Origin of the sequence: Nonomuraea sp. NPDC004580 (assembly GCF_040609855.1) — a bacterium.
In the GTDB taxonomy this organism is placed as follows: domain Bacteria; phylum Actinomycetota; class Actinomycetes; order Streptosporangiales; family Streptosporangiaceae; genus Nonomuraea; species Nonomuraea salmonea.
Genome location: NZ_JBEXLH010000022.1, coordinates 1 through 57,671, shown reverse-complemented (window position 1 = coordinate 57,671; position 57,671 = coordinate 1). Strand labels below are relative to the sequence as shown.

Below are 57,671 nucleotides of genomic sequence, written 5' to 3'. Positions count from 1 at the left end.
TCAACTGATCCAGACGACGGGCAGCTGGTTCGAGTCCAATCGCGGGAGCCACAGTGCGGGCCCTCTCACCAATAGGTGAGGGGGCCTTCGTCGTTTTCCGATGTCCGCTTGTGGTGGGCGGTGTCTGCCTGAAGATCGGTTTTGGTGTCTTAAGCGGGGCTTCAGGTGCGGTGGGCGAGCCTCGAGAGCGTCACAACGCCTCGGGGAGGGAGACCCCATGTTGACGCGACGTCTCGCGATCGTCGTCACCGCCGCCGCGCTCGGGCTCGGTGGGATGGCCACGTCGGCGCTGGCCGATGACGGGCCGGTCCGGGTGATCGGTGAGCGGGTGATGGACGGTGACCGCATTCTGCGCGGCGGGAAGCTGACGTGCTGGACGCGTGAGGGCAGGAAGGTGCGGTTCTCCGACCGTGCCGGGGACGAGCTGATCGAGGTCGGTGACGTCGGTCCCGTCCGGGTCGTCGAGCCGGTGACGGCGGGCGGCGACGGCGGCGGCGACGGCGACGGCGACGTGGTGGTCGTGCCGGAGGAACGGCTGTCCATCGCGGTGCCGGCGCGGGAACTGCCGAGGAAGGTCGCGGGGAAGCGGTGGCGGCAGGCGAGGGTGATCCACCTCACCTGCGTGTGGGAGGGGCGCCCGCGTCGGTGACGGCCCGGGGCGCCCGCGTCGGTGACGGCCCGGGGCGCCCGCGTCGGTGACGGCCGCTCCTGGTGAGTGAGGCCCGCACCGCCCGGCGAGTGGGTTCGTGCTCGCCGGGCGGCGCGGGGCCGGTTCATGATGTTCGGTCCGCGAAGGTGTCCCCGTGCGTGCGGTCGGGGGTGCTGGTCTGCGGAAGCTGCGTCCTATCTCACCTTATGTAGTGAGATGGTGACGGGATTTCGGGAAACGCGGGACAAGGGGTCGGGCGGGGCGGCAGGATGGCGGGGCCGGTCGGTACGGCCGGAGCCGCGGGCAGAAGTCGCGGAGGCGGGGAGAGGGCGCCTCCAGCAGGACGTGCCGCCGACCCGGAATCGGTGGGGCGATCCGATGACCGAGAAGTGCTGGTTGCCGCGTGTCTACCTGGATCAGGTCCCTTCGTCCCTTCGACGCGCCCGCCGTACGGACGGTGAACGGGTGCACCATCGACCTCCGCGAGGCGGAGCGCTTCATCAGGCTCTACCACGCCGAGCATCCCTCGGCCGGCGGTCTGCAGGCCAGGCTCCGTGACGTGGCCAGAGACGTGGCCCGTTACGGGACCTACACGCACACGTACGAGGAGCTCGAGTTCGGCGCCCGGGTGGCCTGGCGCAACAGCAACCGCTGCATCGGCCGGCTGTACTGGCGCTCGCTCAAGGTGCGCGACCGCCGCGAGGTGAGCACGGCCGAGGGGGTGGCGCTGGAGTGCGTGGCGCACTTGCGCGCGGCCACCGGCTCCGGCGCGGATGCGCAGGCCCCTGCGGGCAAGATCAGGCCGACCATCACCGTGTTGCCGCCTGACACGCCCGCGCTGCGCGGGCCGCGGATACTCAACGACCAGCTGGTCCGGTACGCCGGTTACCGGACCAAGGACGGCGTCGTCGGTGACCCGGCGAACGTGGCGCTCACCGAGGCCGCGCAGGCGCTGGGCTGGCAGGGCAGGGGCGGGAAGTTCGACGTGCTGCCGCTGATCATCCATCCGGGCCGCGGCAGGCCGCTGCTGTGCAACCTGCCGGGTGACGCCGTGCTGGAGGTGCCGCTGAGGCATCCCGAGTATCCGTGGTTCGAGGGGCTGGGGCTGCGCTGGCACGCCGTACCGGCCATCTCGAACATGTGCCTGGAGATCGGCGGCCTGTGCTACCCGTGTGCGCCGTTCAACGGCTGGTACATGGGCACCGAGATCGGCGCCCGCAACCTTGCCGACGCGGACAGGTACGACCTGCTCCCCGTGGTGGCCGAGCGGCTCGGCCTGGACACCTCGTCCGAGCGCTCGCTGTGGCGCGACCACGCCATGGTGGAGCTGAACGTGGCGGTGCTGCATTCGTTCGAGCGGGCGGGGGTGACCATGACCGACCACCACACCGAGTCGCGCCGCTTCCTCGCCCACCTGGAACGGGAGGAGAAGGCGGGCCGGGTCTGCCCGGCGGACTGGTCGTGGATCGTGCCGCCGATGTCCGGCAGCGCCACCCCGGTCTTCCACCGCTATTACGACACGCGCGTCCTCACCCCCGCCTTCGTCCACCACGACTGAACCTTGCCTTCCCGGCCTAGAACATGGTTCTGTTGGGGGCATGGCGGAACTCGTGCTCTCCACGCTCGACGACCAGGGCGTGCTGACCCTCACCTTCAACCGGCCCGAGACGCTCAACGCGTGGACCGACGCGCTGGGCCGGCGCTACTTCGACCTGCTGGCGGAGGCGGAGGCGAATCCCGGCGTGCGGGTGGTGGTGGTCACCGGCGCGGGCAAGGGGTTCTGCTCCGGCGCCGACTTCAAGACGTTGAGCGCCATCCAGAGCGGCTCGTACGACGAGGTGCCCGACCCGCGCCCGAACACGTACCCGACGACGATCCGCAAGCCGATCATCGCGGCCGTCAACGGGGCCTGCGCCGGGCTCGGGATGGTGCACGCGCTGGTGTGCGACCTGGTGTTCACCGCCGAGGAGGCGAAGTGGACGACGGCGTTCGCGCGCCGGGGGCTGGTGGCCGAGTACGGGCTGTCATGGGTGCTGCCCCGGGTGATCGGGCAGCAGCGGGCGATGGACATCCTGCTGTCGGGGCGGGTGTTCACCGGCAGGGAGGCGTACGAGCTGGGGCTGGTCAACCGGGCGGTGCCGGGGGAGTCGCTGATGGAGGAGGTGCTGGCGTACGCGAGGGAGCTGGCGGCGCACAGCTCCCCGGCGTCGCTGGCGGTGATCAAGCGGCAGGTCTGGCACGACTGGGAGGCCACGCTCGACGACGCGGCCAAGACGGCCACGCACGAGATGATGGCCTCGTTCGGGCGGCCCGACTTCGTGGAGGGCGTCGCCAGTTTCCTGGAGCGCCGCCCCCCGAACTTCCCGCCGCTCTGAAGGGCCGCTCTTAAGGCCGCCCTGACGGCCGCTCTTAAGGGGCCGCCCTGAAAGCCGCGCTGAGGGGTCAGGCGATGCGGTGGGCGCCCTGGGCCGGGGTGGCGGGCAGGAAGCGCGGAGCCTGGTAGCCGCGCTCGGCGTAGGCGGCCGACACCGACTCCTGCACGCTGTCCAGCCGCTCGACCGGCACCAGCGCGATGGCGGAGCCGCCGAAGCCGCCGCCGGTCATCCGCGCCCCGCGCGCCCCGCCCTTCAGCGCGGCCTCGACGGCGACGTCGAGCTCGGGCGACGACACCTCGTACAGGTCCCTGAGCGACAGGTGTGAGGCGTTGAGCAGGGCGCCGATCTCTGTGACGGCGCCCGCCCGCAGCAGGCCGACGAGGGCCTCGACGCGGTGGTTCTCGGTGACGACGTGCTCGGTGCGCTTGCGCTCGTCTCCCTGCAGCCGCGCCAGCGCGCCGGCCAGGTCGGTGACGTCGCGCAGGGCGGGCACGCCGAGCTTGCGCGCCGCCGACTCGCACTCGGCGCGGCGCTTGGCGTATTCGCCGCCTGCGTGCTCGTGGTGCACCTGAGTGTCGATGATGAGCATGCTCAGGCCGTGGGCGGCCAGGTCGAGCGGGATGGACCGGCTGCCGAGCGAGCGGCAGTCGAGGAACAGCGCGTGACCCTCCTCGCACAGGGCGGAGGCGGCCTGGTCCATGATGCCGCAGGGCATGCCGACGAAGTCGTTCTCCGCCTTCTGGCTGAGCAGGGCCAGCTCCATGGGCGTCATGCCGAGGCCGTGCACGTCGTTGAGCGCGGAGGCGACGGCCACCTCCAGGGCGGCGCTGGAGCTCAGCCCGGCGCCCTGCGGCACGTCGCCGTCGATGGCGATGTCGGCGCCGGCGACGCGGTCGCCGAGCATGGCGAGGACGCCGACGACGTAGCGGGTCCAGCCGCGCGACTCCTCGCGGGTCTCCATGACGACGGGCTCGCCGTCGGCGGACTGGAGGGACAGCAGGCGGATGACGCCGTCGGTACGCGGGGTGAGCGCCGCCGTGACGCCCCACGGCACGGCGAACGGGAGCACGAAGCCGTCGTTGTAGTCGGTGTGCTCGCCGATCAGGTTGACGCGGCCCGGCGCACGCCAGACGGTCTGCGGGGACGCGCCGAAGGCGGCACGAAAAGCTTCAACAACGCGCATAATCCAACACTCCTCAACAAGGACCCGTCCGTAGACTAGCGCCATGGAGGAGTTCCTGGATCCAGCGCTCGGCCAGGTCCGGGTCTTCCTGCGGCACGACGACAACAAGCCGCGCAAGCTGAAGTACAACCTGGGGCACGCGCGGGTGCTGACGTTCGGGGGCGCGTACTCCAACCACATCAGGGCGGTGGCCGAGGCCGGGGCCCGCCACGGCATCGAGACGATCGGCGTCATCAGGGGTGAGGAGCACCTGCCGCTCAACCCCGTGCTGGCCCGCGCCGCCGCCTGTGGCATGACGCTGACCTACCTCGACCGCGCGACCTACCGGCGCAAGGACACCGAGGAGGTGCTGGCGGGGCTGCGCGCGCGGTGGGGCGAGGACGTCGCGATCCTGCCCGAGGGCGGCAGCAACGCGGCGGCCGTACGCGGGTGCGCGGAGCTGCCAGGGGAGATCGAGGACGACTACGACGTCATCTGCTGCCCGGTCGGCACCGGCGGCACCCTGGCGGGCATCGCGGCCGGGCTGCCCGAGGGGCGGCGGGCACTGGGCTTCGCGGTGCTCAAGGGCGCGGGGTTCCTCGAGGGCGAGGTGGCCAGGCTGCAGCGGGAGGCGTACGGACGCGTCTCGGGTAACTGGTCGATCGACCTCGGCCACCACTTCGGCGGCTACGCCCGCACGACGCCCGAGCTGGAGGCGTTCGCCGCCCGCCACGGCTTCGAGCGGATCTACGTGGCCAAGATGATGTACGGCATCCTCGACCTCGCCCGCCAGGGCGCCTTCGCTCCTGGCGCCCGCGTCGTCGCGGTGATCACCGGTCAGCCCTCCACGCCGGTCGAGGTGTGCGGCGCGCCCACCGGCTTCGACTCGGGCGAGCCCCGCTGGCGCAGATAGATCGACAGCACCACCATCGACAGCACGGCCAGCAGCTCCGACTGCCAGTTCTGCAGGCTGCGGTCCCAGAACTCGCCCGAGGTGACGTACGAGCCCCACGAGACCGGGTCGCGCAGGTCGCCCAGCCGATCGGCGTTGTAGGCCGCCTGCCCGGCCACCGACTGCGCCAGCCACGACAGCAGGAAGATCAGCCCCATCACCAGCCCGAGCGAGTTGCTGAACAGCCACAGGCGCAGCCCCTTCGCCCTGGCCCAGCGCGGGGACCCAGGGTCCGCGTGCCGCCCGATCCGCTGCTCCTCGTCGGACTCGGCGCCCGCCTTGTCCAGCTCCTTCGACTCCGGCGAGCCCTTCTGCACCAGCCAGACGGTGAGCATGATGAACAGGAAGAACTGCAGGTACTCCGACTGCCAGTTCTCGGCCACGTCCACGGCGTAGGACGAGGAGGCCAGGTACGACACCAGCGACACCGGCTCGCCGCCCTGGGCCACCTGCTCGTCGTTGTAGTGGAACATGCCCGCCACCGCCTGCCCCGCCACCGCCAGCAGGAAGAGCACGAGGAATGTCAGGGCCAGGGAGTTCTCCTTGATCCACTTCACAGTCTCGACCACCCCAGGACGAAGAAGCAGGCCAGGCCGGCCACGATCAGCAGCAGGGTCAGCGTGAACATCGTGCGCATCAGCCGTCCACCTCACAGTTGTACGGCAGGTCACCGGCCGGTTCGCAGCCCGCGGCCTTGACCCGCCAGCCGTCCGCGTAGCGGTGCAGGAAGAGCGTGTCGCCGCGCAGCCGTACCTGGGCCTCCTCGCCCCACACGCTCACCCCGGTGACCGCTCCGCCCGGGCCGAGCCGCAGCTCGCGCAGGGCGGCGGCGCAGCTCTGACCAGGGTCGGGCAGCTTCTCCGCGGTCTGTCTGGACAGCAGGGCGCACGCGGCCTCCTCCTGGTGGGCGGAGAGCGCGGCGTGGAACCGTTCGGCCGTACGCGCCGGGGCTGCCGTGTCCACGGCGCAGCCGGTCAGCCCCATGGCCAGCGCCAGCACGATCACCGTTCTCATGGCGTGCCGCTACCCACAGGAGGATCACGCATGCGGAGGGTCAGCCCAGCTGGTCGAGCACCGGGGCGACGAGGGCGTTGAGCTCGCGGGCCAGCACGGTCACCGCGCGGTGGGCGCGGCGCTCGACGTCGTCGTGCGGGCCCTCCGGCTCCGGCGGCAGGTCGTCGAGCGGCAGCGGCGCCTCGACCAGCAGGGACGCGCGCAGGAAGGGCACCCGGGCGAGGTCCTGCTGGCTGGGCTCGACGTACTGGCCGAAGGTCTCCTGCCAGTCCGTCCAGCCGCGGTCGCGCCACCAGGCGCGGGAGCGGCGCAGCTCGTCGGGCAGCGGGGAGACGATGCGGACGCGGGTGTAGAGGGTGCCGTCCCAGGTGTTGCGGTGGCAGGTCGCCTCGAGGACGCGGCGGTCCCAGCGGACGTAGCCGGGCGTCAGGGACGGCGGCGTGGCCAGCTCCCACGCCGTGCAGGCGAACCGTACGGGTGCGATGTCCCCCCACTCGAAGTCGTCGAGGTTCTTCCGCACGTGTACGGCATAGCGCCCATCACGGTCCCTGTCGAACTCCTGATCGATCCAGAACGCTCTGCCCATGAGCACTACGCTACGGCGCTGCCCGCCCTCCTCGCGGGCGGACCGGAGATCTCGAATCGCCGTGTGACGCCGGTGACACATGTGTAGCTTTTTCACATCATCCGATGACCTTGGAGTGCATATGGCGTCAGAGCAGCTCGATGCGGCCATGAGCCACTGGAGAGCCGGAGATCTCGACCAGGCCGCCGTGCTGTTCAGGCAGATCGCGGCGACGGGGGATCCGGAGGCGTCCCATCTGCTGGCCGGTCTGCTGCAGGAGCAGGGGGATCTGGACGGCGCCGAGGCTGCGCACCGCTCGGTGATCCAGTCAGGGGACCCGGTGTTCGGGCAGCGTTCTGCGATGGCGATGGGCATGATGCTCGTCAACGCCAAGGAGTGGGCGGCGGCGCACCGCGTGCTGATGATCGCCTCCGCCGGCGCCGACTTCGAGGTGGCGGCGCTCGCCGACACGGCCCTGGTGCTGGTGTGCACGCAGCTCGGCGACGCGCCGGGCGCGCAGGAGGCGCTGGAGCGGGCCCGCAGGTGTGACAGCCCCGCCGTGGCCGAGCTGGCCGCCCGGCTGGAATTGCCCGAGATCCCCGTCGCGCAGGCGCCGCCGCACGAGCTGTACGCCGCCGCCGAGGACGAGGACGACTATCGTGCCCTGCTGACCTGCGGCGACCCCGAGGTGGTGTCGCTGGCCGCGTTCCAGCTCTATCGGATGTACGCCGACGCGGGCGACTTCGACCAGGCCCGCGCCGTGTGCGAGCACGCCATCGCCGTCGGCCACCCCGACCACCTGGCGATGGCGCACAACCTGCTCGGCGCGGTGCTGGTCGACCTCGGCGAGTACGCGGAATCGGCCGCCGCCTACCGCGTCGCCGCCGAGCACCCGGACCCCGACGTCCGGCTGCCCTCGCTCATCGAGCTGGCCAAGGTCACCGCGCAGCTCGGCGACGACAAGGAGACCAGGGCGATCTTCCAGCGGGTGATCGCCAGCGGCCACCGCGAGCACGCCATGCAGGCTCAGGCGTGCCTGGCCCAGCTGCACACCGAGGCGGGGGAGAGCGCCGCCGCGCTGGCCGCGATCAGGACCGTGCTGGAGGCGGGCGACGGCGAGTGGTCCTCGGTCTGCGTCACGCTGCTCGGCATGCTGCTCGAACAGCAGCCCGAGGTGCACGACGAGGCCATGGAGCTGGCCCTGCTGGCGGCCGGGCACGCCGACCCCGACACCGCGTTCAAGGCCACGCTGCTGCTGGAGCACGACGCCAGGCGGCAGCCGCCCGCCGACCCGGTGACCGAGCAGGCGCTCCACGACGTCGACGACGGCCTGGCCCGGCTGCGCGACGGCGACCTCGCCGGGGCCCGGCTGCTGCTGCGCAGGGCCGCCGACTCCGGCGCGCCCGTCCAGGCGCCGCGCGCCATGGTCGCGCTGGCCTGCATCGAGCTGCGCGACGGCGACCCCGAGCAGGCCGACGAGCTGCTGACGTACGTGGCAGAAGGCGACGACGTGCCGCAGGGCTTCCAGGCGGCGGTGCTGCTCGAACTGCTGCGCGCGCCGGGCGACGAGCCGCATCCCGTGCTGGGCGCTCTGCTCGACCACCACTGGCTGGGCAGGGAGGAGGGCCTGCGCGCCTACCGGGCCGCCACCGAGCACCTCGACCCTGCCGTCGCGGCGCTCGGCACCGCCGTGTTCGCGCACGTGCTGGTCTCCAGCGGGTACGACGCCTCCGACGCGGCCGAGCTGTTCCTGTCGGCGGCCGGGGGCGGCGACCCGCTCGCGCTCTCGTACGCGGCCGTGCTCGGCAAGGAGGTGCTGAGCGACCGGCGGCAGGCCACCGAGCTGCTGGAACGCGCACTCGCCGAGGGGCATCCCGCGCTGGCCCCCTGGGTGGGCGCCACGCTCGGCGCGGTCGTGGCCGACGACGACCCCGGATCGGCGCGGGCGGCGTACGAGAAGGTGCTCGCGGGGCCGCACCGCGGGCTGCGCGTCGAAGCGGCGCTCGCGCTGACCGAGATCTACGAGCGGCAGGGCGACCTGCTCGCCGCCTGCCGGCTGCACGAGCGGATGATCGCCGAGGGCGCGCCCGAGCACGCCGTGCTGCCGCTGGCCGTCACCCGGCTCGGGCTGGACGACCCGGCGGGCGCGCGGGCCGCGCTGGAGCACGGGACCGACCCGCTCAGCGCGTTCGGGCGGCTGGTGCTCGACCGGGACTTCGACGCCGCCGCCCGCGCGATGCCGGAGGGTGAGGCGTGGTCCGCGGCGACCCGGCTGGCCATCAGATGCGCGAACGCCTGGCAGCACGCCAGGGAGGTCGAGGCGGCCGACGGCGTGCTGGCGATGGTGGTCGAGTCGGGGCATCCTGCGCTGCGCCGCTACGCCGCCTGCCTGCTCGGTGCGCTGCGTGTCGACGCGCGTGACCCGCGCGGAGCGGTCATGGCGTACCTCGCGGCGCTGGGGGAGGACGACGAGCTCGACCGGCTGGGGTTGCGCGAGGCCGGGGAGCTGCTGCACGGCCTCGGGGAGCACGCCGACGCCGTGGAGGTGCTCTCCCGCCTGCCCGCCGGCGACCGCGACGCGGCCCTCCTGCTCGGGCGGTCCCTCGTGGACGCGGGGCGGGTGCCCGAGGCCCTGGGACGGCTGACGGCGGCGTTCGGCGCGGACGGCCGCGTGCTGGTGGCCCAGCACCTGCACGAACGCGGCGACACCCGAGCCGCTCTCGCCACCCTGACCGGCGCGGAAGAGGAGCCCACGCCGGCCGCCGCTTCCGTCGCGGAGGCGCTGCGGGTGCCGGAGACGGCTGAGGCGGAGCGGTTGCTCGGGGTGTTGCTGGCCGAGACCGGGGAGCTGGAGGCGGCCAAGGCGGCCTTCGAGCGCGCGGCGGCGCTCGACCCGGACTCCGAGCCGGAGACCATGCTGGCCGCCGGGAGGAGCCTCCGGGCGGCGGGGGACGACGACGCGGCGCGGTTCGCGCTGGAGCGGGCCGCCGCCGACGAGGACGGCCTGTCCGGCGCGACGGCCCGCCACCTGCTCGGCCGGGCCGGCCCCGACGAGCTGCCGTGGGTGCTGGACGCCGAGGGCGACCGGCCCGGCGCGGAGGCGGCGCTGGCCGAGCTGACCGGTTCGCGGCCGCTGGCGGCGCTGCTGCTGGCGCTGCGGGACGGGGACGTGGCGCGGGTGCCCGACCTGCTGGCCGCGTTCCCGGAGGGCGCCGAGCGTGACGAGGCCGTGACCCATGCCCTGGACGCGGCGGCGGAGCTGGACGACGACAAGGCCGAGGTGCTGCTGCGCGTGCTCGCCGGCGAAGGAGACCCCAGGGCCGCGTTCGAGCTCGGCACGCTGCTCGCCAGGAACGGCGACCCCAGCCTGTCCGAGGTGTACCTGCTGCGGGCCACCGAGCACCCCGGCGCGGCGCCCGTCGCCTGGCACGACATCGCGATCGTCCGCCACCGACGCGGCGACCTGGACGGCGCGATCGAGGCCGCCATGGCCGGGCTGCCCCGCACCGGGCAGCTGGCCGCCGAGCTGCTCAGGGAGCGCGGCGAGCCGCAGCGGGCCCGCGAGGTGCTGGCCGAGGCGGCGGCGGGCGGCGACCTGGAGTCCCGCCGCAGACTGCTCGCCACGCTGGTCAGGGAGGAGGACCACGACGCCGTGGCGGCCGAGGCCGGCCTGGCGATGGCGAGCGGCGACCCGGACACCGTGGCCATGGGCCGCTGGGCGCTGGGCGCCTCGCTGGCGCTCAGGGGCCGCAGGGAGGAGGCCGCCGCCGTGTTCGTCCGAGGCGTCGAGGCCGCGCCGGACGGGCAGGCCGCCTCGATGCGGGTGGACCTGGCCGGCGTCCTGGAGGAGCTGGGCGACCGCGAAGGGGCCGAGCGGGAGCTGCGGCTCGCGGCCGGATCAGGCCACGAGGCGGCGGCAGGCCGGGCGTGGATGCGGCTGGGCGTGCTGGCGTACGAGGACGGCGACATCGACGCCGCCGCCCGCGCGTTCGCCCCGGTGCTCGGCACCCCCGTGGACGATCTCGCAGAGGAGGCGCTGACCGGGCTCGCCCAGGAGGCGAGCGAGCGCGGCGAGCACGCCCTGGCCCTGCGGGTGCTCGCGCTGATGGGCGAGCGCGCCGCCGAGCCGGCCCGCGCGCTGGGCGGCCGGTGCAGCGACCCGGATGCGGTGCCCGGCTACTTCGCGCTGGCGGGGACGGGCCCGTACGCGGAGCTGGAGGCGGCCCAGCGGCTGGCCGAGCTGGGGGAGACGGGCCGGGCGCGGGAGACGTACGAGCGGCTGAGCAGGGACGAGGACCCCGGCGTGCGGTTCCTCGCGGACGGCCGGCTGCTGGAGCTGCTGGACGCCGACGGCGACGCCGAGGCCGTCTACTCCCTGGCCGCGCGGCAGGCGGGCGACGCGGACAGCCCGGCGCGCGGCGTGTTCGGCGGGCTGCTCGGCATCCTGCAGGAGCAGCAGGGCGACATCGAGGCGTCGCTGCGCACGCTGGAGGACGCGGCGCGGGACGGCGACCTGACCGCGCTGACCCTGTACGCGCAGACGCTGGTGGAGTCAGGCCAGGTGGACGCGGGCCGGCGGGTCTACCTGCAGGTCATGGAGGCCGGTGACGGCGACCTGGCGGTGCGGGCGATGCTCGCGCTCGGGCAGACGTACCACGACGAGGACGCGCTGCGGGCGCGCGCCTGGTACCGCAGGGCGGTCGAGGAGGGCGGGGGGCACAACAGCGCGCTGGGCGCGATGTTCCTGGGCGCGCTGGCCAAGCGCGAGCGCGACTATCCCGAGGCGCTGAACTGGTACCAGCGGGTGATCGACTCGGGCGACCCCGAGTCGGGGCTGGCGGCGGCGCACCTGGGCGAGCTGTGCTACTGGCTGGGCGACCGCGACGGCGCGCTCCGCTTCTACGAGCTGACGCTGGGGCTGAGCGAGCAGGACGAGCTGGTCGCCGAGGCCGCCTGCCGCATGGGCGAGATCCGGTACGAGCGCGGCGACCTGGAGCTGGCCCGCCGCCTGCTGGTCAGGGCGGTCGAGACCGGCGACCCTTCGTTCGCTCCCGAGGCGGAGGCGCTGCTGAGCAAGCTCGCTTAAGGCTTGCCGTCAATTAGATGACTGGATAGCCTCAATCGGTCAAAGATGAGGTGAATTCAGCATGGCCAGGACAGGACGGCCACCGCAGGATCCGGCGCGCCGGCTCGAGCGGGCGCACCGGATCCTCGACGCCGCCACGGAGCTGATCCTGCGGTGGGGCTACGACAAGACCACGATCGACGACGTCGCCCAGCGCGCGGGTGTCGCCAAGGGCACCATCTACCTGCACTGGAAGACCCGCGACGAGCTTTTCACCGCCCTGCTGCGGCGCGAGCGGGTGCGCCTGGTGGCCGAGGTGCGCGAGCGGGAGCCGGCCACGCCGGGCGAGCTGTTCGGCCTGTTCGCGCTGGCTCTGCTGGGCCGGCCGCTGATGCGGGCCATGCTCAGCGGCGACTCCGAGGTGCTCGGCAAGCTCACCCGCCGCAAGCGCGACAGCGGGCCGCGGCTGCCGCTCGGCGGGCCGCTCGACGCGTACGCGGAGGAGCTGGCCGAGATCGGCGCCATCGACGGCGACCCGCGCGAGCAGGTGATCGTCATCACTGCGATCGTCTACGGTTTCCTGTTCCTGCCGGACGCCAAGCCGCCGGACGAGCGGATCGCCGAGCTGGTCACCACCACCGTCGAGCGGACGCTGAGCCCCGGCGGGCCGCTGCCGCCCGGCGGTGAGCAGGCCGTCGCGCGCGCCACCCGGCGCTTCCTCGACGCCATGACCGAGGCCGCCCAGCAGAAGCTGGCGCTCTCCCTGGAGGTATGACGTGCGTGCCGTGCTCCCCCTCGACGACCCCGCCGCCGACCTCGCCACCGCCGGGGGCAAGGGCGCGTCCCTGGCCCGGCTGAGCAGGGCCGGGCTGCCCGTGCCGCGCGGGTTCCACATCACCACCGACGCCTACCGGGCCTTCGTCGCCGGGTTCCGCGACGAGATCCTCTCGGCCGGCGACCCGGACGCGATCCCCGCGCTGTTCGCCGCCCACGACGTGCCGGACGAGCCGGCCGGGCAGATCCTGCGCGCCTACGCCGACCTCGGCGACGACGTGCCCGTGGCCGTGCGCTCGTCGGCCACCGCCGAGGACCTGCCCGGCATGTCGTTCGCCGGCCAGCAGGACAGCTATCTCAACGTCAGGGGCCCGGACCTGCTCGACGCCGTACGGCGGTGCTGGGCCTCGTTATGGAATCCCCGCGCCATCGCTTACCGCGACCGGCACGGCGTGCCGCACGACGACGTGGCGCTGGCCGTGGTCGTCCAGGAGCTGGTGGACGCCGACGCGGCCGGCGTGCTGTTCACCGCCGACCCGGTCACCGGCGACCGCGAGGCGACCGTGATCAACGCCTCGTGGGGGCTCGGCGAGGCCGTCGTCGGCGGGCACGTCACGCCCGACGTGATCACGGTGCGCGGTGGCCGGGTCGCGGAGTCGCGTACCGGTGACAAGAAGGTCATGACCGTGCGGACCGCCACCGGCACCGAGGAGCGCCCGGTGCCCGAGCCGCTGCGCGGCGCGCCCGTGCTCGACGACGCCGAGGCCGTGACGCTGGCCGGGCTCGGCGCCCGCATCCAGGCCCTGTACGGCGTCCCCATGGACGTCGAGTGGGCCAGGCGCGACGGCGTGTTCGCGATCGTCCAGGCCCGCCCCATCACCGGCCTCACCACGCCCCTGGAGGAGTGGAACGACAGCCTCAAGGGCGGCCACCTGTGGACCGGCGGCAACCTGGGCGAGGCCATCCCCGACGTGATGACCCCCATCACCTGGTCGTACGTCCGGCTGTTCATCGCCGAGGCCATGTCGGCCAGCACCATGCCCGGCTTCGACCTCGTCGGCAACATCGGCGGCCGGTTCTACATGAACCTCAGTGTCCTCCACACCGTCGCCGCGGCCATCGGCGTGAAGAGCCTGCTCGGCGCGGTCGAGCAGGTCTTCGGCAAGCTGCCGCCCGGCTTGGAGGTGCCACTGCTCGGCCTGTCGCGGTGGGAGATCGTCAAACGGGTGCTGCCCGAGGCCGTGGGCATCAGGCTCAGGGTCCGCCGCAACCTGCGGCGCATGCCCGCCTTCCTCGCCGCCTCGCCCGCCCGGTGCGAGGAGCTGCGCGGCCGGGTCGCCGCCGCCGCGACCGCCGCCGAGCTGGCCGAGCTGTGGGAACGCGAGCTGCGCCCGCACGCGGTCACCGCCTTCCAGATGCTGGAAACCGCCGGCCGGCAGGGCGGCGCCACCCTCGTCATGACCCGGCACCGCCTCTACAAGCTCGTGGGCGAGATCGACGCCGAGGCCATGCTGACCGGCGTCAACGCCGACGGCGAGCTGGCCAGCATGGGCCTGCTCACCGGCCTGTCCAGGCTGGCCGCGGGGGAGATCGGCAGGGACGAGTTCGCCCGCGCGTACGGGCATCGCGGCCCCCACGAGTTCGAGGTGTCCATCCCGCGGCCCGGCGAGGACCCCGCCTGGATCGACGCCCAGCTCGCCGGCGTGGGCGACCTGCGGGCCGGCACCGAGCAGCTCCTCCAACGCCAGCGCGCCGCCAGGGACGAGGCGTGGGCCCGCTTCGCCCGGCGCCACCCCCGCAAGGAGGCCGCGATGCGGGCGCGGGTGCGGCGGTGGAACGCCGTCGTCCGCGACAGGGAGACCGCCCGGTCGGAGTCGATCCGCGCGTTCTGGGTGCTGCGCGCCTTCACCGTACGGGCGGGGGAGCTGACCGGAGCCGGCGACGACGCCTTCTTCCTCCACCTCGACGAGCTGCTCCGCCTCCTGCGCGGCGACCGGTCCGTCCTGGAGAAGGTGCCGGCCCGGCGGGCCACCTATGAGCGGTACGCCGCCCTGCCGCCCTACCCGGTGCTGATCGTCGGCCCCTTCGACCCCGTACGCTGGGCCGCCGACCCCGCCCGCCGCGCCGACCTCTACGACGCGCGCGGCCCCGCCGCCCCCGTGAGCGACACCGTCACCGGCTTCCCCGGCGCGCCCGGCGTGGTGGAAGGCGTCGCCCGCGTGCTCGCCGGCCCCGAGGACGGCGACCGCCTCAAGCCCGGCGAAATCCTCGTCACCACGCTCACCAACGTCGGCTGGACCCCGATGTTCCCCCGTTCCGCCGCCGTGGTCACCGACATGGGCGCGCCGCTGTCGCACGCCTCCATCGTGGCCCGCGAACTCGGCATCCCCGCCGTCGTCGGCACCGGCAACGCGACCATGCGCCTGCGCGACGGCGACCGCATCAGGGTGGACGGCGAACGCGGCACCGTCGAGGTGCTGGAGTGAAAGCTGGGCCTGCCCGAAACTCGCGCGGCGCGCCGATGACCCGGACACGGCGACCTGCCCTGGGTCAGGCGCTCTGGTCGTCGTGGTCCGTGGCGAGGACGGTGGCGGCGAGGTAGCCGGGGCCGTCCTTGACGACGTGGGCGAGCATGTCGTTCCTGAAGATCGGGTCGTTGCCGTTGAAGGTGTCCCTGGGCTGCTGGTGGCCGAGGTAGGCGGGCGTGGCGAGCACCTGGCTGTTCAGCTTCTCGTCGAACATGATCTCCGTGCACAAGGCTCGCTGGTCCTCGACCATGACCATCACGTGGACGTGCACCGTGCGGCCCGGGTACCAGCCGGGCCAGATGGTGGTGAAGCGGACGATGCCGTCGCGGTCGGCGAGCTGGACGCCGCGCAGGTAGCGGCGCCGGTCGGACGGGGTGAGGTCGGTGAAGACCGTTCCCGGCCTGACCCGGACCTGGTCGCCGCCCGTCAGCACGTCGCGTGACTGCGTCTCCGCGCCGGAGTAGAGGCCGCCCGCGTCGCAGTGCCAGACCTCGACGGCGGCGCCGGGCAGGGGCAGGCAGGTGCCGCCGTCCTGGACCTTGAGCGCCAGCCGCAGCCGTACGCCCTGGCGGTCCTCGCGCAGGTCGCTGCGGACGGAGCCGGTCTCGAAGTAGTACGGGCCCTGCTTGGTGCTGGGCGTCAGCTTGCACGCCTGCGCCCTGGAGAGCAGCGCCTGCGCCTTGGCGTGTGTGTCGGTGTCGAACGTGGAGGCCGGGACGTCGGCCAGAGTGCCGGCGGCGCGGGGGTCGCCCGCGGTCAGGAGGCCGCCGAGGCCGAGCGAGCCGATGCCGGTGATGAGTCGTCGCCGGCTGACCCGCCGGTTTTGGTGATCGTGTGCCACGGGAAGTTCCTCAAGGTCAGGAGCTACTGTTCGGAATTTCTCACGACACGGGCGACTCGCCGGGCACGCCACGCGACCCGTTTCACCGCCTTTGACCTGCGCAAACGCGCCGAACACCATCCCCGAGCACCCACAAGAAGCCGAAAGCCTTTTCGGTGATATGAAAATGTGACCAGGCGTTGGCTACCTGATCAGCGCGCATGACCACCATGGTCATGCATGTCAGCGCATGTGCAGGACGTTGCAGCGATCGATTGACAGCCCCGTTCATCCGGTCTATTTTCCCGAAAACCTTTTAGGAAGTCCCGAGTCCACGATGTTAGCGCTCACATGACCGACGCTAGGGGCCCCACATGAGACGACGATGGGCGGCGGCCATCGCCGCGGCACTCCTGCTCCTCCTCACCACCGCGCGGCCCGCGCTGGCGGGCCCGCCGATCACCACGGCGATCTACACGGCCGACCCGGCCGCGCTGGTCGTAGGCGACACCCTGTACGTCTACACCGGCCGCGACGAGGCTCCGCCCGGCGGCACGAACTTCGTCATGCGCGACTGGCACGCCTTCACCTCCTCCGACGCCGCCACCTTCACCGACCAGGGCGCCAAGCTGTCGATCTCGAACTTCTCCTGGGCCGGCGCGGACGCCTGGGCGGGCGAGGTCGAGCGTGGGAGCGACGGCCGCTACTACTGGTACGTCTCCGTCAACGGCAACGGCCCCGGCTGGATGGACATCGGCGTGGCCGTCGGCGACAGCCCGCTCGGCCCGTTCAGGGACGCCAAGGGAGGCCCGCTGATCAGCGACAGCACCCCCAACTCCGCCCCGCTCAACATCGACCCCACGGTCTTCACCGACGACGACGGCCAGGTCTACCTGTACTGGGGCTCCTACTACGGGCTGCGCGCCGCCCGCCTCAACCCCGACATGACCACGCTCAACGGCCCGGTCGTCACCCCGAGCGGCGTGTCGAACTTCTGGGAGGCGCCCTGGATGTTCAAGCGCAACGGCGTCTACTACCTCGCGTACGCGGCCAACGACTCGGGCTGCGCGGCCCCCGGCCACGCCTGCGTCAGGTACGCCACCGCGAGCGACCCGATGGGCCCATGGACGCACCGGGGCGTGGTGCTGGACCAGGTCAGCTCGACGACGAACCACCCGGCGATCATCGAGTTCAAGGGCCAGTGGTACATGGTCTACCACAACGCCGCGGCCCCGGGCGGGGGCGACTTCCGCCGCTCGGTGACCATCGACAAGCTGTACTTCAACGCCGACGGCACCATGCGGAAGGTGGAGCAGACGGGCGGGCCCGTGACGCCGGGCAACCTCGCGGCGAGCGCCACCCCGTCCACGTCGTACGTGTCGCCGTGGGAGACGCTGGGCGCGATCAACGACGGCCACACCCCGGCGAACTCGGCCGACCACGGCCACGGCGCCTACGGCAACTGGAACCACCAGGGCACCGAGTGGATCGAGTACCGCTGGCCGAGCGCGCGGACGATCTCGCGTTCGGAGGTGTACTGGTTCGACGACGGCTTGGGCATCGACCTGCCGGCGTCGTGCCAGGTGCAGTACTGGAACGGCGGCGCGTACGTCCCCGTGCCCGGCGCGTCGGGCTGCGGCACCGCCGCGAACAGGTTCAACGTCACCACGTTCACCCCCGTCAGCACGACCCGGCTGCGGCTGTCCGTCACCTCCCGTACCGGCCACTCGACCGGCGTGCTCGAATGGAGGGCCTTCGCATGAGGCGCATCCTGTCGGCCTTACTCCTCCTGGCGGCCCTGATGGTGACGCCCGCCGCGTACGCGGACCAGACCATCGGCTACCCGGCCTTCAGCGGCCCCGCCATCCCGGCGCCGCCCGGCTCGTACACGACGGGCGACTACATGCGGGCCATCTACGACGCCGAGAGCTCCGGCACCGACTTCTGGATGGACCGGCTGCTCGCCCGTCCGGGCAACGACCCGGCGGGCACCTGGCTGATGACGCGCGGGCGGGCGCTGTTCATGAAGACGCACACGCCGGGCACGCTGGGCTTCGCCGGGCAGGCGGCGTACTGGGAGAGCATCAGCAACGCGAGCGCGTTCACCGTCTCCGTCTCGCCCGGCACGTTCACCGAACAGGTGAGCAGCCGCTGGCAGGCGCCGAGCCACTGGAAGAGCCGGCACACCAGCGGCTCGATCACCATCAACCAGACCAAGTTCATCACCGAGAACAACGTGGCGGTGGCCGGCCTGGCCATCACCAACGGCGGCTCGGGCTCGACGACCCTGCAACTGCGCGCCACCTCGCCGTACGCCACGACCGGCAGCGGCAACGAGCTGACCGGCCAGGTGAACGCCTACAACAACCTCACCACCCTCTACCCGCGGCTCACCGGCGACGGGTTCACGGTGTCGAGCGGCGGGCTGAACCGCTCGGTCACCGTCGCGGCGGGCGCCACGGTGACGGTCAAGGTCGTCATGGGCTTCGTCACCAACGAGATCCCGGCCTCGCGCACCGAGTACGACGCCTACGCCGGCTACTCGGCCGCCACCGCGTTCGCCACCCACGTGCGCGCGTACAACCGGTGGTGGGCCGACAACGTCCCCTACATCGACGTGCCCGAACCAGCCATCAAGAAGAACATCTACTACCGCTGGTGGCTGATGCGCTTCAACCACCTCGACGCCGACATCCCCGGGCAGACCTTCCAGTTCCCCACCTCCATGGAGGGCGTGCTGGGCTACAACAACGCGATCGCGCTCACCCAGCCCATGCACATCGAGGACCTGAAGTACCTGCGCGATCCCGGCTACGCCTACGGCGACTGGCTCAGCGTCGGCCAGACCTCCAAGAACGGCCGCTTCGTCGACAATCCCGGCGACCCGGAGAACTGGTCGAACAGCTACACCCAGTACATCGCCGAGGCCGCCTGGAAGAGCTACCAGATCCACGGCGGCAAGCCCGCCGTCGCCGCCAACCTGGCCCGCTACGCCGAGCAGGACGTCAAGGGCCAGCTCGCCCACTACGACACCGACGGCAACAAGCTCATCGAGTACGACTGGGGCGCCCTGACCGGCAACGACGCCGACGCCGTGTCGTTCCACTGGAAGCCCGGCAGGATGGACAGGGCCGAGTCGGCCTACCAGTACAGCGGCGCGCTGGCCGCGGCGCAGGCGTACGAGGCGATCGGCGACACCGCCAAGGCCGGCGAGATGCGCACGCTCGCCACCCAGATCCGAAACGCCATCGTCGGCGTCCTGTGGAACCCGAACAGGCAGCTCTTCGAGCACCGGCTGAAGTCCACGAACGAGTGGGTGCCGTGGAAGGAGATCAACAACTATTACCCGTTCGCGGTCGGCGCGATCCCGAACACCTCGACGTACAAGCAGGCCCTGCGCCTGTTCGACGACCCGGCGCAGTATCCGATCTTCCCCTTCTACACCGCGAACCAGGCCGACAAGGCGGCCTCCGGCACCGGCAGCAACAACTTCTCCACGATCAACTCGACCGTGCAGTTCCGCCTGCTGTCGTCGGTGCTGCGCAACTACCCCAACGAGTGGATCGACGCCACCTGGTACAAGAAGCTGCTCTACTGGAACGCCTGGGCGCAGTACGTCGGCGGCAACACCCAGTGGCCCGACGCCAACGAGTTCTGGGCCGACTGGAACGGCTCCTCCATCACCTACCGCTCCTGGATCCACCACAACATCCTGGGCAGCAGCAACTGGACCGTCATCGAGGACGTCGCCGGGCTGCGGCCGCGCAACGACGCCAAGGTGGAGCTGTCGCCGATCGACATCGGCTGGACCCACTTCACGGTCAACAACCTGCGCTACCGCAACGCGAACCTGACCATCGTCTGGGACGACCCCGCCGACGGCGTGACCCGCTACCCGGGCGTGCCGCAGGGCTACTCCATCTACGTCAACGGCACCCGCGCCGCCACCGTGTCGGACCTGGTGCCGTTCACGTGGGACCCGGCGACCGGCGCGGTCACCACCGGCGGCACCGTCACGCACAACGTCGCCGTCCCCGGACTGCAGGCGCCCGGCCAGGTCGTCCACAGCAGCCCGCGCATGATCGACCTGCTCGCCAAGGCCGGCGTCGACCTGACCGCCGACCTCGCCGACCTGGCCTCCGGCGCGACCGCCACCGCCTCGACGACCGCGTCCGGCAGCTCCACCTCCGGCGCGGTGGACGGATTCCCCATCAACGAGCCGTTCTGGGGCGGCACCGCCTCGGGCCAGGACTGGTACGAGCTGAACTTCGGCACCGCACGCACCTTCGACGAGGTGCGGCTGTACTTCAAGGACAGCCGGCCGGCCGGCGGCACCTACCGCGCGCCGGTCTCGTACGACGTCCAGTATCACGACGGCAGCGCCTGGGTCAGCGCGTCGTCCCAGGTCAAGACACCGGCGACGCCGCGCGGTAACTACAACGTGGTGCGGTTCGGCGCCGTCAGCGCACAGCGGATGCGGGTGCTGTTCACCGCCGCGCCGGGGGCCAGGACCGGGCTTACCGAGATCAAGGTGCACAACCGGGGCGGCGGCGTCCAGCCGTCCACCGACCACGCCTCGTCGGCCGTGCCCAGCGCGTCGTACACGTCGTCGTGGGAGAGCGTCGCCGCCGTCAACGACGGCATCGACCCGCCCTCCTCGAACGACACCGTCAACCCGCGCTGGGGCTGCTGGCCTGAGACCGGCCAGCAGTGGGTGGACCTCACCTGGTCGTCCGCCCGCACGCTGAACCGGGCCGAGGTGTACTTCTTCGACGACGACCAGGGCATCGACATGCCGGCGTCGTGGAAGCTGCAGTACTGGAACGGCAGCGCGTACGTGGACGTGCCGGGCGCGTCGGCGTACACGCTGGCGAAGAACGCCTACAACACCGTCACCTTCGCCGCCACCGGCACCACCCGCCTGCGCGTGCTGCTGACCGGCAACGGGACGAGCTCCGTGGGCCTCCTGGAGGTCAAGGCCTACGGGAGCTGAGAGCGCGGGGGCGCGTCCAGGCCCGCGGACGCGCCCCCGCTTTCACACCCGCGCCCCTCGCCCGCCCCTGCCGCCCGCCCTTGACGCCACCCCTGGCACGGGCGCACCATCTCCAGCATCGGAGTAGTTGCTTCCTTACTTTTGGTGACGGAGCGTGCCGTCATGGGGCAAGCTGCTGTCACACTCCCCGGCCGGATGGGTGGCGATCACGATGGCAGGCAAGTGGCAGGCGGGCAATCTCCCACCCGAGCTGACCAGCCTGGTCGGCCGCCGCGCCGAGATCGGCCAGGTGCGTACGGCCTGCCGGCGATCCCGCCTGGTGACGCTGACCGGCGCCGGAGGCGTCGGGAAGTCACGCGTGGCGCAGCGCGCGGCAGCCGAGCTGCGGGCCGAGTTCGGCGGCGGCGCCTGGCTGGTCGACCTGTCCACGCTGCGCGACGGCGGCCTCGTGCCGCACGCGGTCGCCGGCGCGCTGCGGCTGTCCGACCAGACCGCGCGCCCCATGCCCGAGGTGCTGACCGAGCACCTGTCGGGGCGCGAGCTGCTGATCGTCCTCGACGGCTGCGAACACCTCGCCGGCCCCTGCGGCAGGGTCGTGGCCGCGCTGCTCGACGCCGTACCGGGGCTGCGCGTCCTCGCCACCAGCCGCCGCCCGCTGGAGGTGGCGGGCGAGACGCTGGTCGTGATCGAGCCGCTGGCGGTCCCGCCCGCCGATACGACGGCGCTCGCGGGCGACGCGGTGACGCTGCTCGCCGAGCGTGCCGCCGAGACCGTGCCCGGCTTCGACCTGGGCAAGGAGAGCCAGGAGGCCGTCGTACGGCTGTGCCGCAGGCTCGAAGGCATCCCGCTCGCGATCGAGCTGGCCGCCGCCCGGCTGCGCACCCTGCCCCTCGGCTACCTCGCCGACCGGCTCGACGACCGCTTCGCCGCGCTCGGCGCCGACCCTGCCCCCTCCGGCCCTGCCGCCCCCGACCCTGCCGCCCCCGGCCCTGCCCCCTCCGGCCCTGCCGCCCCCGGCGAGCCGCCGTGGCACCAGGCGCTGGGCACCGCCGTCGGATGGAGCCACGAGCTGTGCGAGCCCGCGGAGCGGCTGCTGTGGGCGCGGCTGTCGGTGTTCGCGGGTGACTTCGACGCCGAGGCCGCCCGCCAGGTCTGCGCCGACGAGCGGTTGCCGGAGAGGGACGTCGGGCTGCTGCTCGACGCCCTGGCCGAGGACTCCGTGCTGACCTGGCTGCCGACCGGCGCGGGCGAGCGTTACCGCATGCTCGACACGCTGCGCGAGTACGGCGCCCGCCGGCTGCGCGACCTCGGCGAGGAAGAGCGCTTCAAGCAGCGCCACCGCGAGCACTACCTGGCGCTGTCCATCAAGGGCGCCGCCGGCTGGCTCGGGCCCGGCCAGCTCTCCTGGTACGACCGCATGGTGGGCGAGCACGACAACCTCCGCGCCGCCCTTGACGTCGCCCTGTCCGCCGACGACGGCCGTCCCGCTCTTGAGCTGGCCGGAGTCCTGGCGTTCTTCTGGTACGGCTGCGGCCACGTCAAGGAGGGCCGCCACCACCTCCGCCAGGCCCTCGCACAGGCCCGCCGCCCCGAACCCGCCCTCATCCAGGCGTTGTGGGCCGACGGCCTCCTGGCCGCCTCGCAGGGCGACGCGCAGAGCGCAGAAGAACGAGCCACGCAGATCGCCGTGGTCGCCGGCGACCTCCACGCGGCCACCCCTCCGGTCTCCGGCGACGTGCCGGCGACTCCCGCTGAGGAGCCCGCGGCCCATGGTGACCTCTCCGCGGTGCACAGGCGTGCCGCCCCGGCCTCCGCCGGCGGGTTCGCCGCCTATGAGGGGGCCGGGCACGTCGAGATCTACGCCGCCGTCTGCGCCAGGGCGCTGCGGTCGGCGGTCGGGGTGATCCGCGGTGACCTCGCTCAGGTCCTGGCCGAGTCGGAGCCCGCCTACCGGGACCGGTGGAACGACGAGCCGCCCACCATCGCCGGCCTGCTGGCGCTGCTCTGCCGCGCGCACGCGCTGACCGTGGCCGGGCGGCTGGATCAGGCCGTCGCCGTCCTCGAAGACCTGCGTGGCCTGTGCGACGGGCGCGGCGAGCAGCTCATGCGCTCCCACGGCGACTTCCTGCGGGGGCAGGCCGAGCTGAGGGGCGGACGGGTGGCCGCCGCCGTCCGCTACGGCCAGGCGGCGTTACGGACCAAGCGGCGGCTGCACGACACGTTCGGCATCGGGCTGACCGTCGACCTGCTCGCGCTGTCGGCCGGCGCGGCCGGTCACTCCCTGCGCGCGGCCCGGCTGCTCGGGCTGGCGCAGCGGGTGTGGAGCAACCACGGGCAGGCGCAGGCCGGCGTGCCCGAGTGGGTGGCGGCGCGGAGGGCGTGCGAGGCGCAGGCCAGGGCCGTCCTCGGCGACAACGCCTACGCGGCGGCGTACCGGACCGGCTATGACAGCGACGTCGACGCGGGCATCGCCTACGCACTCGAACCGGAGGGCGAGGGCCTCCCCAACAGCGGCCCCCACCCCTGACCACAGGTCTCAGCGCTGGTGGGTCGGACGGATGATCAGCTCGTTGACGTCCACGCCGGGCGGCTGGCCGATGGCGTACGCGATGGCGCCCGCGACCGAGTCCGGTGAGATGGTGTGCGCCCGGTACGTGCGCATCTTCTCCCGCGCGCCCGGGTCGGTGATGGAGTCGGCCAGTTCGGACTCCACGACGCCGGGGGAGATCGTGGTGACACGGATGGCGGGGTCCAGCTCCAGGCGCAGGCCCTCGGTGATGGCGCGGGCGGCGTACTTTGTCGCGCAGTAGACCGCGCCCGTCGGCACCACCTCGTACGCGCCGGTCGAGGCGATGGTGACGAAGTGGCCGGTGCCCTGCCGCTGGAAGTGGGGCAGCGCGGCGGCGATCCCGTGCAGCAGGCCGCGCACGTTCACGTCGATCATCCGGTCCCACTCGTCCACCAGCAGCGCATCCAGCCGGGACAGCGGCATCACGCCGGCGTTGTTGACGATCACGTCGAACCGGCCGTACCGCTGGGCGGCCTCGTCGGCGAAGGCGGCGACGTCCTGACGGTCGGTGACGTCCAGCCGCCGCACGTCGGCCGTGCCGCCGTCCGCCTCGATGGCCTTCGCGAGCTCGGCGAGCCGGTCCTCGCGGCGCGCGCCGAGCACCACGATGTGGCCCTCGGCGGCCAGCCGGCGCGCGGTGGCCTCGCCGATGCCGCTGCTCGCACCGGTGATGAGAACGATCTTGCTCATGCTTCCTCCTTGGTGCCGGCCGGGTAGTCAGCCGGGTAGTCCGTCGGGTAGTCGGCCCGGAAGTCGGCGCTGAGCGTCAGCTCGCGCCAGGCGTCGAAGCCGGCCTTGAGCGTGGTGAGCCGGGCGGTGGCGACGTCGTAGGCGGCCTTGCCGAGCAGCAGCCGCAGCGGCGGCTCAGGCGACTCGACCGCCGTGATGATCGCCGCGGCGGCCCTGCCGGGGTCGCCTGGCTGGTGGCCGTAGGTGGCCAGGGTGGACGCGCGCCGGGCGCCGGCGGTCTCGTCGTAGTCGGCGATGCGGGTCTCGGACTGCCGCATCGAGGGCCCCGACCAGTTCGTACGGAACGCGCCTGGCTCCACGATCGTGACCTTGATGCCCAGCGGTCCCACCTCGGCCGCGAGCGACTCCGACAGCCCCTCCACGGCGAACTTGGTGGCGTGGTAGTAGCCGGTCGCCCCGAACGCGGCCAGCCCGCCCAGCGACGAGATGTTCACGACGTGGCCGGCGCGGCGGGCGCGCATGCCGGGCAGCACGGCCTTGGTGACGTCCACCAGGCCGTGCACGTTCGTCTCGAACAGCGCCCTGACCTGGTCGTCCTCGCCTTCCTCCAGGGCGGCGAGATAGCCGTACCCGGCGTTGTTGACCAGCACGTCGATGCCGCCGAACTCGGTCTCGGCCGCCTTCACCGCCCGCTCGACCTGGTGCCGGTCGGTGACGTCGAGGGGCAGGGCGAGGGCGCGGCCCGGGTGGGCGGCCACCAGACCGGCCACCTGCTCGGGCGAGCGGGCGGTGACGGCGGCGCGGTGACCACGGCCGAGCACGGCGGCGGCGAGCGCCCGGCCGAGGCCGGTCGAACAGCCGGTGATGAACCAGACAGGGGTGTGGTCGTTGCTCATGACAGGTGGAAACTCCGATGGTGTGGGGTGTCCCGGCGGGCGTGCGTCATCGCGTCGCGGGCATGCCGGGATGGCGCGACGGCGGTCGCGCTGAATGCGTACGTGGATCAGACGGTCAGGCGGTGAGGCTGCCCAGCAGCGAGAGGCGTTCCTCCGACGGGCTGCCCGGATCGGCCTGGTAGACGACGAGCTGCTGGCCGGGCGCGCTGTTCACGGTCAGCGACTCGTAGTGCAGGACCAGCTCGCCGACCAGCGGATGGCGGAAGCGTTTGGTCTCGTGGGTCTTCTGGCGGATGTCGTGGCGGGCCCACAGCTCGCGGAACGCGGCGCTCTTCAGCGACAGCTCGCCGACCAGCTCGACCAGCTCGGGGTCGTCGTAGTCGGTGCCGATGGACGAGCGCAGCCCGCCCACGGTGTTGGCCGCGACCCGGTCCCAGTCGGGGTAGAACGTGCGCGCGTCGGGGTCGAGGAACACCAGCCGCATCAGGTCGTCGCTGTGGGCATGCCCGGCGAACAGCGCCTCGCCGAGCGTGTTGGCGGCCAGCACGGTCATGCGGCGGCCCAGCACCACGGCCGGTGTGTGCGGCCAGGCCGCCATCATGCGCAGCAGGGCGTCGCTCACCCGCTCGGGGCCTTGGGACGACCGGCGGCTCTCGATGGCGGGGTGGGCCAGCCGGTGCAGGTGGGCCGCAGCGTCGTCCTCCAGCTCCAGCGCCCTGGCCAGGGCGTCCACCACCTGGGCGGACGGGTGCCGCTCGCGGCCCTGTTCGAGGCGGATGTAGTAGTCGGTGCTGACCCCGGCCAGCCGCGCCACCTCCTCGCGGCGCAGCCCCGCCACCCGCCGGCGCGCGCCGACCGGCATGCCGAGATCTTCGGGTTGGAGCAGCTCGCGGCGGGCCCGCAGGAACTGCCCGAGCAGGTTCTCCGTGTCCATGTCCTCCAGGCTAGGCCAGGAACCCGCTGTCCAGGTGCCCTGAGGGTGGGCGGGAAACTCCCACCCGCAAGTCCTCCTCAGTGCCGGCCCGCGCAGCCTCGGAGAGTGCGCCCATCGGTTCTCAGGGACACGGCGGGGTGTAGGGGTGGCCGGGAAGGTGGCGGGCCCATTCCTCGCGGGTGATCGACGTGCCGGCCGACTCGCAGACCCAGGCGCTCGCCTGCTCGGCGTTCAGCCCCCAGAGCTGCACGGCGCTGCCCGACGTGCCGGCGAGCACGGTGCCGTCGGGCCCCGGCACGGCGTCCAGCACCGGGCGCTGCCCCGCGAACACCGACCACGGCGCGGGGCCGGCCGGATCGGCGACGTCCCAGACGCGCACGGTCCTGTCGTCGGAGGCCGTGACGAGCCTGCGGTCGTCGGCGGCGAACGCCACCGCCGCCACGTCGCCGTCGTGGCCGGTCAGCTCCGCCAGGCGGCGGGGGGAGGCGGGGGCGGAGACGTCCCAGAGCCGGGCGGTGCCGTCGGACGACGCCGTGGCCAGCGTCTCGCCGTCGTGGCTGAACCGCAGGCCGAGCACCTCGCCGGCGTGCGCGGTGAACGTGGCGGCCGCTTTGGGGCGGGCCGGCTTGGAGACGTCCCAGAGCCGTACGGACGAGGTGCCGGAGCCGGTCGCCACCAGCTTGCCGTCGGGGCGGAACGCGGCGGCCCGCAGCCGGGCGTCGGCGGGGCCGAGGTAGGCGAGGCGCACGGGCGCGGCCGGCGTGGCGACGTTCCACAACGCGGCCCTGCCGTCGGTGGCGGTGGTCAGCACCGTACGCTCGTCGGCGCCGTACGCGGCCGAGCGGATGCCCCCGGTGATCGTGCCGAGCAGCGTGGGGGCGGCGGGCGAGGAGACGTCCCAGAGCCGGGCGGTGCCGTCGCGCGAGGCGGTGACCAGGCGGCTGCCGTCAGGGCTGAACGCGGCCGTCAGCACCGGCTCGGTGTGGCCGGACAGCGTGGACTGCGGGGTGACGCCGGCCGGGTCGGAGACGTCCCACAGCATGACGGTCGCGTCGTCGGAGGCGGTGGCCAGCGTGGTGCCGCCCTTGGAGATCGCCACGGCGTTCACCTCGTCGGTGTGCCGGGCGAGCCTGGCGCGGGGGGCGAGGCGGGCGGCGTCGGAGACGTTCCACAGGCGGGCGACCCCGTCGGCCGAGGACGTCGCCAGCCGCCCGCCGTCGGGGCTGAACGCCACGCCCGTCACCGCGTCGGGGGAGCCCGCCAGGGTCGCCGCCGGCTCGGGTGCGGCCGGGTCCGCCACGCTCCACAGCCGGACGTCGGCGTCGGCCGACGCGGCGGCCAGCAGGGCGCCGTCGGGGGAGAACGCGACGTCGTGCACCGCCGCGCCGCTCCCTTTCGCGGTGCCGGCCGGCTTCGCGGCGGCGACGTCCCACAGCTCGACCGTGCCGTCCGCCGTGCCCGCCGCCAGGTTTGTGCCGTCGGGGGAGAACGCGACGCCGCGCACGCCGTCGTGCTGCGAGGTCAGCGTCGCCAGCGTGGCAGGCGTGGCGGGGGTGCGTACGTCGAGGATGGTGATCGTGCCCCCGGCCGTCGCCAGCGCGGCCAGGCGGCCGTCGGGGCTGAAGACCGTCTCGGTGAAGCCGGCGTCCTGCCGGATGACCGACAGCGCCTTGGGCTTCTCCGTGTCTGCCGTGCTCCACAGCCGTGTCGTGCCGTCGGGCGAGGCGGTGGCGAGGACGTCGCCCTCCGGCGTGAACGCCACCGAGCCGACCAGCTCCTTGTGGCCCTTGAGCGTGGCCAGCGGGCGCGGGCGCGCGGTGTCGGAGACGTCCCACAGCCTGGCCGTGCCGTCGGCCGACCCCGTGGCCAGCACCTTCCCGTCGGGGGTGAACGCGACCGCGCGCACCCCGCCCGTGTGCCCCTGCACCACGCCCAGCGGCCTGGGCCGCAGCGGGTCGGCGACGTTCCACAACCGGGCGGTGGCGTCGCCCGACGCCGTCACGGCCACCCGGCCGTCGGGACGGTAGGCCACCCGCTCGACGGGGGCGGTGTGGCCGATCAGCCGCGCGCCGATCGGGCGCGAGAGCGAGCCGAGCAGCGCGCCGCGCGCCTCGGGCGTGGGGGACAGGCGGTAGGCCGCCAGCGCGAGCTGGGCGCCGAGCGAGGTGTCGCCCGTGCCGCTCGCCGCCGCCGCGACCTCGCGCGACAGCGCCTCGTCGCGCAGCCTGGACGCCTCCGCCGCCCGCGCGTCGGCCCTGCCGCCCTGCACCACCGCGACGACACCGCCCGCCGCCCCTGCCAGCACGAGCGCGCTGAGCACGGCGATGGCGCCACGCGCGACCAGCTTCCTGCGCTCCTGCCGCCGCCGCGACGCCACGAGGAACTCCCGCTCCTCCGCACTCACCTCCCCCGATGCCGGTCCACCCGCCGCGGCCCACCGCGCGACCCCGCGCCCCACCGACTCGCCTTCCCGCCGTTCGTTGCGGGCGCGGCCGACGACGGTCTCCGCGGTGGTGAGGCGGTCGTCGGTGTAGAGGTGAGAGGGGTTTCTGCCGTCCTCGCGCCACAGGGCGGCGTCCTCGGCCAGCCTGGCGCGTACGAGCAGGCTCGCCCGCCGCGACTCCGCCCAGCTCGCCAGCCGGGGCCAGCCCCGCACCAGCGCCTCGTGCACCAGCCGCGCCTCGTCGCGCTCGACGACGGCCAGCCGCGCCCTGACCAGCTCGGCCAGCACCTGCCCGGGCACCGACTCGGGCCCCTGGCTCAGCTCGGCCACCGGCACCCGGCACGGCACCGCGCCCGCCCGCTCGTCCACGCGCACCAGCCGCTCCAGCAGCGCCCGCGCCACCGGCTCCGACTCGGCGCCGAGCCGCCGCAGCGTCTCCTCGCCGCTCATCGCGATCGCCCGCGCGACCCCGCCGGCCGCGCGGTAGCCCTCCATGGTGAGCACCCCGCCGGTACGCCGCCGCCACGTCGCCAGCAACGCGTGCGACAGCCGCGGCAACTGGTCGTCGGAGACCCCGCGCAGGTCCTCCAGGATCAGCTCCGTCAGCCCCGGCTCGACGGCGAGCCCGGCCCGCGCGGCCGGCTCCTCGACGGCCCTGCGCACCCCGGCGGGCGACATCAGCGGCACGATCTCCGGCTGCCGCATCGACCCCAGCAGCCCCGGGTAGGCCGCGCAGCGCGCGAAGAAGTCACCGCGTACGGCGATCACCACCGCCGCCGATGCCGACAGCTCGGCCAGCGCCGCCACGAACCGCCGCCGCGCCGTCTCGTCCCCGCAGGTGGTGAACACCTCCTCGAACTGGTCCACCACCACCAGCGTCGGCCCGGGCAGCCCGCGCCGGGCCGCGCCGGGATCGGACTCGATGATCGCGCGCAGGCGTACGGGATCGGCCCCGCCGAGCACGGCCAGCTCACCGGCCAGCGCCGCCGTCGGCGCTGAGCCGGGGGTCAGCACCACGCACCTGCCCACCTCGTCCTTGAGCGCGGGCAGCAGCCCGGCCCGCAGCAGCGACGTCTTCCCGCAGCCCGACGGCCCAGTGACGAGCAGCGGCCCGCCGGTCTCGAACGCCTGCCCCCCGAGCACCATCGGCGGCCGCGCCGCCCTGAGCGCCTGCCGGACCCGCGCGGCCAGCGACCGCGTCGCGTCCTCGCGCCCGGCGAACACCCCCGCCTGCTCCGGCCCGTACGCCACCAGCCCCCGGTAAGGGCTGTCGGGGTCGCCCGGCGCGCCCACCGGCCGCTGCCGCACCCGGGGCGCCGCGTGAGCCGGGTTCGCGGCCAGCGGCGCAAGCTCACGCAGCTCGCCCGCCTCCCGCAGGGGCCGCGGGAACCCGGCGGCGGGCAGTGAGCGGGCCAGGCGGTGGTGGACGTGGTCGAGCGTGAACGCGGCCGGCCCCTCGGGGTCGCCCTCGTGCAGCAGCCGCAGCAGCCCGCCGCTGAGCGCGGTGTGCCGGACGCCGGGCAGCGCCCACGAGTTGGGATCGCGGCTCGACGACGCCAGCACGTAGGCGCCGGGCCAGGCCAGCGGCTGATCCATCGCCTTGGCGGCCACCGGCCGCCCGCCGCCGCTGAAGCAGCAGTCGAGCACCACCACGGCCAGCTCGGCCCGCGACCCGGCGAGGATGCGCCGCACCAGCGCGTACGGCAGCGCCTGATAGCCCGCGGTGCCCTCGAAGAGGTCGATGGTCGCCCCGGTGGCGAGATAGAGCTCGTCACCGGGCCCGAACAGGGCATGCCCCACGAAGTGGAACATCAGCACGCTCGTCGCCTCGCGCGCCGCCCGCTCCAGCGCCTCGCCCAGCTCTCCGGGCGTGGGCGGGTCGAGCAGCACGTCGAGCCGGTCGGGCGCCAGGTGCGCCCGCTCGACCAGGCAGCGGGCGACGTCGGTGAGGGTGGCGGCCACGGCGGGCGCCTGCGGCAGCCGGGACGCGGGCCGATGCGTGCCCGTGCCGGCCAGCAGCACCCGGGCCCCCGCGTCGGCCAGCAGCAACGGTGGACCGTTCCAACGTGAGTCGCGCACGAGCCGCGACTTCTCGATCGTGGCTGCTGATTCGTCCTCGGTCATCCGGCGTTCCACCGCGCAAAGGCTCGTCGAGTTCGGCGTTCGTAGGATGCCAATGTACGCACGTCCGGGGCGGCCGTCGAGGGGCACGAACGGCCGCTCAACCGCCGCTATCGCTGCATATTCGGGCAGATCATGACGGCCATCGGGGTCACCAGTTGGCGGGCAGGCCGGGGGTCGTGGCGGGCAGCCGGCGGCCCTGCGGATGGATCACGTACGCGACGCCGCCGCTGCTCGAACTCCGCAGCCACACGTTCTCGAACGCGGCCCGCGGATAGACCCGCCGCACGGCCGCGTTGCTCGGTGAGGCGGGGTCGTTGGCGATCACGTCGCCGGTCCCGGTGAAGCCGACGACGACCATGAGGTGGCCGTCCGTGCCGTAACCCGCGCCCGGCAGCTCCTCCTTCTTGAAGGACTGCGAGGTGATCACCGGAATGCCGGCGCTGATCAGCAGCTCCAGCTCCGTCAGCGAGCGCAGCCGGGTGATGAACCCGTCGAGGCCGTAGCGGCCGGCGTAGGCGGTGTTGAACGGCCAGTTGCCGGTGCCCTTGTAGGCGTGGTCGTAGGTGAAGCGGGCGGCGTGGTCGACCTCGGGGTTCGGGTCGGAGTCCTTGACCCAGGCGGTGTCCTGCTCGCTGGGCCAGGTGCCCCAGTAGCCCATGACCATCGTGGTCGAGGTGGGGCTGCACCACGCCTCGCCGCCGCCGTTCCACTCGGGGTAGTGGCCCTGGTGGATGTTCTGGGAGCGGCGCGGCACGGCCAGCTCCTCGCCCCACGCGCCGCCGCCTGGACTGACCGGCACGCTCGCGCGGCGCGGCACGTTGGAGCTCATCACGCCGGAGGTCCGCACCCGCGGCGTCACGGAAGACCCCGGCCGCCGGTAGAGGGTCAGCCGGAGCTGGTAGGCGCTGAGCGGCTTGCCGGCCGCCGCGACCAGCGTGTCCACCGCCACCTTCCCGTCGGCGTCGGACTGGCCGGGCACCGAGGTGCGCAGCACGTCGCCCTCCGCGTACGACCAGCGGCCCAGGGAGTACCACCGGGTCAGCCCCTCGGCGTTCCTGCCCCTGGCCTCGACCTGCAGCCAGCTCCCCGGCGGCACGTCGGCCGTCCACGACGCGATCAGCTCGGTCGCCGCGAAGCCGATGACCTGCTCGGGGCCGGTCCAGCGGGCGTACTCCCACGTCTTCGTGCCCAGCGCGTCGGTGTGGGACACGGTGCCCGTCGCCTCCCCGAACGCCAGCCCGCCCGCCGCCGTCGTGCCCTCGGCGGTGCCGGTGGTGAAGTCGGCCCGCTGGAACACCACGTCGGGGACCGTCGCGGCCGGTTTCGCCTCGGCCGGGGCGGCACAGGTCGTGACCAGGGCGAGAGTGGACAGGAACACGGTCAGCGCACGCATGGACCCACCTTGCTCTGAAGGGGCTCTGAAGGGGCTCTGAAGGGGCTCTGAAGGGGCTCTGAAGGCGCTCGGTGGGGCCGACAGTATGCGCAGCGGGTGTGCCGAGCATCGGCAGATCTACGTATCAGGCGAGAGTCTGGGTCAATTCGTTCCGGTCCGCGGTGCACACCAGGCGGCCGCGGGCGCCGTTCACGATCGGCATGTACGGCGGCACGTGCCCGCACTCGACCCCGGCCACGATCGGCACGCCGAGCCCGCCCAGCGCGTCCTGCACGGCCTCCTCCTGACTCAGCGAGGGGAGGCCGGGCGCCGAGGTGCGGCCCACGATGACGGCGTTAGCGCCGGTGAAGAAGCCGGCCAGGCGCATGCCGTGCAGGTGCCGGCAGATCTCGCCCGCGTCGTGCTCGCACGCCTCGACGTAGACCAGCAGCCCCTCGTCACCGGCCGCCGCCGCGAAGGCGGGCACGTCGGCGTAGGGGGTGCCGGCGACGTCGGCGAGCGTCTCGATGCAGCCGCCGATCAGCCGGCCGGTCACCTCCAGGTCGCCGTCGCCGTCGAGCCGCCGCCAGCGTGCTGGGGTGTCCAGCGTGAACGTGTCCACCTCGGGCGTCTCGACGTAGTCGTCGCGGCCGTGCGCGCGGTGCCGGCCGGGCGGGAGCTGGGTGAACGTCGTGCCAGGCGTCATCGTGACGATGTCGAGCCAGGTCAGCAGGCCCTCGGGGGCGCGGTAGGGGGTGTCCATCAGGTTGTTGCCGTGGACCGTGGCCACGCCGGTGAGCATCGTCAGCGGCGTGATGATCGTGGACATGTCCGAATAGCCCACCACCCAGGTCGGCTCGGCGGCGCGCAGCGCGTCCCAGTCGAGCAGCGGAAGCAGGTCGATCGCGGTCTGGCCGCCCCACGGCGGCACCACGGCCCTGATCGTGGGGTCGGTGAGCAGGGTCATCAGCTCGCGGGCCCGGTCTTCCGCCGGGGCGCTGACGTGGCCGGGGTCGTACAGGCAGGAGCCCGTCACCACCTCGAACCCGCGCGACTCCACCGTGCGGATCGCCGCCTCGAGCCGGGCGCGCAGCACGTCGGGCACGCCGGAGGAGGGGGCGGTGACGGCGACGCGGTCGCCGGGACGCAGCGGGACGGGGTAACGCGGATCCATGGCGGAGATCCTCGCACGATCGCCGCGCCGGTTCGTACACCTTTTCGCGCATGATCCCCGATGGGAAGGTGACGAGACCAACGACAGGACGGGAGCGGCTCGATATGCGGAAATACGTGATCATGGGCGTGCAGGGCAGCGGCAAGGGCACCCAGAGCGCGATGCTCGCCGCCGACCTCGACCTCGTCCACATCAGCGTCGGTGACATCTTCCGCTGGCACGTCAAGCACCACACCAAGCTCGGCGCCCAGGTACGACGCCTCCTCGCGGCCGGCGAGCTGGTCGGCGACGACCTGGTGGCGGACGTCGTCAAGGACCGCCTCGAACTCCACGACTGGAACTACGGCTTCATCGTCGACGGCTTCCCGCGCAACCGGCGCCAGGCCGAGTTCTTCCTGGAGAGCTACGACCTCGACGGCGTCATCCACCTCGACCTGCCCGACGACGAGGTGCGCAGGCGGGTGCTGGCCCGGCGGCTGTGCGCGCGGTGCGGCATGGACTACAACCTCATCGCCCACCGGCCCGAGGAGGAGGGGCGCTGCGACGTGTGCGGCGGCGAGCTGGTGACCAGGGCCGACGACACCCCCGACGCGCTCGCCAGGCGGCTCGCCGACTACCACGACAAGACCGGGCCGGTGCTGGAGCTGTTCCGCCGCAAGGAGTACGTGCTGACCATCGACGCCCGCGCCGACAAGCTCGCCGTCCAGCGGACCATCCGCACCCGCTTCAACCTGCCGCCCTACCAGGGCTGACCCGTGAGGCAAAGAGTCGGTCACGGCGGCTCATGATTGCGGTCGGACCGCCCCCGGGACCCGGCTCCCCGGGAGGAGGATCACCACCGGGTCGAGACAGGCACGTCACGCGGGGGTACGACATGGGCAGGCCCGGAATCGCGGCGATCATCGCGCTCGCCGCGCTGGGCACCGCCGCCTGGGCGGCGACCACCCCACCCGCCATCGAGCCGCCTCCGGCGGCCGGCCCACCTGCCGGCCCGCGCTCTTCGCCCGGCACGCCGGCGCTCACCGCCGGCCGGCTTGTCACGGACCTCGGCGCGGGCGCGGACCTTGGCGCGGGCGCGGGCGCGGGCCTCGGCGCGGGCGCGGGCCTCGGGGCCGGCGGCGGCGCCTGGTTCGCGCCCGGCGGCGCCGCGCGAGGTCCGGGGGCCGGGCTCGCGCCGGGCAGCGCCGCCAAGAGCGCGATGGGGCCGTCCGGGCTCGTGGGGGCGCCGACGTACGGGCCGGAAAGGGAGCTGGGAGGTCGGCGGGGCGGGCCGGAAGGGGAGCTGGGAGGTCGGCGGGGCGGGCCGGAAGGGGAGCTGGGAGGTCGGCGGGGCGGGCCGGAAGGGGAGCTGGGCGGCCGGCGGGGCGGGCCGGCGGCGCCCGGGCCGAGCGTGACGGGGACGCCCCGCGCCCCCGCGCACCTGCACGTCACCCAGGACCTCGCGCCTACCCCGGTGATCATCGGCGGCGAGGCGGTCTACGTCATGACCGTCACGAACGCCGGCGAGACGGACGCCACCGGCGTCATCGCCACCGCCGTGCTCGACCGCGACCTCACCCCCGGCCGCCTCCCGGACGGCTGCTCGCTCACCGGACGCACGGTCACCTGTGGCACGGCACTCCCTGCGGGCGGCAGCGTCGCGTTCGAGCTGCCGGTCAGCACCGATCCCGCCCTCCAGGACGGCACCGGCCTGGTCAACCGCGCAAACGTCACCGCACCCGACGCGATCGCCGGCGAGGACGAGCTGACGACGCGGGCGCGGGCGGTCGCCGAGGTCGAGGTACGCCAGGAGGGCGCCCCGCGGGAGGTGAGCCACGGCGAGCGGATCCCGTACCGGCTGACGGTGACCAACCACGGCCCCTCACGGGCGGCGAACGTCTCCCTGCACAACCTGGCCGACGGCGACCGCGCGACGATCGCCGAGCGCCCGGCCGAGTGTCCGCCCAGCGGCTCCGCGTCCACCTGCCCGCTCGGCCCGCTCGCGCCGGGGGAGAGCAGGACGTACGCGTTCAGCCTGACCCCGCACGTGGCGGGCCCGCTGACGATCTGCGCGTCCGTCACGACGGGCGGCGGCGAGGAGAACACCGAGGACAACCACACCTGCGCCGACACGGTCGTGGCGGCGGCGGAACCGGCTCAGGAGAGCACCGAGGAGCCGCAGGAGACCCCCGAGCCGACTCCCAGCGCCTCCCCGGACAAGGAACGCAGGAACACCGGGCACGAGCCGGACGAGCCCCGCCGCGAGCGCGACCCCGAGCCCCCGGCAGCGGCCGGAGACGTGCCGCCGCCCGCACACCACGGCGGCGAGACCCTGCCGCTGACCGGCGCGTCGATGTGGATGCTGGGCCTCGGCGTGGCGGTGCTGCTCGCGATCGGCCTGCTCGTCCGCTCCTTCTCCCACCAGGACAGGCGAACCCCCTGACCTGCGCCTGCCCGGCCTCAGTCCACGACGTCGCGGGTCCACGACCCGAGCACGAGCAGGGTCTTGGTGCCCGTGACGTTCCCGGCCCTGCGCAGCCGGTCGATGACCTGCTGGAGGTGGCCGAGGTCGCGCACCCGTACGTGGATCAGCGCGTCCGGGTCGCCCGCGATCGTGAACACGGCCTGCACCTCGGGCACGTCGGTGGCGGTGCGGATGATCTCGGCGACCGGGGTGGTGCCGGGGTAGCGCAGCTCGGTGAAGGCCTCGATGCCCCAGCCGAGCTTGGCGTAGTCGATCTGCACGGCGAAGCCGGTGATCACGCCCAGTTCCTTGAGCCGGTCCACCCGCCGCTTGACCGCCGCCACCGACAGCCCGATACGCTCGGCCATCTCGGAGAACGTCCTGCGCCCGTCCTCGCGCAGCAGTCGCAGCACCTGGTGATCGATGTCGTCCACCTCAGGCACGGAGTACGCCCCCTTCATGCGCAAAGAACGCCGGCTGGCACGTCCATGAACTCATATTGTTTGCGTCTTCGGCCCGGTTTCTCGTCTAATACTTGCGCATATCATGCCCTGGTTGCTGTGCTGGGAAGCACGGCGCCCACGAGGCGAGCACGTAAGAAAGCCAGGAGGTTCGCATGAGCGTGAGCGAGACTCCCGCCCCCGTGTCGCTCGACGACAAGTACACGGCGCACGACGGCCGCGTGCTCATCTCGGGCATCCAGGCCCTGGTCCGCTTGACGCTGGAGCAGCGCCGCCTGGACGACGAGCGCGGGCTGGACACCCGGGCGTTCGTCAGCGGCTACCCGGGTTCGCCGCTGGCGGGCGTGGACCTGGAGATGGGCAGGGCGGCGAAGTTCCTGGAGCCCGCCGGCGTGGTGGTCAAACCGGGGCTGAACGAGGAGCTGGCGGCCACGGCGGTGGCCGGCACGCAGCTGCTCGACCAGGTGCCGGGCCGCCGCCACGAGGGCGTGACGGGCTTCTGGTACGGCAAGAACCCCGGCCTCGACCGGGCCGCCGACGCCCTGAGGCACGCCAACGTGGCGGGCACGGCCCCGCTGGGCGGCGCGGTGGCCTGGATCGGCGACGACCCCGGCTGCAAGTCGTCCACGCTGCCCAGCTCGTGCGAGCCGATGTGCCAGAGCCTGTCGATGCCGCTGCTGGCGCCGGGCTCGGTGGCCGAGATCATCGAGTTCGGGCTGCACGCGGTGGCCATGTCGCGGGCGACGGGCCTGTGGGTCGGCCTGAAGATCGTCGCCGACATCGCCGACGCCTCCGCCACCGTCGACCTCGGCCCGCTGCGCGCCGGCATCCCCGAGCCCGGGCGCGCCTCCCGGGGGCCCGCGCCCATCCTGCTCGGCCCCGCCGCGCTCGACGCCGAGCACGACATGCTCACCCGCCGCCTCGACCTGGCCCGCGCCTACGCCCGCGAGCACGGGCTCAACCGGGTGACCGCCGGCGCCGGCAACACCACGCTGGGGGTGCTCGCGTCCGGCGCCACGTACGCGGTGGTCGAACGCGCGCTCGCCGACCTCGGCATCGACGAGGCCGCGATGGACGCGCACGGCCTGCGGCTGATCAGGATCGCGATGCCGTTCCCGCTCGACCCCGCCGAGCTGGCCGAGCTGACCTCCGGCCTCGGCCGGGTGCTGGTGGTCGAGGACAAGGTGCCGTTCCTGGAGGGCCACCTGAAGCAGGCCCTGTACGGCGGCGCGCACGTCCCCGAGATCACCGGCCGCGACCTGCTCACCGCCAGGGGCACGCTGGGCGCCGACGACGTGGCCAAGGCGATCGCCACCTGCCTAGGCATCGAGCCGCCGCGCCGCGAGCGCCGCAGGGGGCTGCTGCCGGTGGTGGCGGCGCGCACGCCGTACTTCTGCTCGGGCTGCCCGCACAACACCTCCACCCGCACCGCCGACGGCACGCTGGTCGGCGTGGGCATCGGCTGCCACGCGATGATCGCGCTCGACGGTCACGGGCGCGGCACCCAGGTCGGCATCACCCAGATGGGCGGCGAGGGCGCGCAGTGGATCGGGCTGTCGCCGTTCACCGACGACCGGCACTTCGTCCAGAACCTCGGCGACGGCACCTACCACCACTCCGGGTCGCTGGCCATCAGGGCGGCGGTCGCGGCGGGGGTGCCGATGACGTACAAGCTGCTCTACAACGACGCGGTCGCCATGACCGGCGGGCAGCGGCCCGAGGGGCGGCTCGACGTGCCCGCGCTGACACGGGAGCTGGCCCTTGAGGGTGTGCGGCGGGTGGTGATCACCACGCCGGAGCCCGAGACGTACCGGGGGGTGGAGCTCGCGCCGATCGCCTCCGTACGGCACCGCGACGACCTGCCCGAGGTCGAGAAGGAGCTGGCCGCGATCGGCGGGGTGACCGTGCTCATCCACGACGACCGCTGCGCCGCCGAGGAACGGCGGCTGCGCAAGCGCGGCAAGCTCCCCACGCCCGCCCAGAAGGTGCACGTCAACGAGCGGGTCTGCGAGGGCTGCGGCGACTGCGGCGACGTCTCCACGTGCCTGTCCGTGCAGCCGGTCGAGACCGAGTACGGCCGCAAGACCCGCATCCACCAGGCATCCTGCAACACCGACCTGAGCTGCCTCAAGGGCGACTGCCCTTCGTTCCTGCTGGTCGAGCCGGGCACCAAGGAGCCGAGGAAGGTGCCCGCGCCGCCCGTCACCTCACCCGAGCCGGTCACCTCCCACGCCGACGAGACGCTCATCAGGATGCCCGGCATCGGCGGCACCGGCGTGGTCACCGTCTCGCAGATCCTGCAGATGGCCGCCCACCTCGACGGGCTGCACGCCACCGGCCTGGAGCAGACCGGGCTCGCCCAGAAGGGCGGGCCCGTGGTCAGCGACGTGCGCATCGGCAAGCGGCCGCCGGCCGGGCACGTCCGGGCCTCGCGGGGCAGCGCCGACGTGCTCATCGGGTTCGACGTGCTGGGGGCGGCGGCCGACGCCACGCTGTCCGTGGCGGCGCCCGGGCGTACCGTCGCCGTGCTGAACACCTCCGTCGTGCCCACCGCCGCCATGGTGACCGGCCGCGTCGCCGTGCCCGGCCACGCCGACGCGGTCGCCCGTGTCGCCTCCGCCACCCGCGCCCAGCACTGCGTGGACGCGCACGCGCTGTCGGAGGAGCTGTTCGGCGACCACATGCCGGCCAACCTGCTGCTGCTCGGCGCCGCGTACCAGCACGGCTGCCTGCCCGTCGGCGCCGACGCGATCGAGCGGGCCATCACGCTCAACCGGGCCTCCGTCGAGCAGAACCTGGCCGCGTTCCGGTGGGGGCGGGCCGTCGCGCACGACCCCGGCGCCGTGCGCAGGGCCGTGCTGCCCGCGCCTGCCGCGCCGCTGACGTTCGAGGAGGTCGTGGCCGATCGCGTCGCCGACCTCACCGGCTACCAGAACGCCACGTACGCCCGTACGTACGCCGACGACGTCCGCAGCGTCGCCGCCCGCGCTCTGGAGCGGGCCGGCGAGGAGGCCGGCGCCGCCATCGCCCTCGCCTACGCGCGCGGCCTGCACAAGCTGATGGCCTACAAGGACGAGTACGAGGTCGCCCGCCTCCACCTCGACCCCGCCGAGCAGGCGCGGCGCGAGCGCGAGTTCGGCACCGGCGCCAAGGTGACGGTGCTGCTCCACCCGCCGGTCCTCCGCGCGATGGGCATGAAGCGCAAGATCAAGGTGGGCCGCTCCGCCGGGGTGCTCTTCCGCGGCCTGCGCGCCGCGAAGGTGCTGCGGGGGACCGCGTTCGACGTGTTCGGCAGGGCCGAGGTGCGCCGGGTCGAGCGGGCGCTGGTCGGCGAGTACCGCGAGCTCGTCCGCACCGCCCTCGGCCGCCTCACCCCCGCCAACGCCGCCGTCGTCGAGGAACTCGCGGGCCTGCCCGACCTGATCCGCGGGTACGAGGACATCAAGCTCGCCCGGGTCGCCGAGTTCCGCGAACGCGCGCGGAAAGCGTTGGAGAACCTCTGAATCCTCAGGAGTCATCGTGACCGTCGAACGCCTGCTGCCGGACCAGGACGCCAGAGACCTCATCGAGCTGACCCGCGACATCGCCGACAAGGAGCTGGCCCGCCGGGTCGACGAGCATGAACGCTCCGAGACCTACCCCGAGGGCCTGTTCGCCACCTTGGGCGCGGCCGGGCTGCTCGGCCTGCCCTACCCGGAGGAGTACGGCGGGGGCGGGCAGCCGTACGAAGTGTATCTGCAGGTCATCGAGGAGCTGGCGATGCGCTGGGCGGCCGTGGCCGTCGCCACCAGCGTGCACACGCTGGCCTGCTACACCGTCTTCACCCACGGCACCCCCGAGCAGCGCGACCGGTGGCTGCCCCGCATGCTGGCCGGCGAGCTCATCGGCGGCTACAGCCTGTCCGAGCCGCAGGCCGGCTCCGACGCCGGGGCGCTGACCTGCCGCGCCGAGCGCGTCGCCGACGGCTACCGCATCACCGGCAACAAGGCGTGGATCACGCACGGGGGCATCGCCGACTTCTACGCCCTCTTCGCCCGCACGGGGTCCGGCTCGCGCGGCGTCTCCTGCTTCCTCGCCCCCGGCTCGGCCGACGGCCTCACCTTCGGCCGCCCGGAGGAGAAAATGGGCCTGCACGCCGTACCGACGACCAGCGCCCACTGGGATGGGGTGCTCGTGGGCGCCGACCGCCTCATCGGCGAGGAGGGCCAGGGCCTCCAGATCGCCTTCGGCGCCCTCGACTCCGGCCGCCTGGGCATCGCCGCCTGCGCCACGGGCCTCGCCCAGGCCGCTCTGGACGAGGCGGTGGCGTACGCCAAGGAACGCCGGACGTTCGGCAAACGCATCATCGACCACCAGGGCCTGGGCTTCCTGCTGGCCGACATGGCCGCCGCCGTGGACACCGCCCGCGCCATGTACCTGGACGCCGCCCGCCGCCGCGACGCCGGCCTCCCGTACGGCCGCCACGCCTCGATCGCCAAACTGGTCGCCACGGACGCCGCCATGAAGGTCACCACGGACGCGGTTCAGGTTTTCGGGGGGTACGGGTATACGCGGGAGTTCCGAGTGGAGCGGTATATGCGCGAGGCGAAAATCATGCAGATCTTCGAGGGCACCAACCAGATCCAGAGGCTGGTCATCAGCCGCGCCCTGGCCCGCTGACCTCCTTCGGTGCGCACCCACCCGGTGACCGTGGCGAAGGGGCAGTTGCCCTGACGCCCCGGCGCGGGGCGGTCAGGGGGAGCGGCCGGGTGCCTCGGCGGCGGCGAGATGGTCGTGCAGCTCGGCGTGGCGGAACTGATAGAAGGGGCCGACGGTTCGCAGGACGCCGAGCTGGTGCAGCTCGTGCAGAAAGCGCATCAAGCGGAACGGCAGCCGGCCCGACGGCCCCAGGTGCAGGAGGGCGATGGCGGACTTCAGCCACATGTGCTGGCGTTTGTTCACCATGCCGAGCGCGATGCCGGAGATCACGCCCATCCCTGCGTGCACACGGGGCGATGGGGAAGGCGGCACGGGCGACGCCTCGTTGATGAAGTCGAAACCGAAGCCCACGGCCGCTCCGAGGAACAGCGCGTTCAACAGCTGCACACCGATGAGGCTTCGGTTGACCCGCCAGGTGGACAGCGGGGTGACGGCGGCGGTGAACGGCGGGATCCGGTTCTCGTCGGGCAGGGCGGAATCCCTGTCCTTCAGCCGTATCATCCGCACGGCCAGCCAGCTGACGCCGAGCGCCGCGAGCAGGGAGCCCAGACCCGCCTTCCAGCCGTGCGTGATCAGGGCAGCGCCCGCGGCAGGCAGGCCGGTGACGCCGGCCAGCAGGAGGACGACCAGCTGCCGTACGTCTGACCGCGTGTTCCTCATGAAGTCCCGCAGCCGTCGCCGCACCCGCAGCGGAGCGAAGTCCGGAGTGCGGGCGGCTTCCACCGCGGGCAGGCCGTAGCAGAGGCCGAAGGCGCAGCCGAAGACCGGCCCGTAGGTCAGGGTGGCCATCAGCGCGGCGGGGAGCGCGAACACGAGGCCGCTGAGCCCCTCGATCCAGGTGCGGGCGATCACGCGCCGTACTCGAGAGGGGGGCAGCGCCTGGTCGGTCAGCCGCCACCATGCCAGGTCGGGACCGTCGGACCTGGTCTGCAGAACGGCCAGCCGCCGGGTCCACTTAGTGATCTTGGCCGTGTCCCAGGTCGTGGGCCCGATCGCGGTGCGCGCGGTCAGCAGCGCGTCGAGGAGGTTGTCGAGGAGGTGGGCGCGCAGGGCGGCCTCGTCGGCGGCGTACTCGGTGACCAGCGGAGCCGGGTCGGCTTCCGGCCGGTCGATGTAGACGGCCCTGACCATCCACAGGCCGAGTGCGGTGGAGGTGACGTCGGCAAGCGCCGGCGCGGTGCCCTCTCTGAGCGCGCGCAGGACCGTGTGCCACGCCGAGGACCCGGGGAGCGCGGGCAGATGGGAACTCAGGTAGTCCGCCGCGACGTCGGGCTTCAGCCGGCTGGGCGCGATGACGGCGGCGGCCTTGAGCGGGCGCCGCGTGGCGGCGATCGCGTCGCCGTACTCGGTGACGCGTGAGGTGACGATCAGCTGATCACGCTCCATGAGCGTGCTGGACAGCGTCGCGATCACCTTGGCGCGGGCGGGCTCAGGCAGCTCGTCGAGACCGTCGAGCACGGGCAGGATCGCGCCGCGGGCCGCCAGGACGTCGGCACCGTCCCGCTTGTCGCCCAGCGTGCGCAGCGCGGCGTAGTCGGTGCGTACGCGATCGGCCACCCAGTCCTGGAATCGCGGGTGGACCTCGACGTCCCAGTCGGCGACGGGCAGGAGCACCGGGACCGGCTCGTCGTCGGCGCGCGTGCGGATCAGATGCAGCATCAGCTGGATGGCCAGCGTGGTCTTGCCCGTGCCCCCGCCCCCGGTGATGACCAGGCGACGCCGGCGCAGTGAGCGGAAGGCGGCGCAGAGCGCCTTGATGTCGTCGGAACGGCCCGTCACCGCCGGCTCTCGGTCGGCGATCAGGTGCGGGTGGTCCATGAGCTTGGTCCTGCGGGTCATGCACCAGGAGACCGGGATGGGCGGATCGCCCAGTCCACGCGTCACCACCTCATCGCTCCACCGCTGCTCGACCAGGTCGGCGAGGGTCTTCATCGTGTCGGTGACGCTCGCGGGGGCGGGCGCGGTCACGCGCTGGAACCGTTCGAGGACCAGCGCGGACACCACCGCCGCCACGATGGTGCCGGCGGTCCAAGGGCCGCTCCACACGCCGTCGGCGTACACCTGGTTGGCGGTCACGGCCACCACGACCGGTAAGAGCACGGACAGCAGCCATAACAACCGGATCCGCCATGTCCGCCCGCCCACCATGGGAGCCCATGGTAATGATCGCGCCCCGAAGCCGGGGAGCTTTCGCTACGCCTGCGCATGGAACCCATGGAAATCCGGATCGTGAGCCGTTCGACCTCGCCTTCAACGACCCGAAGAGCGTCGCGGCCACCGAGTGGTGCTGCAGCCAGCACGGCAAGGACTACTGCGACGAGCCACCGGTCGCCAGCGTCTACTACCCACCGAACGGCAGAGTTGTATTCAGACCTTCTTGACGAGGATCGTGTCGGGGAGAAGCTTCTCCAGGTCGTCCACATCCGAGGTGAAGACGATGACTTCCCCCTTCTGACGTCGTGCGACGACAGCGAGCACGGCGTCGATCGCGTACTTGTGACCGTGCAGCTTGGCGTCGGCCAGGAGCCGGCGCGCCTCACGGGCATGGTCCTTGCCGATGTCGGCGATGTTGAGCCGGGAGAGCACCCAATCCCAGCGTTGCTCCGTGATCCTCCCGTCATACGCCTCGACCACCGTCATCGGAGACGTCACGACCTCCGCCTGACCTCGGGCGGCGAGATCCAGCCAGGCGACCATCTGTCGGTCGCCCCGCACAGCGAGGGAAAGAGCCTCACTGTCGAGAACGAAGGTCCGCAGCGGCACGTTGCTGTGCCCGCCGGCTCGCTTGCTCACGCAGCCTCTCCTGCGGACTTCTTCCGGCGGGCGCGGCGGCGCTCGTGCTCGGCATCCAGCTCTTCCAGCTCTTGCATCACCGCGGTGTGCTCGTCGTCGGTGACCGGTCCGTACTCCTCCTCCAGCCAGTTCACCAGTTCGAGCAGCCGGTCCCGGTCGCGTTTGGCGCGCAAGGCTTCGGTGATGTACGCGGACAGGCCCCGGTCTGCGGCATCCGTACGGATCTCGTCTAGGAGCTCCTCGGGGATCGTCACCGTTACTTTCTTAGTCGCCATACTTCGCACCATACTCCTGGTGTCCACTCTCTTACCAGAGTGATCCTGGACTGCCGGGGACGGAAGTGGTTGGCGGATGATTCCTGGCTCTTGGGATGGTGTGGGGATGGAGAGTGTGGTGCGGATGTCGATGGGCTGGTGGAGGTCGTCAAGCGGGGGGAGCGGTTCGAGATCGTGGTGCGGGGAAATCTGGCGAAGTTCGGGCAGAACGCCGAGTTGCGCGACTACCTCTTGACGACGGGGGAGCGGGTGGTCGTGGAGGCCAGTCCGGTTGATCGGGTTTGGGGGATCGGGCTGGCGGCCGATGATGAGCGGGCCGAGCGGCCAGAGGCTTGGCGGGGGCTCAACCTGCTGGGGTTCGCTCTTATGAAGGTTCGGGAGCCTCTGCGGGGGGTGTAGGCGACTGAGCACATGGCGGAGCGGTACGGGAAGCACGCGATGGCGGCCGCACGCGTGCGGCCGCCATCCTCTGGAAAGGTCAGGAGCTCGGGCAGGTGTGGCGGTACTCCTCGATCGCCAGCCCGCTGGGCGGCGGGCAGAGGAACTGCTCGTAGCGGGTGTCGTCGTCGACGAACCGCTTCAGCCAGGCCACCATCGACTTGGCCATCGTGGTGTTGGTGGTCTGCGGGAAGAAGTGACTGGCGTTGTTCAGCTCCAGGTACGCCTTCTCCGACGACGCCGGGATGCTCTGGTAGAACGGCTCGGAGTGGCTGGAGACCGGGGCGATGCTGTCGCTCTCACCACCGATGATCATCGTCGGCACGCGCACGCCCGACCACGACTTCTGCAGGTTCCACGGCGCGATCGGCACCGCCGCCTGCAACGAGGACCGGCTGCTCGCCGCCTCCAGCGAGCCGCCGCCGCCCATCGAGTGGCCCGCCACGGCCAGCCGCGAGGAGTCGATGCGGCTGCGTACGGTCAGCGAACTGTCCTCGACCAGGTAGTCAAGGGCGGCGAGGAGCTGGCGGCCCCGGCTGTCCGGCTGGTCGTAGAGGGTGTTCGTCTCGATGCCGATCACCACGAAGCCGTGTGAGGCGATGCGCGGGCCCAGCCACGACAGGCTGGACCAGCGGGCGGTGTAGCCGGGCGAGATGGCGATCGCGCCGAACGTGCCCTGGCTGGTGTCGAGCGGATAGTAGATCGTGCCGCCGCCGAAGCCGCTCACCAGCGACGAGACGCTGGTCTGCCCGGTCGAGAACGGGCCCCTGGAGGCTTCGAGCAGGGCGTCGGTCGGGGCGGGGCCGCGCTCGTACGGGCTCGCCGCCTGGGCGGGGGAGGCGGCCGCGAGGGCGCCGGCGATCAGTGAGACGGTGAGGGCGAGTTTGGTGAACGTTCGCGCGCCGAATCGGGGGGCTAAGAGCTGCACGTCGTCATACTCCCTGCTCATCGGGGGGTGCTTCGGGTGGTGACAGCTGTCTTTCGCCATTGTTCGGAGCGGCCGTCAACTGTGCATCGGTGAAATCACCGGTCCTGCGATCAGGACATGAGCCTTACCAGTTCGACGCGGGAGCGGACGCCGAGCCGGCTGAAGACGTTGCGCAGATGGTGCTCGACCGTGCGCCGGCTGAGGAACAGCTGCTCGGCCACCTCCTTGTTGGTGGCGCCCTCGGCCACCATGCGGGCGATGCGCAGCTGCTGCGGGGTGAGCTGGCTCGTGGCCGCCGCCGGCGCCGGGCCGACCGGTTCGCCCGATGCGCGCAGCTCCGTCCGCGCCTGCTCGGTCCACAGGCGGGCGCCGTACCGTTCGAACGTCTCCAGTGCCGCGTGCAGGTGCGTCCTGGCCGCGCCGGGGCGGCGGTCGCGGCGCAGCGCGCTGCCGTACAGCAGCCGCGTCCGCGCCGCCTCGAACTCGTGGCCGCCCTGCCCGTGCAGCTCCAGCGCCTCCCTGAACAGCTCGTCCGCCTCGCGCGGGCCCGCCAGCAGCGCCCGGCAGCGGGCGACGAGCGCCCGCAGGTCAGGGCTGCGCGTGCTGCCCACCCAGCCCTCCAGCACCGTCAGCGCCGCCTCGGCGCCCTCATGATCTCCGGTACGCGCGCACGCCTCGATCAGGTGCGGCGTCGCCATCACCCTGATCACCACATGACGGCTGGTACGCCGCTCCGCCCGCAACCGTCCCGCCGCGTCCGCGGGCCGCCCTGCCGCCAGGTCGAGGCAGGCCAGCGCCCACGTGCCGATCGCGCCCGCGATGCCCAGGTCGTGCGCGCCGGCCAGGTCGATGGCCGCGTCCGCGCGGATCCTGCACGTCTCCTGATCGCCCTCCACCGCCGCCGTCATCGCCAGCCAGGCCAGGTGCTGGGCGGCCGTGTTGCGCTGGCCCGCCTCCCTGGCCAGGTGGAGGCCGCGCGCCGCGGTGTCGGCGACCGAGGTGTAGCGGCCCGACCACACCTCGGGGTAGATCGCGTACTCCAGGAGCTGCGGCACCGCCGAGGCCGCCCCGCGCGCGCCGGCCGCCTCCAGTGCGCGGACCGACAGGCGGTGGGCGGTGGCCTCCTCGCCCAGCAGCATGCTCGCCACGCCCGCCCACGCCAGCACGGAAGGGTCGTTCACTGTGCCGACCCCTGTGCCGATCCCTGTGCCCGCCACTGGGCCGGTCACTGTGCCGGTCACTGGGCCGGTCACTGTGCCGACCACTGGGCCGGCCAGCTCCACCACCCGGCGCAGCGGGGCCGCCGCCTCCCGGTGCGCGCCGCTGAACGTCGCCGCCATCCCCGCCAGGTACTCGAACATGAGCTGCGCCGGCACCTGCTCGTCCGGGCGGCGCAGGGCCGCGGCCTGCCGGGCGATCGCGATGAACGCCCGGTTGTCGCCCGCCCGGTAGCTGGCGTCCGCCGCGCGTACCAGGGCGCGGACGCCCAGCATGCGGTGGCTCTCCAGCAGCCAGGTCGCGGCGGCCAGCAGCTCCTCCCTGGCGCTGCCCGTCTCGCCGCCGAGCAGCTCCAGGCTGCCGCGCAGCAGGCGTACGTGGGCGCGCACCTCGTTCGGGGCCCTGGCCAGGTCGTGCAGGCGGGCCAGGAGCGCGCGGGCCACCTGCGGGCGGCCCGCCACCCAGGCGTGCCTGGCCGCCGCGGCCAGCCGTTCCGCCTTCTCGGGGCGGTGCCTGCCGGTCAGCTCGGCCGCCCGCTCCAGCGCCAGGGACGGCTCGGGGTGGCCGCCCGGCGTACGGTCCTTGAGCGCCGCGGCGGCCAGGTCGTCGGCGAGGTGCTCCGGCTCCCCGTCCATCGCCCACGCGCGGTGCCAGGCGCTTTTGAGCTCCGTCGCTCCTTCGTAGAGGGTGGCCAGAAGGCGGTGGGCTTCGCGGCGGCTCAGGAGGGTGGCGCCGTGGTAGGCGACGCCGCGCAGGGCGGGGTCGTGGAAGGCGTAGCGGTAGCCGGTGGCGTACAGGATGCCCGCCCGCTCGGCAGGTTCGAGGGCGGTGAGCGCGCAGCCGGGGTGGGCCGCCGCGTTCAGCGTGGGCACGTCGATCTCGGGGTCGGCGGCGATCAGCATCAGCAGCCGCCCGGTCTCCGCCGGCAGCGCGGCCAGCCGGGAGGCGTGCTCCCGCCATAACCGGCCGTCCCTGGGCAGCGTCTCGGGCGGAGCGGCGACGCCGGCGAGCTGGTCGCGGGTGAGCGAGCCGATCAGATCGGTCAGCGCCAGCGGGTTGCCCAGGGCGACGTGGCCGAGCGCCGCCAGCAGCTCCTCGCTGATCTCGCCGGGCGCGAGGTCGTCGGCGAGTTCCCGTACGGCCGTCCGGCCCAGCCCGGTGAGCACCCGTACCGGCAGCCCCGCCGCCCAGGGCCCGTCCTCGCGGGCGGTGAACACCAGCGCCACCGGCTCACCCGCCACCCGCCTGGCCACGAACGCCAGCACCTCACGGCTGGCGGGGTCGAGCAGGTGCACGTCATCCACGCAGACGAGCACCGGCCGCGTACCGGCGAGGTCGGCCAGCAGCGCGAGCACGGCCGCCGGTAACGCCAGCCCGCCCTCGGCTCCTGGGATGGGGTCGAGCACCGGGGCCAGCGCGCGGACCTGCGCGGGTGGTAATCGGGCGGCGGCCTGCGCGACGGGCCGCAGCAACCCGTGCAATCCGGCGTACGGCAGCCGCGACTCCGCCTCGACCCCCGACGCCCGCAACACCAGGAACGCCTCCCCGGCCAGCCCGGCGGCGAGGCCGAGCACGGCGGTCTTGCCCATGCCCGGCCCACCGGCCAGCACCAGAGCCCCGCCACCCCCTTCGCGAGCGCCGTCGAGCAGCCGCCGCAGCACCCGCTCCTCCGCACCACGACCACGCACCACAGGAACCCGCGCGACAGGGGACACGTCGTCCAGTGTTACGCGCGGATGTCAAACGTGAAAGACCGCATACCAGATCAACAACCGCCCCCTGTCAGGATCCACCCCGAACAGCGAAACGCACCGAAGCGACCTTCAGCCCTTCGACGTCGAAGATCCACTCGTAGACGTGACCGGCCGGCAGCGGCAGCGGTGGTACGGGAATGGCGAAACAGAGGTTCATGGGCACTTGCTTGGTGAGCTCGTCCGTGCTCTGCACGTCGGGCAGGCCGAGAGTCCCTTCGAAGGCCACCGCACGGCACTCCCCGTCCTCATGGAGGACCTTCACCTCCGCCTGATCCTTGCCGACCAGCCGGAGGCGAAACCGCATGCCCTCACCGGCCTCCTCCCACGGCAGGCGGAGGAAGCCGGTGACAGCAGAAGGAGGGATGGCCGGGCCGGTCAGTGACCATCCCGCACCCAGCATGTGCACCTTGCCCGACGTCGCGTCCGTTGTCGCGGAGTCGGCCAAGACGAGAAAACCCTCGATCACCGTGTCGCCTGCCTCAGGTCGAGGCTGCCCGTGCCGGACGTGGTGCTCGCCTGCGGCGACCCCGCGTTCTCGGGGAAGCCGACGGGGTGAACGCAGAGCCGCGAAACGGTGGAACTCGTGGTGGCCGCGCCGCCGGAGGCGCTCACGATGTGGACGACCTCGGCGCCCACGGCCAGAGCGTAGCGGCGAATGGTCGACAGATGCGGGTCGCCGCCCAGCCGTTCGAAGTCGGACACCGCCGGTTGGCTCCGCCCCATGCGCTCGGCCACCTCGGCCTGAGTGAGCCCGCGTTGTTTCCTGATCGCCACGAGCGTCTCGATCAGACGCATGTCGCGGTCGATCGCCGCGTTCTCACGCTGGACGTCCGGGTCGGTCAGATCGATCCCCAGCAGTTCCGCGACTTGCGGATCCATACGGTCGACCTCCTCGTATCGGGTTCACCTTATATTCTCATCAGCCACTCGGCCAGGCGCTCCCTGGCTCTGGCGATGACCCTCTTCTGCGCACCGTTGCCGCCCTTCCTGTGAAAGGCCAGTCCGAGCAGGACATGCTCGCCCTGCGGGCCGTGCGCGAAGTAGAGCCGGTACTCGTTTCCCACGTACGTGAGTCGAGCCTCGAACAGTCCTTGCCCGAGCGGCTTCGTGTCCCGTGGCAGGGCGCGGTTGTACTGGATCCTGGTCAGCAGCGCGCCCAGTTCCTTCTTCGGAGGACCGTCGCCCAAGACTTCCTGAATCTCCTCGCTGACGACAGGTCGCCCCGTTTCGGTGCGGTAGAACTGCCAAGCGGCATCAGGAGCCTCTCCCACGTCGCACATCCCGGGGCGTCAGGCGGTCAGTAGAGGAGGCTGAATTCAGCGGGGGCGGGGCTTGTGGGGGGTCTTTTTGGAGAGGCGGTCGGTGAGGGTGGGGAGGAGGCCCTGGGGGAGGAAGAGGACGACGACGATGAGGACGAGGGCGTACACCGCGTACGACAGCACGCTCGGCGCGTACGACGGCATCCACGGCAGGGTGGCGAGGCTGTCGAGGCCCTGGACCAGCAGGGTGATGGCGGTGGCGCCCACCACGGCGCCCCACAGGGTGCCGAGGCCGCCGACCACGGCCATGACGATGTACTGGATGGAGATCAGCACGGGGAAGGAGCCGGGGGCGACGTAGCCGGTGTAGAAGCAGTAGATGCCGCCGGCCAGGCCGGCGAAGGCGGCCGACAGGGCGAAGACGACGAGCTTGTAGCGCCCGACGGGGATGCCGGAGGAGGCGGCGGCGGTCTCGCTGGTGGCCAGGGCGCGCAGGGCGCGGCCGGGGCGTGAGGTGATCACGTTGTGGGTGACCAGCAGGACGAGGGCGAGGCCGCCCCAGGTGAGGTACGCGTACGCGGCGGCGCTCTCGGCCTGGAAGGAGCCGATGGAGAACTGCGGGATGGCCTGCAGCCCGATGTCGCCGCCGGTGAACTCGAGCTGCCCGGCCAGCGACAGCAGGATGAGCTGCATGGCGAGGGTGGCGAAGGCGAGGTGGTGGCCGCGTAGCCGCAGCAGGGGAGTGCCGATGACGAGGGCGGACAGGGCGGCGACGACGGGTGCGGCGATCAGGCCGGCGATCGGGGGCACGCCGCCGAGGGCGAGCAGCGCGGCGGTGTAGGCGCCGATGGCGTAGAAGGCGCCCTGGCCGAGCGAGACCTGCCCGGCGTACCCCATGAGCAGCGACACCCCGACGGTGACGATGGCGGCGAGGCCGAGCAGGATGTAGACGGCGAGCGCGCTGTCGTCGAGCACCGCGGGCAGGGCGAGCGTGACGGCGGCGGCGAGGAGCCCGGCGGCGAGCCTGATCATACGGACTCCTGGGAGAGCGTGGTACGGCGGCCGGCCTGCACGATCATGACCACGATCATCAGCCCGAGCGCGACTTCGAGCTGGTGTGAGCCGTAGCCGTAGCCGGCGGCCATGGTCTCGGCGACGCCCAGCAGCAGCGCGCCGGCCAGCGCGATGACGGGCCTGGTGAGCGCGCCGAAGACGGCGGCGGCGAAGCCGTTGACGATGAGCGTGACGTCGGTGTCGAACGAGATCGGCCGCAGCGGCGTCACCAGCACTCCGGCGATGCCGCCGAGCAGCCCGCCGAGCGCGAACGCGAGCAGCCCCATCTTCCTGACGTCGATGCCGACGACGCGGGCGGCGTACGGGTTGGAGGCGCACGCGGTCAGCGCCTTGCCCAGGTAGGTGCGCCCGAAGAAGAGGGCGAGCAGCACGAACGTGGCCGCGGTGACCCCGATGACCAGCAGGTACTGGGTCTGGATGCGCGCACCGAGCATCTCCACGGAGCCCGCCAGCCCGGGCGCGGAGCGCGGCTGGTCACCCCAGAGCACGATCTCCACCGCGTACGCCAGCACGCCCACCCCGAGCGTGACGATCAGCGACGACAGCGGCGTGGTGCCGGGCCTGCCGATGGCGGCCAGGCCGGTGAGCAGCCCGGCCAGCGCGGCGGCGAGCACGGCGGCCACCTCGCTCACGCCGTGCGGGAACCCGAGGCCGAGCAGCGACGACGTGCACAGTCCCGCGACGACGGCGAAGGTGCCCTGGGCGAAGTTCACCACGCCGGTGACGCGGTGGATGGTGACCAGCCCGCTCGCGATGAGCGCGATGGCGCAGCCGACGGCCAGGCCGTTCAGCAGGTACGTGAGGAACGCGCTCATGTGATCGCCCCGCCCAGGTAGGCGCTGGCCACCCGCGGGTCGTCGGCCAGCTCGTCGCACGGGCCCTCGGTCACCAGCCGCCCTGACTCCAGCACGTACGCCCGCGAGCACAGGTCGAACGCCAGCCGCGCGTTCTGCTCGATGAGCAGCACGGTCAGCCCGTGGGAGCGGTTCAGCTCGGCGAGGTGGGCGGCGAGGTCGGCGGTGACGTTGGGGGCCAGCCCGAGCGACAGCTCGTCCACCACGAGCGCGTCGGGATCGGACATCAGCGCCCGCCCGAAGGCGACCATCTGCTGCTCGCCGCCGGACAGCACCCCGGCCCGCCGCCCGGCCAGCTCGGCCAGGCGGGGCAGCAGGTCGTAGACGAGGGCGGGGTCGCGCCGGCCTGAGCGCCAGCCGCCGAGCACCAGGTTGTCGGCCACGGACAGGTCGGGGAAGAGCTGGCGGCCCTCGGGGATGAGCGCGAGCCGGCCGCCGATCCGCACGCTGCCCGAGGCGGGCCGCAGCAGCCCGGCGAGGGTGTTGGCGAGCGTGGACTTGCCGGCGCCGTTGGGGCCGAGCAGGGCGACCATCTCGCCCTTGGCGGCGGTGAGCGTGACGTGGTCGAGCGCGGTCGCGGTGCCGTACGAGACCACCAGGTCCTGGACGTCGATCATGACGCCTGCCCGAGGTAGGCGGCGAGCACCAGCGGGTCGGCCCTGACCTCGGCGGGCGGGCCGTCGGCGATGACCTGGCCGAGGTCGAGCACCACGACCCGGTCCACCAGCCGGGTCACGAACGCCACGTCGTGCTCGATGAGCAGGATCGTCAGCCCGTCGGCGCGCAGCTCCTCCACGAGCGTGGCGAGCCGCTCGCGCTCCTCGCCGCGCAGGCCGGAGGCGGGCTCGTCGAGCAGCAGCAACCGGGGCCGCGCGCACAGGGCGCGGGCGAGCTGGAGCGCCCGCTGCTGGCCGATGGGCAGCCGGTCGGCGGGCCGGTCGGCCCACTCGGCCAGCCCGACGCGCTCCAGCGCGCGGTCGGCGGCCTCACCGATCTCGCGCTCGTCGTGCCGGTGCCGCGGCAGCCGCAGCGCGGCGGAGACGAACCCGGCATCGGTACGCCCGTGCGCCCCGACCATGACGTTCTCCCTGACCGTCATGCCGCGGAAGACGCGGGCGGCCTGGAAGACGATCGACATGCCCAGCCTGGCCCGGCGGTGCGGCGGCAGCCGGTCCACCCGGCGGCCGAGGAAGGAGATCTGGCCGTGGTCGACGGCGAGGTGCCCGGTGATGAGGTTGAACAGGGTGGACTTGCCCGCTCCGTTCGGGCCGATGACGCCGCAGACCTCGCCGTCCGCGACGTTCAGCGACACGTCGCGGACGGCGTAGACGCCGCCGAAGGAGCGGGAGACGCCGGTGACCTCCAGCACGCCTACCCCAGTGCCGAGACGGTCTTGGCGAGCTGCTCCTTGGCCCACTCGGTCGGGACGAACTTGCCGTCCTTGACCGTGTTGACGGAGATGTACTCGGGGGACAGGCCGGAGTGGTCGGTCGCGGAGTAGCGGAAGCGGCCGTTCGGCGTGATGAGGTCCATCGTCTCCAGGGCTTGCTGGATCTTGGTCTTGTCGGTGCTGCCCGCCTTCCTGATCGCCTCGAACAGCAGCAGCGAGGCGCTGTAGCCGTCCTGCGCGAACTGCGGCGGCGGGTAGCCGTGCTTCTCCTCGTACGGCTTGGCCATCTGCTCGATGACCTGCTTCTGCTTGCCGTCCGGCAGGTGCTCGCCCACGACGCCGATCGCGCTCTGCACGGTCATGCCCTCGGCGGCGGCGCCCATCGGCTCTAGCCACAGCTTGCTGGCCTGCGAGGCGGTCAGGAACAGCGGGGTCTTCAGGCCGGAGGCCACGTACTGCTTGGCCGCGGTCACGCCGGGCGCGCCGGAGCCCCAGAACACCAGGGCCTCGGCCTGCGACTCGCGCACGTGGGTGAACATGGGGCTGAAGTCGGAGGTCGTGGTCTCGTACGGCTCGTCCACGGCGATCGTCACGCCGTACTTGGGCGCCAGCTCCACCATCGCCTCGTGGCCGGAGACCGAGTACGCGCTCTTGGAGTCCCAGCCGACGGCGATGGTCTTGATGCCTTCGGCCTGGATGTACTGCAGGAAGCGTTCGGCGTACATGCTGGACAGGGCGGGGGTGACGAAGATGTGCTTCTTGATCGGCTCGACCTGCTCCTGCGCGGGGGCCAGCGACAGGTACGGCATCTTGTCGCGCTCCGCCAGCGGCTCCACGGCCAGCGCCGAGTTGGAGAACACCGGCCCGATCAGCGCGTCGATCTCGCCCTTGATCTGGTTGTAGGCCACGATGCCCTGGTCGGGGGCGGTCTTGTCGTCCCTGGTGACCAGCTCCACCTTGCGGCCGAGCAGCCCGCCCTGGGCGTTGACCTGCTCGACGGCCAGCTCGACCGCCTTCTTGTCCTCGCTGCCGAGCGGCGTGTAGTTGCCGGTGAGCGAGACGATCAGGCCGATCTTGATCGGGTCCTGACCGCCCGATCCGCCGCCTCCGCCGTCACCACTGCCCCCGCAGGCGGTGAGCGTGAGTAGGAGACAAGCCAGCGACGGTAGAAGCCTGCGCATCAGGACCTCCAGGACCGGGCGATGTGGCCCCGACAGTAGGCAGGTACATTACGGCTGTCAACAGATTGCCGAATATCGGGAGACACCCGCAATGAGGCCCCAATCCGTGATTCTGACCTTCCTCGGCGATTACGTATACGGCCACGGGATCTGCGTCTCCTCGGGAAGCTTCATCGAGGCGTTCGGCAAGGTCGGCATCTCGGAGGAGGCGACCCGCTCGACGCTGACCAGGATGGTCGGGCGCGGCCTGCTGCGCCGCCAGCGGTCGGGCCGGCGCATGTACTTCGGGCTCACCCCCACCAGCACCGAGGTGCTCAAGGACGGCGAGCGGCGCATCTGGCACAGCGGCGTGGTCAACGACAGCGGCGCCGACCAGTGGACGCTCATCGGCTTCTCGCTGCCCGAGTCGTGGCAGCGCCAGCGGCACGAGCTGCGCTCGCGGCTGGTCTGGGCGGGCTTCGGGCCGCTGCAGAACGGCCTGTGGATCGCGCCGGGCGAGGTGGACGCCACCGGCGTCATCGAGGACCTGGACGCCAACGTCAAGGTGTTCGCCGCCGAGCCCCGGCAGCCGACCGACATGCAGGCCCTCGTCCGCGACGCCTACGACCTCGAAGGGCTCGGCGAGCGTTACCGGGAGTTCCTGCGCCGCTGGGACCAGGCCGACCCGGCCCCCGACGCCCCCGACGACCTGGCCCGCTCGCTCATGCTGCTGACCGGCTGGCTGCAGATCATCAGGACCGATCCGCGGCTGCCGCTGCGCTACCTGCCGCACGACTGGCCGGCCGAGAAGGCGCAGCGCGTCTGCCACTCGCTGCACGAGCGGTTCAGGCCGCAGGCGGCGCGGATCGTGGCCGACCTGCTGGACACCGTCCCCGATGAAAGTTGGGCAGAACGGTGACAGCGATCGCCAAGTGGCCTAACTTGAGGGCTTGAGCGTCAAGGAGTGCCGATGCGGAATCAGGGGATTGGCTCGTGGCCGGCGCGCAGGGCACGCATGACGCCCGACAGGGTGGCGGTGTCGTACCGCGGGCGCGAGCACACCTATCGTGAGCTGCTCGAACGCGTCCACCGGCTGGCCTCCGCGCTCGGCGTGCGGCGCGGCGACCGGGTCGCCTTCCTGGGCGCCAACCAGCCCGCGATGGTGGAGACGTTCTTCGCCGCCGGCCTGCTCGGAGCCGTGTTCGTGCCGCTCAACACCCGGCTGGCCGAGCCCGAGCTGCGCTTCATCCTCGACGACGCCGAGGCCGCCGTGCTGGTGCTGGGCGAGGAGCGCGACGGCGCCGGGCTGCCCGGCCGGCACGTGGGCGGCGCCGCGTACGAGGAGCTGGTCGCCTCCGGCTCGCCCGAGCCGATCGACGCGCCGGTGAGCCAGGACGACGTCTGCCTGATCATGTACACCTCGGGCACCACGGGACGCCCCAAGGGCGCCATGCTCACGCACGCCAACCTCACCTGGAACGCGGTCAACCTGCTCGTGGACGTGCCGCTGGCGCACGACGAGGTGGTGCTGATCAGCGCGCCCATGTTCCACATCGCGGCGCTGGCGCAGACGCTCATCCCGTGCGTGCTCAAGGGCGGCAGGGCGGTGCTGGAGCCGTCGTTCGACGTGGAGCGCACGTACGACCTCATCGAGCGCGAGCGGGTCACGGTGATGTTCGGGGTGCCGTCGATGTTCGGCTTCCTCACCCGCTCGCCGCGCTGGCCCACCGCCGACCTGTCGAGCCTGCGGCACCTGCTGTGCGGGGGCGCGCCGGTGCCGGAGCCGCTGATCAGGACGTACCAGGAGCGGGGGCTGACGTTTCTGCAGGGATACGGCATGACGGAGACCGCGCCGGGGGCGCTCTTCCTCGGCGCCGAGCACTCGGTGGACAAGGCGGGCAGCGCCGGCGTGCCGTGCTTCTTCTCCGACGTCCGGCTGGTCGCCTCCGACGGCTCGCCCGCCGCACCGGGACAGCCGGGCGAGCTGTACGTCCAGGGCCCCAACGTGATGCGCGGCTACTGGCGGCGGCCGGAGGAGACCGCGAAGGTGCTGTCGGAGGACGGCTGGTTCCGCTCCGGCGACGTCGGCGTGGCCGACGAGGACGGCTACGTGCGCATCTCCGACCGCATCAACGACGTGATCATCTCCGGCGGCGAGAACATCTACCCGGCCGAGGTCGAGAGCGCCCTGTACGAGCATCCCGCCGTCGCCGAGTGCGCCGTGATCGGGGTGGCGGACGAGCGGTGGGGCGAGGTCGGCAAGGCCCTGGTCGTGCTCCGCGCCGGGGTCGCGACGAGCCCCGACGACCTGCTCAAGCACCTGGACGGCCGCCTCGCCCGCTACAAGATCCCGAAATATCTGGAATTCGTGGCTGAGCTGCCCAAGAACGCGGCGGGCAAGCTCCTCAAGGCCCCGCTGAGAAAGCTCTACGGAGGAGGATGATCCATATGCGTACCTCACCGCCCTTCCGCGCCGACCACGTCGGCAGCCTGTTGCGTCCACAGGAGCTGCTGCGCGCCCGCGAGACCCTGAAAGGTGACGAGCTGCGTGCCGCCGAGGACGCGGCCATCAGGGAGGTGGTGCGCAAACAACGTGACGCCGGCCTGCAGAGCGCCACCGACGGCGAGTTCCGCCGGGCCTCCTGGCACATGGACTTCATCTATCAGCTCGGCGGCATCGGCCAGGCCGCCGACGAGCAGATCACCGTACGCTTCCACAACGAGCAGGGCGACATCGAGTTCACCCCCGCCGCGCTGCGCGTGCACGACCGGATCAAGCTCGACGCGCCGATCTTCGCCGACGACTTCGGGTTCCTGCGCGACACCGTCGGCGAGGGCGTCACGCCCAAGCTGACCATCCCGTCGCCCAGCATGGTCCACTACCGGGGCGGGCCCGCCGCCATCGACCCCGAGGTCTATCCCGACGTCGAGGAGTTCTGGCGCGACCTCAGCGCCGCCTACGCCGAGCAGGTGCGCAGGATCGGCGCGCTCGGCTGCACGTACCTGCAGTTCGACGACACCAGCCTGGCCTATCTCAACGACCCCGCCCAGCGCGCCGAGCTGGCCGGGCGCGGCGACGACGCCGAGCACATGCACCTGCGCTACATCAAGCAGATCAACGCCGCGCTCGCCGCCAAGCCGGCCGGCATGACCGTCACCACCCACATGTGCCGGGGCAACTTCCGCTCCTCCTGGGCGGCGTCCGGCGGCTACGACTTCGTGGCCGAGGCGCTGTTCAACGAGCTCAAGGTGGACGGGTTCTTCCTGGAGTTCGACGACGAGCGCTCCGGCGGCTTCGAGCCGCTGCGGTTCGTGCCGCCCGGCAAGATGGTGGTGCTCGGGCTGGTCACGACCAAGCGCGGCGAGCTGGAGTCGAAGGACACGCTCAAGCGGCGCATCGACGAGGCCGCCAAGTTCGTCGACCTCGACCAGCTCTGCCTGTCGCCGCAGTGCGGCTTCTCCTCCACCGTCGAGGGCAACGAGCTGACCGAGGAGCAGCAGTTCGCCAAGCTGCGGCTCATCGTGGAGACCGCCCAGGAGGTCTGGGGCTGACGTTCCGGGCTCCCCCTCGGGCGCGAGGGGGAGCCGGTCAGAGCGTGACGACCGTGCCGGTGAGCCTGGCCTGCTCGGCGGCCCAGACCACGCGGTGCGTCATCAGGCTCTCGGCCGCGTCGGTGTGCAGCGGCGACGGGTCGCCCGACGCGACGGCGGCGAGGAAGGCGTCGGTGAGCCCCTCGTCGCCGCCCCCGTGCCCGTCGGCCGCCGAGGGCCCGACGGTCTCGTCCAGGCTCAGGGTCTCCTCCGTGCCGGTGCGGAAGTCGACCACG

General features: G+C 72.7%; 42 protein-coding genes and 2 pseudogenes. 18 read left to right on the top strand and 26 right to left on the bottom strand.

Annotation, left to right across the window (positions count from 1 at the left end):
- Window positions 1-217 precede the first annotated feature (217 nt).
- The 3 genes from ABZW11_RS23015 to ABZW11_RS23005 all read left to right on the top strand — a co-directional run bounded on the left by ABZW11_RS23015 (window position 218) and on the right by ABZW11_RS23005 (window position 3,024).
- Entirely contained in the window at window positions 218-649 is a 432-nt protein-coding gene (locus tag ABZW11_RS23015) for a hypothetical protein (protein WP_355420366.1), read from the top strand.
- A 403-nt stretch (window positions 650-1,052) separates the two neighbouring features.
- Window positions 1,053-2,207, top strand: a complete 1,155-nt coding sequence (locus tag ABZW11_RS23010) for a nitric oxide synthase oxygenase (protein WP_355420363.1) — start codon at window positions 1,053-1,055, stop codon at window positions 2,205-2,207.
- Window positions 2,208-2,247: 40 nt separating this feature from the next.
- Window positions 2,248-3,024, top strand: a complete 777-nt coding sequence (locus tag ABZW11_RS23005; protein WP_355420360.1) for an enoyl-CoA hydratase-related protein — start codon at window positions 2,248-2,250, stop codon at window positions 3,022-3,024.
- Window positions 3,025-3,091: 67 nt separating this feature from the next.
- Here ABZW11_RS23005 and galK read toward each other — a convergent pair whose 3' ends face one another.
- Complete coding sequence (gene galK, locus ABZW11_RS23000; protein WP_355420358.1) at window positions 3,092-4,207, bottom strand: galactokinase; 1,116 nt, start codon at window positions 4,205-4,207, stop codon at window positions 3,092-3,094.
- Between the two features lie 43 nt (window positions 4,208-4,250).
- Between galK and ABZW11_RS22995 the strand changes: the two genes are divergently transcribed.
- Entirely contained in the window at window positions 4,251-5,099 is an 849-nt protein-coding gene (locus ABZW11_RS22995) for a pyridoxal-phosphate dependent enzyme (RefSeq protein WP_355420356.1), read from the top strand.
- Here ABZW11_RS22995 and ABZW11_RS22990 read toward each other — a convergent pair.
- From ABZW11_RS22990 to ABZW11_RS22980, 3 genes are all read right to left on the bottom strand, one after another.
- Window positions 5,024-5,707: a DUF6766 family protein gene (locus ABZW11_RS22990; protein ID WP_355420353.1), complete on the bottom strand. Its 684-nt coding sequence runs from the start codon at window positions 5,705-5,707 to the stop codon at window positions 5,024-5,026. The two genes, ABZW11_RS22995 and ABZW11_RS22990, sit on opposite strands and share 76 nt — an antisense overlap.
- A 67-nt stretch (window positions 5,708-5,774) precedes the next feature.
- Window positions 5,775-6,152: a hypothetical protein gene (locus tag ABZW11_RS22985; protein WP_355420351.1), complete on the bottom strand. Its 378-nt coding sequence runs from the start codon at window positions 6,150-6,152 to the stop codon at window positions 5,775-5,777.
- Between the two features lie 40 nt (window positions 6,153-6,192).
- Window positions 6,193-6,738 (bottom strand): hypothetical protein, encoded by a 546-nt coding sequence (locus ABZW11_RS22980; RefSeq protein ID WP_355420348.1) that lies wholly within the window; start codon window positions 6,736-6,738, stop codon window positions 6,193-6,195.
- A gap of 148 nt (window positions 6,739-6,886) precedes the next feature.
- On the opposite strand from ABZW11_RS22980, the gene ABZW11_RS22975 reads away from it, so the two are divergent.
- The 3 genes from ABZW11_RS22975 (at window position 6,887) to ABZW11_RS22965 (ending at window position 15,042) form a co-directional block, all read left to right on the top strand.
- The gene (locus ABZW11_RS22975; protein WP_355420345.1) at window positions 6,887-11,803 is read left to right on the top strand and encodes a tetratricopeptide repeat protein; all 4,917 of its coding nucleotides are present in this window, start codon (window positions 6,887-6,889) and stop codon (window positions 11,801-11,803) included.
- Window positions 11,804-11,864: 61 nt separating this feature from the next.
- Window positions 11,865-12,557, top strand: coding sequence for a helix-turn-helix domain-containing protein (locus ABZW11_RS22970; RefSeq protein ID WP_355420342.1), 693 nt, complete (start codon window positions 11,865-11,867; stop codon window positions 12,555-12,557).
- 1 nt (window position 12,558) lies between these two features.
- Window positions 12,559-15,042: a PEP/pyruvate-binding domain-containing protein gene (locus tag ABZW11_RS22965; protein ID WP_355420339.1), complete on the top strand. Its 2,484-nt coding sequence runs from the start codon at window positions 12,559-12,561 to the stop codon at window positions 15,040-15,042.
- 64 nt (window positions 15,043-15,106) lie between these two features.
- Here ABZW11_RS22965 and ABZW11_RS22960 read toward each other — a convergent pair whose 3' ends face one another.
- Entirely contained in the window at window positions 15,107-15,925 is an 819-nt protein-coding gene (locus ABZW11_RS22960; RefSeq protein WP_355420336.1) for a hypothetical protein, read from the bottom strand.
- Window positions 15,926-16,278: 353 nt separating this feature from the next.
- Here ABZW11_RS22960 and ABZW11_RS22955 point away from each other — a divergent pair, with 353 nt between their 5' ends.
- The 3 genes from ABZW11_RS22955 (at window position 16,279) to ABZW11_RS22945 (ending at window position 23,424) form a co-directional block, all read left to right on the top strand.
- Window positions 16,279-17,667: a glycoside hydrolase family 43 protein gene (locus tag ABZW11_RS22955; protein WP_355420334.1), complete on the top strand. Its 1,389-nt coding sequence runs from the start codon at window positions 16,279-16,281 to the stop codon at window positions 17,665-17,667.
- Window positions 17,664-20,897: a hypothetical protein gene (locus ABZW11_RS22950; protein WP_355420331.1), complete on the top strand. Its 3,234-nt coding sequence runs from the start codon at window positions 17,664-17,666 to the stop codon at window positions 20,895-20,897. Before ABZW11_RS22955 ends, ABZW11_RS22950 begins: the two co-directional genes overlap by 4 nt.
- A gap of 154 nt (window positions 20,898-21,051) precedes the next feature.
- Entirely contained in the window at window positions 21,052-23,424 is a 2,373-nt protein-coding gene (locus ABZW11_RS22945) for a hypothetical protein (protein WP_355420328.1), read from the top strand.
- A 9-nt stretch (window positions 23,425-23,433) separates the two neighbouring features.
- Here ABZW11_RS22945 and ABZW11_RS22940 read toward each other — a convergent pair whose 3' ends face one another.
- From ABZW11_RS22940 to ABZW11_RS22915, 6 genes are all read right to left on the bottom strand, one after another.
- Complete coding sequence (locus tag ABZW11_RS22940) at window positions 23,434-24,156, bottom strand: SDR family oxidoreductase (RefSeq protein ID WP_355420325.1); 723 nt, start codon at window positions 24,154-24,156, stop codon at window positions 23,434-23,436.
- The gene (locus tag ABZW11_RS22935; protein WP_355420323.1) at window positions 24,153-25,052 is read right to left on the bottom strand and encodes an oxidoreductase; all 900 of its coding nucleotides are present in this window, start codon (window positions 25,050-25,052) and stop codon (window positions 24,153-24,155) included. Before ABZW11_RS22935 ends, ABZW11_RS22940 begins: the two co-directional genes overlap by 4 nt.
- A gap of 115 nt (window positions 25,053-25,167) precedes the next feature.
- Window positions 25,168-25,986, bottom strand: coding sequence for a helix-turn-helix transcriptional regulator (locus ABZW11_RS22930; RefSeq protein ID WP_355420320.1), 819 nt, complete (start codon window positions 25,984-25,986; stop codon window positions 25,168-25,170).
- 121 nt (window positions 25,987-26,107) lie between these two features.
- Complete coding sequence (locus ABZW11_RS22925) at window positions 26,108-30,553, bottom strand: hypothetical protein (protein WP_355420317.1); 4,446 nt, start codon at window positions 30,551-30,553, stop codon at window positions 26,108-26,110.
- Between the two features lie 148 nt (window positions 30,554-30,701).
- Entirely contained in the window at window positions 30,702-31,946 is a 1,245-nt protein-coding gene (locus ABZW11_RS22920; protein WP_355420314.1) for a C39 family peptidase, read from the bottom strand.
- 124 nt (window positions 31,947-32,070) lie between these two features.
- Window positions 32,071-33,099 (bottom strand): S66 peptidase family protein, encoded by a 1,029-nt coding sequence (locus ABZW11_RS22915; protein ID WP_355420311.1) that lies wholly within the window; start codon window positions 33,097-33,099, stop codon window positions 32,071-32,073.
- 104 nt (window positions 33,100-33,203) lie between these two features.
- Between ABZW11_RS22915 and ABZW11_RS22910 the strand changes: the two genes are divergently transcribed.
- Together ABZW11_RS22910 and ABZW11_RS22905 are read left to right on the top strand one after the other, a co-directional pair.
- On the top strand, window positions 33,204-33,851 hold the full coding sequence (locus ABZW11_RS22910; RefSeq protein ID WP_355420309.1) for a nucleoside monophosphate kinase: 648 nt from the start codon (window positions 33,204-33,206) through the stop codon (window positions 33,849-33,851).
- 122 nt (window positions 33,852-33,973) lie between these two features.
- Window positions 33,974-35,521 carry a CARDB domain-containing protein gene (locus tag ABZW11_RS22905; protein ID WP_355420306.1) on the top strand — a complete coding sequence of 516 codons (1,548 nt, stop codon included), beginning with the start codon at window positions 33,974-33,976 and terminating at the stop codon, window positions 35,519-35,521.
- Window positions 35,522-35,538: 17 nt separating this feature from the next.
- Here the strand turns inward: ABZW11_RS22905 and ABZW11_RS22900 are convergent, their stop codons facing one another.
- Complete coding sequence (locus tag ABZW11_RS22900) at window positions 35,539-35,985, bottom strand: Lrp/AsnC family transcriptional regulator (RefSeq protein ID WP_345399545.1); 447 nt, start codon at window positions 35,983-35,985, stop codon at window positions 35,539-35,541.
- Window positions 35,986-36,158: 173 nt separating this feature from the next.
- On the opposite strand from ABZW11_RS22900, the gene ABZW11_RS22895 reads away from it, so the two are divergent.
- Window positions 36,159-39,506, top strand: coding sequence for an indolepyruvate ferredoxin oxidoreductase family protein (locus ABZW11_RS22895; protein WP_355420304.1), 3,348 nt, complete (start codon window positions 36,159-36,161; stop codon window positions 39,504-39,506).
- A gap of 16 nt (window positions 39,507-39,522) precedes the next feature.
- Window positions 39,523-40,662 (top strand): acyl-CoA dehydrogenase family protein, encoded by a 1,140-nt coding sequence (locus tag ABZW11_RS22890; protein WP_355420301.1) that lies wholly within the window; start codon window positions 39,523-39,525, stop codon window positions 40,660-40,662.
- Between the two features lie 72 nt (window positions 40,663-40,734).
- On the opposite strand, the gene ABZW11_RS22885 is transcribed toward ABZW11_RS22890, so the two are convergent.
- The 3 genes from ABZW11_RS22885 to ABZW11_RS22875 all read right to left on the bottom strand — a co-directional run bounded on the left by ABZW11_RS22885 (window position 40,735) and on the right by ABZW11_RS22875 (window position 43,748).
- Window positions 40,735-42,849, bottom strand: a complete 2,115-nt coding sequence (locus ABZW11_RS22885) for an NACHT domain-containing protein (protein WP_355420298.1) — start codon at window positions 42,847-42,849, stop codon at window positions 40,735-40,737.
- Between the two features lie 219 nt (window positions 42,850-43,068).
- A complete protein-coding gene (locus ABZW11_RS22880) occupies window positions 43,069-43,494 on the bottom strand; it encodes a PIN domain-containing protein (protein ID WP_355420296.1) in 426 nt (141 codons plus the stop codon).
- On the bottom strand, window positions 43,491-43,748 hold the full coding sequence (locus tag ABZW11_RS22875) for a CopG family transcriptional regulator (protein ID WP_355420294.1): 258 nt from the start codon (window positions 43,746-43,748) through the stop codon (window positions 43,491-43,493). Before ABZW11_RS22875 ends, ABZW11_RS22880 begins: the two co-directional genes overlap by 4 nt.
- A 183-nt stretch (window positions 43,749-43,931) precedes the next feature.
- On the opposite strand from ABZW11_RS22875, the pseudogene ABZW11_RS22870 reads away from it, so the two are divergent.
- Window positions 43,932-44,168: pseudogene (locus tag ABZW11_RS22870) on the top strand (NADAR family protein); the annotation flags it as partial.
- Window positions 44,169-44,247: 79 nt separating this feature from the next.
- On the opposite strand, the gene ABZW11_RS22865 reads toward ABZW11_RS22870, so the two are convergent.
- From ABZW11_RS22865 to ABZW11_RS22820, 10 genes are all read right to left on the bottom strand, one after another.
- On the bottom strand, window positions 44,248-45,156 hold the full coding sequence (locus tag ABZW11_RS22865; protein WP_355420291.1) for an alpha/beta hydrolase: 909 nt from the start codon (window positions 45,154-45,156) through the stop codon (window positions 44,248-44,250).
- Between the two features lie 89 nt (window positions 45,157-45,245).
- A complete protein-coding gene (locus ABZW11_RS22860; RefSeq protein WP_355420288.1) occupies window positions 45,246-48,068 on the bottom strand; it encodes a LuxR C-terminal-related transcriptional regulator in 2,823 nt (940 codons plus the stop codon).
- Between the two features lie 67 nt (window positions 48,069-48,135).
- A complete protein-coding gene (locus ABZW11_RS22855; protein ID WP_355420285.1) occupies window positions 48,136-48,573 on the bottom strand; it encodes a hypothetical protein in 438 nt (145 codons plus the stop codon).
- Window positions 48,570-48,986 (bottom strand): helix-turn-helix transcriptional regulator, encoded by a 417-nt coding sequence (locus ABZW11_RS22850; protein ID WP_355420282.1) that lies wholly within the window; start codon window positions 48,984-48,986, stop codon window positions 48,570-48,572. The genes ABZW11_RS22855 and ABZW11_RS22850 overlap by 4 nt, the downstream gene beginning before the upstream one ends.
- 29 nt (window positions 48,987-49,015) lie before the next feature.
- Window positions 49,016-49,378, bottom strand: a complete 363-nt coding sequence (locus tag ABZW11_RS22845) for a type II toxin-antitoxin system RelE/ParE family toxin (protein ID WP_355420279.1) — start codon at window positions 49,376-49,378, stop codon at window positions 49,016-49,018.
- Between the two features lie 45 nt (window positions 49,379-49,423).
- Window positions 49,424-50,398, bottom strand: coding sequence for a branched-chain amino acid ABC transporter permease (locus tag ABZW11_RS22840; protein WP_355420276.1), 975 nt, complete (start codon window positions 50,396-50,398; stop codon window positions 49,424-49,426).
- Window positions 50,395-51,255, bottom strand: a complete 861-nt coding sequence (locus ABZW11_RS22835; RefSeq protein WP_355420273.1) for a branched-chain amino acid ABC transporter permease — start codon at window positions 51,253-51,255, stop codon at window positions 50,395-50,397. The genes ABZW11_RS22840 and ABZW11_RS22835 overlap by 4 nt, the downstream gene beginning before the upstream one ends.
- Window positions 51,252-51,911 carry an ABC transporter ATP-binding protein gene (locus ABZW11_RS22830; RefSeq protein WP_355420271.1) on the bottom strand — a complete coding sequence of 220 codons (660 nt, stop codon included), beginning with the start codon at window positions 51,909-51,911 and terminating at the stop codon, window positions 51,252-51,254. The genes ABZW11_RS22835 and ABZW11_RS22830 overlap by 4 nt, the downstream gene beginning before the upstream one ends.
- Window positions 51,908-52,663, bottom strand: coding sequence for an ABC transporter ATP-binding protein (locus ABZW11_RS22825; RefSeq protein ID WP_355420268.1), 756 nt, complete (start codon window positions 52,661-52,663; stop codon window positions 51,908-51,910). The genes ABZW11_RS22830 and ABZW11_RS22825 overlap by 4 nt, the downstream gene beginning before the upstream one ends.
- Before the next feature lie 2 nt (window positions 52,664-52,665).
- Complete coding sequence (locus ABZW11_RS22820; protein ID WP_355420265.1) at window positions 52,666-53,865, bottom strand: ABC transporter substrate-binding protein; 1,200 nt, start codon at window positions 53,863-53,865, stop codon at window positions 52,666-52,668.
- A 106-nt stretch (window positions 53,866-53,971) separates the two neighbouring features.
- Between ABZW11_RS22820 and ABZW11_RS22815 the strand changes: the two genes are divergently transcribed.
- From ABZW11_RS22815 to ABZW11_RS22805, 3 genes are all read left to right on the top strand, one after another.
- Entirely contained in the window at window positions 53,972-54,763 is a 792-nt protein-coding gene (locus ABZW11_RS22815; protein WP_355420262.1) for a PaaX family transcriptional regulator C-terminal domain-containing protein, read from the top strand.
- A gap of 96 nt (window positions 54,764-54,859) precedes the next feature.
- Entirely contained in the window at window positions 54,860-56,287 is a 1,428-nt protein-coding gene (locus tag ABZW11_RS22810; protein ID WP_355420259.1) for a long-chain fatty acid--CoA ligase, read from the top strand.
- A 5-nt stretch (window positions 56,288-56,292) separates the two neighbouring features.
- Window positions 56,293-57,396, top strand: coding sequence for a 5-methyltetrahydropteroyltriglutamate--homocysteine S-methyltransferase (locus ABZW11_RS22805; protein ID WP_355420256.1), 1,104 nt, complete (start codon window positions 56,293-56,295; stop codon window positions 57,394-57,396).
- A 37-nt stretch (window positions 57,397-57,433) separates the two neighbouring features.
- Here ABZW11_RS22805 and ABZW11_RS22800 read toward each other — a convergent pair.
- Window positions 57,434-57,671 (bottom strand): annotated as a pseudogene (locus ABZW11_RS22800) (gfo/Idh/MocA family oxidoreductase); the annotation flags it as partial.

Excerpts from the sequence above, each read along its gene's own strand:
- ABZW11_RS22995 (WP_355420356.1), top strand. The coding sequence starts at position 4,251 with ATGGAGGAGTTCCTGGATCCAGCGCTCGGCCAGGTCCGGGTCTTCCTG.
- ABZW11_RS22985 (WP_355420351.1), bottom strand. The coding sequence starts at position 6,152 with ATGAGAACGGTGATCGTGCTGGCGCTGGCCATGGGGCTGACCGGCTGC.
- ABZW11_RS23015 (WP_355420366.1), top strand. The coding sequence starts at position 218 with ATGTTGACGCGACGTCTCGCGATCGTCGTCACCGCCGCCGCGCTCGGG.
- ABZW11_RS22835 (WP_355420273.1), bottom strand. The coding sequence starts at position 51,255 with ATGAGCGCGTTCCTCACGTACCTGCTGAACGGCCTGGCCGTCGGCTGC.
- ABZW11_RS22935 (WP_355420323.1), bottom strand. The coding sequence starts at position 25,052 with ATGAGCAACGACCACACCCCTGTCTGGTTCATCACCGGCTGTTCGACC.
- ABZW11_RS22850 (WP_355420282.1), bottom strand. The coding sequence starts at position 48,986 with ATGGATCCGCAAGTCGCGGAACTGCTGGGGATCGATCTGACCGACCCG.
- ABZW11_RS22980 (WP_355420348.1), bottom strand. The coding sequence starts at position 6,738 with ATGGGCAGAGCGTTCTGGATCGATCAGGAGTTCGACAGGGACCGTGAT.
- ABZW11_RS22840 (WP_355420276.1), bottom strand. The coding sequence starts at position 50,398 with ATGATCAGGCTCGCCGCCGGGCTCCTCGCCGCCGCCGTCACGCTCGCC.
- ABZW11_RS22810 (WP_355420259.1), top strand. The coding sequence starts at position 54,860 with ATGACGCCCGACAGGGTGGCGGTGTCGTACCGCGGGCGCGAGCACACC.
- ABZW11_RS22895 (WP_355420304.1), top strand. The coding sequence starts at position 36,159 with ATGAGCGTGAGCGAGACTCCCGCCCCCGTGTCGCTCGACGACAAGTAC.
- ABZW11_RS22940 (WP_355420325.1), bottom strand. The coding sequence starts at position 24,156 with ATGAGCAAGATCGTTCTCATCACCGGTGCGAGCAGCGGCATCGGCGAG.
- ABZW11_RS22975 (WP_355420345.1), top strand. The coding sequence starts at position 6,887 with ATGAGCCACTGGAGAGCCGGAGATCTCGACCAGGCCGCCGTGCTGTTC.
- galK (WP_355420358.1), bottom strand. The coding sequence starts at position 4,207 with ATGCGCGTTGTTGAAGCTTTTCGTGCCGCCTTCGGCGCGTCCCCGCAG.
- ABZW11_RS22915 (WP_355420311.1), bottom strand. The coding sequence starts at position 33,099 with ATGGATCCGCGTTACCCCGTCCCGCTGCGTCCCGGCGACCGCGTCGCC.
- ABZW11_RS22910 (WP_355420309.1), top strand. The coding sequence starts at position 33,204 with ATGCGGAAATACGTGATCATGGGCGTGCAGGGCAGCGGCAAGGGCACC.
- ABZW11_RS22885 (WP_355420298.1), bottom strand. The coding sequence starts at position 42,849 with ATGGTGGGCGGGCGGACATGGCGGATCCGGTTGTTATGGCTGCTGTCC.
- ABZW11_RS22970 (WP_355420342.1), top strand. The coding sequence starts at position 11,865 with ATGGCCAGGACAGGACGGCCACCGCAGGATCCGGCGCGCCGGCTCGAG.
- ABZW11_RS22925 (WP_355420317.1), bottom strand. The coding sequence starts at position 30,553 with ATGACCGAGGACGAATCAGCAGCCACGATCGAGAAGTCGCGGCTCGTG.
- ABZW11_RS22830 (WP_355420271.1), bottom strand. The coding sequence starts at position 51,911 with ATGATCGACGTCCAGGACCTGGTGGTCTCGTACGGCACCGCGACCGCG.
- ABZW11_RS22905 (WP_355420306.1), top strand. The coding sequence starts at position 33,974 with ATGGGCAGGCCCGGAATCGCGGCGATCATCGCGCTCGCCGCGCTGGGC.
- ABZW11_RS22955 (WP_355420334.1), top strand. The coding sequence starts at position 16,279 with ATGAGACGACGATGGGCGGCGGCCATCGCCGCGGCACTCCTGCTCCTC.
- ABZW11_RS22950 (WP_355420331.1), top strand. The coding sequence starts at position 17,664 with ATGAGGCGCATCCTGTCGGCCTTACTCCTCCTGGCGGCCCTGATGGTG.
- ABZW11_RS22820 (WP_355420265.1), bottom strand. The coding sequence starts at position 53,865 with ATGCGCAGGCTTCTACCGTCGCTGGCTTGTCTCCTACTCACGCTCACC.
- ABZW11_RS22805 (WP_355420256.1), top strand. The coding sequence starts at position 56,293 with ATGCGTACCTCACCGCCCTTCCGCGCCGACCACGTCGGCAGCCTGTTG.
- ABZW11_RS23005 (WP_355420360.1), top strand. The coding sequence starts at position 2,248 with ATGGCGGAACTCGTGCTCTCCACGCTCGACGACCAGGGCGTGCTGACC.
- ABZW11_RS22865 (WP_355420291.1), bottom strand. The coding sequence starts at position 45,156 with ATGAGCAGGGAGTATGACGACGTGCAGCTCTTAGCCCCCCGATTCGGC.
- ABZW11_RS22930 (WP_355420320.1), bottom strand. The coding sequence starts at position 25,986 with ATGGACACGGAGAACCTGCTCGGGCAGTTCCTGCGGGCCCGCCGCGAG.
- ABZW11_RS22920 (WP_355420314.1), bottom strand. The coding sequence starts at position 31,946 with ATGCGTGCGCTGACCGTGTTCCTGTCCACTCTCGCCCTGGTCACGACC.